35 protein-coding genes (2 of these 35 only partly in view) are annotated in these 57671 nt (G+C 35.7%); 16 read left to right on the forward strand and 19 right to left on the reverse strand.

What is annotated here, in order from left to right; all coding sequences use genetic code 11:
* Together ASF10_RS22840 and ASF10_RS22845 are read right to left on the reverse strand one after the other, a co-directional pair.
* A protein-coding gene (locus tag ASF10_RS22840; protein WP_056254754.1) for a FecR family protein crosses the window boundary here: on the reverse strand, positions 1–68 show its 5' portion. It extends 856 nt beyond the left edge of the window; only the first 68 of its 924 coding nucleotides appear in the window; the start codon lies at positions 66–68; its stop codon lies beyond the left edge, outside the window.
* Positions 69–151: 83 nt separating this feature from the next.
* Entirely contained in the window at positions 152–676 is a 525-nt protein-coding gene (locus ASF10_RS22845; protein ID WP_056254756.1) for an RNA polymerase sigma-70 factor, read from the reverse strand.
* A gap of 267 nt (positions 677–943) precedes the next feature.
* Between ASF10_RS22845 and ASF10_RS22850 the strand changes: the two genes are divergently transcribed.
* Entirely contained in the window at positions 944–2005 is a 1062-nt protein-coding gene (locus ASF10_RS22850) for a phosphatidylinositol-specific phospholipase C1-like protein (protein ID WP_056254876.1), read from the forward strand.
* Positions 2006–2377: 372 nt separating this feature from the next.
* Here the strand turns inward: ASF10_RS22850 and ASF10_RS22855 are convergent, their stop codons facing one another.
* From ASF10_RS22855 to ASF10_RS22890, 8 genes are all read right to left on the reverse strand, one after another.
* Positions 2378–4324 carry a metallophosphoesterase family protein gene (locus tag ASF10_RS22855; RefSeq protein WP_056254759.1) on the reverse strand — a complete coding sequence of 649 codons (1947 nt, stop codon included), beginning with the start codon at positions 4322–4324 and terminating at the stop codon, positions 2378–2380.
* 360 nt (positions 4325–4684) lie between these two features.
* Positions 4685–7564 (reverse strand): RICIN domain-containing protein, encoded by a 2880-nt coding sequence (locus ASF10_RS24400; RefSeq protein WP_241775004.1) that lies wholly within the window; start codon positions 7562–7564, stop codon positions 4685–4687.
* Between the two features lie 210 nt (positions 7565–7774).
* The gene (locus ASF10_RS22865) at positions 7775–9400 is read right to left on the reverse strand and encodes a glycosyl hydrolase family 18 protein (protein ID WP_056254760.1); all 1626 of its coding nucleotides are present in this window, start codon (positions 9398–9400) and stop codon (positions 7775–7777) included.
* 141 nt (positions 9401–9541) lie between these two features.
* On the reverse strand, positions 9542–12217 hold the full coding sequence (locus ASF10_RS22870; RefSeq protein ID WP_056254763.1) for a beta-1,3-glucanase family protein: 2676 nt from the start codon (positions 12215–12217) through the stop codon (positions 9542–9544).
* Between the two features lie 175 nt (positions 12218–12392).
* A complete protein-coding gene (locus ASF10_RS22875) occupies positions 12393–16355 on the reverse strand; it encodes a family 16 glycosylhydrolase (RefSeq protein WP_056254765.1) in 3963 nt (1320 codons plus the stop codon).
* 526 nt (positions 16356–16881) lie between these two features.
* A complete protein-coding gene (locus tag ASF10_RS22880) occupies positions 16882–19812 on the reverse strand; it encodes a triple tyrosine motif-containing protein (RefSeq protein WP_056254767.1) in 2931 nt (976 codons plus the stop codon).
* An 882-nt stretch (positions 19813–20694) separates the two neighbouring features.
* Complete coding sequence (locus ASF10_RS22885) at positions 20695–21327, reverse strand: HAD family hydrolase (protein WP_056254769.1); 633 nt, start codon at positions 21325–21327, stop codon at positions 20695–20697.
* A gap of 79 nt (positions 21328–21406) precedes the next feature.
* Entirely contained in the window at positions 21407–21871 is a 465-nt protein-coding gene (locus tag ASF10_RS22890) for an NUDIX domain-containing protein (RefSeq protein WP_056254772.1), read from the reverse strand.
* Positions 21872–22044: 173 nt separating this feature from the next.
* Between ASF10_RS22890 and ASF10_RS22895 the strand changes: the two genes are divergently transcribed.
* Positions 22045–23214, forward strand: a complete 1170-nt coding sequence (locus ASF10_RS22895) for a DUF4861 family protein (RefSeq protein ID WP_056254774.1) — start codon at positions 22045–22047, stop codon at positions 23212–23214.
* A 334-nt stretch (positions 23215–23548) separates the two neighbouring features.
* Here ASF10_RS22895 and ASF10_RS22900 read toward each other — a convergent pair whose 3' ends face one another.
* Positions 23549–24643 carry a LacI family DNA-binding transcriptional regulator gene (locus ASF10_RS22900; RefSeq protein ID WP_317039062.1) on the reverse strand — a complete coding sequence of 365 codons (1095 nt, stop codon included), beginning with the start codon at positions 24641–24643 and terminating at the stop codon, positions 23549–23551.
* Positions 24644–24921: 278 nt separating this feature from the next.
* On the opposite strand from ASF10_RS22900, the gene ASF10_RS22905 reads away from it, so the two are divergent.
* The 13 genes from ASF10_RS22905 to ASF10_RS22965 all read left to right on the forward strand — a co-directional run bounded on the left by ASF10_RS22905 (position 24922) and on the right by ASF10_RS22965 (position 47714).
* On the forward strand, positions 24922–25371 hold the full coding sequence (locus ASF10_RS22905) for a YhcH/YjgK/YiaL family protein (RefSeq protein WP_056254780.1): 450 nt from the start codon (positions 24922–24924) through the stop codon (positions 25369–25371).
* A gap of 12 nt (positions 25372–25383) precedes the next feature.
* A complete protein-coding gene (locus ASF10_RS22910) occupies positions 25384–26049 on the forward strand; it encodes a bifunctional 4-hydroxy-2-oxoglutarate aldolase/2-dehydro-3-deoxy-phosphogluconate aldolase (protein WP_056254781.1) in 666 nt (221 codons plus the stop codon).
* Between the two features lie 107 nt (positions 26050–26156).
* The gene (locus tag ASF10_RS22915; protein ID WP_056254784.1) at positions 26157–26969 is read left to right on the forward strand and encodes an SDR family oxidoreductase; all 813 of its coding nucleotides are present in this window, start codon (positions 26157–26159) and stop codon (positions 26967–26969) included.
* A 308-nt stretch (positions 26970–27277) separates the two neighbouring features.
* On the forward strand, positions 27278–28462 hold the full coding sequence (uxuA, locus tag ASF10_RS22920) for a mannonate dehydratase (protein ID WP_056254787.1): 1185 nt from the start codon (positions 27278–27280) through the stop codon (positions 28460–28462).
* A 330-nt stretch (positions 28463–28792) separates the two neighbouring features.
* The gene (locus tag ASF10_RS22925) at positions 28793–30427 is read left to right on the forward strand and encodes a DUF4955 domain-containing protein (RefSeq protein WP_056254791.1); all 1635 of its coding nucleotides are present in this window, start codon (positions 28793–28795) and stop codon (positions 30425–30427) included.
* 344 nt (positions 30428–30771) lie between these two features.
* Complete coding sequence (locus tag ASF10_RS22930) at positions 30772–34863, forward strand: two-component regulator propeller domain-containing protein (protein WP_056254795.1); 4092 nt, start codon at positions 30772–30774, stop codon at positions 34861–34863.
* 214 nt (positions 34864–35077) lie between these two features.
* A complete protein-coding gene (locus ASF10_RS22935) occupies positions 35078–38080 on the forward strand; it encodes a SusC/RagA family TonB-linked outer membrane protein (protein ID WP_056254799.1) in 3003 nt (1000 codons plus the stop codon).
* A 17-nt stretch (positions 38081–38097) separates the two neighbouring features.
* Complete coding sequence (locus ASF10_RS22940; protein WP_056254802.1) at positions 38098–39615, forward strand: RagB/SusD family nutrient uptake outer membrane protein; 1518 nt, start codon at positions 38098–38100, stop codon at positions 39613–39615.
* A gap of 318 nt (positions 39616–39933) precedes the next feature.
* On the forward strand, positions 39934–41112 hold the full coding sequence (locus ASF10_RS22945; protein ID WP_056254805.1) for a glycoside hydrolase family 88 protein: 1179 nt from the start codon (positions 39934–39936) through the stop codon (positions 41110–41112).
* 81 nt (positions 41113–41193) lie between these two features.
* Positions 41194–43611: a glycoside hydrolase family 2 protein gene (locus ASF10_RS22950; RefSeq protein WP_056254807.1), complete on the forward strand. Its 2418-nt coding sequence runs from the start codon at positions 41194–41196 to the stop codon at positions 43609–43611.
* Between the two features lie 482 nt (positions 43612–44093).
* Complete coding sequence (locus ASF10_RS22955) at positions 44094–45224, forward strand: T9SS type A sorting domain-containing protein (protein ID WP_056254810.1); 1131 nt, start codon at positions 44094–44096, stop codon at positions 45222–45224.
* Between the two features lie 9 nt (positions 45225–45233).
* A complete protein-coding gene (locus tag ASF10_RS22960; RefSeq protein ID WP_056254811.1) occupies positions 45234–47045 on the forward strand; it encodes a glycoside hydrolase family 2 protein in 1812 nt (603 codons plus the stop codon).
* Between the two features lie 105 nt (positions 47046–47150).
* Positions 47151–47714, forward strand: coding sequence for a DUF2911 domain-containing protein (locus ASF10_RS22965; RefSeq protein ID WP_056254814.1), 564 nt, complete (start codon positions 47151–47153; stop codon positions 47712–47714).
* Positions 47715–48336: 622 nt separating this feature from the next.
* On the opposite strand, the gene ASF10_RS22970 is transcribed toward ASF10_RS22965, so the two are convergent.
* From ASF10_RS22970 to ASF10_RS22980, 3 genes are read right to left on the reverse strand one after another with little or no spacing between them, the layout of a single operon-like run.
* Positions 48337–50535 carry a xanthine dehydrogenase family protein molybdopterin-binding subunit gene (locus ASF10_RS22970; protein WP_056254817.1) on the reverse strand — a complete coding sequence of 733 codons (2199 nt, stop codon included), beginning with the start codon at positions 50533–50535 and terminating at the stop codon, positions 48337–48339.
* A gap of 8 nt (positions 50536–50543) precedes the next feature.
* Positions 50544–51524 (reverse strand): FAD binding domain-containing protein, encoded by a 981-nt coding sequence (locus ASF10_RS22975; protein ID WP_056254820.1) that lies wholly within the window; start codon positions 51522–51524, stop codon positions 50544–50546.
* Complete coding sequence (locus ASF10_RS22980; RefSeq protein ID WP_056254823.1) at positions 51521–52159, reverse strand: 2Fe-2S iron-sulfur cluster-binding protein; 639 nt, start codon at positions 52157–52159, stop codon at positions 51521–51523. Before ASF10_RS22980 ends, ASF10_RS22975 begins: the two co-directional genes overlap by 4 nt.
* A 177-nt stretch (positions 52160–52336) precedes the next feature.
* Between ASF10_RS22980 and ASF10_RS22985 the strand changes: the two genes are divergently transcribed.
* A complete protein-coding gene (locus ASF10_RS22985; protein ID WP_056254826.1) occupies positions 52337–53473 on the forward strand; it encodes a cysteine desulfurase family protein in 1137 nt (378 codons plus the stop codon).
* A 102-nt stretch (positions 53474–53575) separates the two neighbouring features.
* Here ASF10_RS22985 and ASF10_RS22990 read toward each other — a convergent pair whose 3' ends face one another.
* The 5 genes from ASF10_RS22990 to ASF10_RS23010 form a co-directional block, all read right to left on the reverse strand.
* Positions 53576–54166, reverse strand: a complete 591-nt coding sequence (locus ASF10_RS22990; protein ID WP_056254829.1) for an NTP transferase domain-containing protein — start codon at positions 54164–54166, stop codon at positions 53576–53578.
* A 3-nt stretch (positions 54167–54169) separates the two neighbouring features.
* Entirely contained in the window at positions 54170–55300 is a 1131-nt protein-coding gene (locus tag ASF10_RS22995; RefSeq protein ID WP_056254830.1) for an XdhC family protein, read from the reverse strand.
* Between the two features lie 307 nt (positions 55301–55607).
* The gene (locus tag ASF10_RS23000) at positions 55608–55799 is read right to left on the reverse strand and encodes a hypothetical protein (protein ID WP_056254833.1); all 192 of its coding nucleotides are present in this window, start codon (positions 55797–55799) and stop codon (positions 55608–55610) included.
* Between the two features lie 11 nt (positions 55800–55810).
* Positions 55811–57463 (reverse strand): sodium:solute symporter family protein, encoded by a 1653-nt coding sequence (locus ASF10_RS23005; RefSeq protein ID WP_056254836.1) that lies wholly within the window; start codon positions 57461–57463, stop codon positions 55811–55813.
* Positions 57464–57498: 35 nt separating this feature from the next.
* A protein-coding gene (locus ASF10_RS23010) for an SMP-30/gluconolactonase/LRE family protein (RefSeq protein ID WP_056254839.1) crosses the window boundary here: on the reverse strand, positions 57499–57671 show its end. Its footprint extends 718 nt past the window's final position; the window shows 173 of its 891 coding nt (coding positions 719–891); its start codon lies beyond the right edge, outside the window — the gene reads right to left on this strand; the stop codon is at positions 57499–57501.

Genomic DNA, 57671 nt, shown 5'->3' on the forward strand with positions numbered 1-57671 from the left:
TGAGATGTTTTATTTCGGGAACTTTTATCTATTAAATGTTCTAAGCTATGCTTGATTCTTCTTATCATAATACTTGTTATTACCAATAAGTACCAGAAATGCAAAATCGTACTATCGAGAAATATTATGAAACCATTAACAGAAAGTTATCTTAAAACTTTTGGTTCAAAATAATAAACGGAGCAAGCCAGGCAAGGTCTTTCAAGCCTTCGCGCAATTGTTTTAAAGCAGACGAAATTTGATTTTTGACGGTTTGTTTAGAGATTCCAAGTTCATCAGCAATCTGGTCAATTGACATATCCTGAAATTTGTACATCAATAAAACCTCTTTTCTTTTCTCCGGAAGCTGCTCTAATAAAGAATAGAGTACATCCATAATTTCCGGATCTATCGACGTAAAATTATCGATAATGTAATCTTCAAATTTATCCTCCAGAATCGTCTTATCAAACCTGTTATTTTGATAATGTTTGAAAACCTGGTTTTTTACCGCACGAAATAAATAAGGTTCGATTGCATTTATATTCAAATCGTCTTTTCGCTCCCATAAATCAATAAAAACATCCTGAACAATGTTCTGTGCCAAGTCTTTATCCTGAGTCATCGTATACGAAAAAGCATTTAGCTTTTTCCAGTAATCAGTATACGTTTTTTCAAATATTTCAGGGTTCTTCATAACAAAATTGGGGACTGTTTCGTGATGTAAAATAATAAAATGTAATACCATTGTTTTTTTCCTGAAGGTTATCTTTAAATTAAGGAATCAATTCGTTTGTTTTATTAATACTACTTTTTTGGATTAAAAATGACACTTAGTTTGCGATTTCTTTTTTTTTAACTAACACAAAAATCAGATCTTGATTCTACTTTAGTATTCTCAAAAAGGCAAACTTCTCATTTGCCAAATCCCACTTCTATTTCAGTAATTCCTATTCAAACAATTATGAAACAAACTCTGTTTACAGTACTAATTGCCGGTGCAGCAATTTGTAATTCTTATGCGCAAAGCGACAATTTAAAGATTAATCAAATCCAGGTAATTGGTTCACACAATAGTTACCGCCAGAATATTGAACCGGATTTATACAATCTCATTCAGGCAAAAGATACTTCGCGTTCCCTAAAAGGCTTGCAATACACACATATTTCGATTACAGACCAATTAAATAAAGGTTTACGAAATTTGGAAATCGATGTTCAGGGTGATCCCAAAGGCGGAAAATATGCACACCCAAAAGGTTTGGACATTGCAAAATCTGAAAAAGCTTATGATCCCAATGGAGAAATGAAAAAGCCGGGGTTCAAAGTTTTTCATATGATTGATATTGATTTCAGAACATCCTGCTACACGCTTCAAAATTGCCTTGCAGAATTAAAAAAATGGTCTGATGCCAATCCGGATCACGTTCCGGTTTTTATTACTTTGGAACCAAAAGATGACGATAGCTTCTTAGGTACAAAAGCGGAGAAATTCACGCCGGAATTGTTTGATGCCTTAGATGCAGAACTTCGCAAAGGTTTAGGGAATAAATTGATTACACCGGATATGGTTCGAGGAAAATACAAAACGCTCGAAGAAGCTGTTCTGAATAACAATTGGCCAACTTTGAAAAAAGCAAAAGGCAAGTTTTTATTCATTTTGGATAATAATGGAACCAAAAGAGATTTGTACGCGCTAAATCATCCATCCTTAAAAGGACGCGCCGTTTTCATCAACGCCGAACCCGGAAAACCAGAAGCCGCAACTTTATTCCGCAACAACTCTGAAGATCCTGAAATCACAAGTTTGGTAAAAAAAGGATATATCATAAGAACCCGCGCCGACTCTGATACTAAAGAAGCCAGAGCAAATGATTACACTCATTTTGAAGCAGCCAAGAAATCCGGTGCTCAGGTTATCACTACAGATTATTATTTGCCAAGTACTCTTTTTAGTTCTCCTTATCAGATAAAATATGATGATGGAACTTATGTGAGGGTGAATCCTGTAAATGGCGTTGAGTAGTTTTTAGTCTCAGTTTTCAGTATCAGTTTTTCCGGTGCTAAACCTGACAGGTTTTAAAAACCTGTCAGGTTTATTATTTTGTTTCAAGTTTTGTTGGAATGTAAAACTTGGAACTTTTTTATTGCATATTTTAAGCACGCAGATGACACGGATTTGAATGGATTGTCACGGATTTTTTTTGTTTTTGTACGCACCTATTGTCATTGCGAGGAGCGAAGCAACCTCACTAATAATCCGCAAATTTTGATCTGGTAAATGTGGTTGCTTCGCTCCTCGCAATGACAAAAAATGAGAATAAAAAAAATCCGTGATAATCCGTGTTCTCGCGATAGCGAATCCGTGTCATCCGTGTGCCATTACTTTGCGGTAAAATCACTTTACAAGATTAGTAATCGTTCCCGTTTTCAAATCAACAATAAAATGATCTGCCGGAACTTCGTGCATGAATTTATTGAAGATGCTTAAAAACAATCTCGTTTGGTTTTGCAGCAATTTTTCTTTAGATATATCTTCTTTATGGTTTTCGAAAAACAACTGAGATAATACTTTATATTGTTTTGCTCTTGTGGTTCCAACATCCACTAAAGCCAATTCATCAGCGCTTCTAAAACGGTAGAAATCGACCAGAAGATCATAACCTGTCCAGTTGAAATCCTGCTTTTTTAGCTTGTTTTCAGATAAAAGTTTCTCTAATTTATTTTCCGCTTCTGTCCATTCTTTTTTGAAGTTTTCTTTGTTTTTCAGGATCACATCAAAATCCTTATCAGATTGAATCGCTGCCAGAACCAATAAATCTTCTCCGGAAACATTCAGGATAAAATTCTTAAAAGCAGCAGGCCAATCATCTGCCAGAAATCGCAATCGAACCAATTCCTTTAGATGAAAATCGGTAAAATCATGGTAGCTTTTCGTTTTGAGGATATCGATATTCCAAATGTCTTTTGTGTTTTGACTTTCGAGGAATTTATATTCCATTTTATACAAATCAAAAAGTTCATCGTATCCCGGAACCTCATCGATTGTAATAGTTTGAATGTCGACCAGATTGTCTTTTTTGATTGTCAATAATTTATAAGCCGGAATATAAGCTGCCAAAGATGGCGTCTGAATATTTACTAATGTATTTCCTTTTGCGGTAGTTCTGGTTCCGGTATCGTTAATATGCATATGTCCGCCAAAGTGAATTTTTAATCCCGCATCTGCAAAAACCTGCGCAACTTCTTCGACCGGAACGCGGTTCAATTGCCATTTATTTGGTCCTAATAATTCTTTTATTTCCGCAGAAGCGTCATCATTAAAATCAATCATAGGGAAATGACTGAAGGCGATCAACATTTTGCCTTGTTGTTTGGCTTGCGCCGAAATGTCTTCGACCCATTTTATAAGGTGTTTTTTATTCGAAAGTACATTGTTATAACCCGTACTGGCTTCAGAATAACTTTTTGAATCTTTGGGATCGCCATCATTTTTCTTCGGGATATAAACATTTCCGTCGATTGCCATTAACCAAAGTCCGTCAATAGGTTCTACAACATAACTCACATCCGGAACTTCAAATCCGGGTGCAACATTATAAACCCGATTGGATAATAAAGCTGCCTGAGAGGCTTTCTCGAAACTATAATTTTGATTGGTATACGATGAAAACGGAGTTGCCCAGAATTTGTATTTTTTATTGGGATAAAATCCAAAGTCTTTCAGATTATCTGTGATTCCTAAATAACCCATTTTAGCAATATCGGCGGTAATAACTACAGGCTGTTCGATTGTTAAGTTTGGCTTATACAGGCCTTCATTGCTAAAAATGGGTTGACTTTTTCCTTCTTTTCCTAAAAAATCTTCTTTACCGGACTCTTGTGCAAAAGGTCCAACGGGATCGTGATTTCCTGTGGTGATGAAAAATTCTATATGGTATTTTTTGCTGTATTTTTCTAAAATTTTCTCTAATCCTTTTACGTGAATCGGCTGACCATCATCTGTGTAATCTCCCGGAAGTGCAACATATTTTATCTTTCTTTTTGCGATATCTTCTAAAGCTGCAATAAAAGCAAAATAGTTCTCATTGAAAATTCTGGTCGAATGTAACTGAGATGCCATTGTTCTCATTAACGTATATTTTCCGGTTTTCGTATTCAAAATACCTTTATAATCACTATCAGAAAATGTTCCGAATAAATCCTGCAGATGAACATCAGATAAAAAAGCAACCTGAACGCCTTCAGGATTCTTTTGTTTTTGTGCCAAAACAGCAACGTTAAATAGTATGAAAAACAGAAAAGTAAAACAATATTTATAAGGAAAATTAATTTTAGAAATCATAGGTTAAGCTTTTGCAAATGGGATTATGAAACGTTTTAAAACGATTTGCAATTTTATACATTAAAACCTGAAATAGCTTTATCGTATTGTTACGGAATGATAATTTTTGTTGCTAACTGAGCGCTGAATTTTTTAGTTTCGAAAAGTCGCGAAGACGCAAAGTTTTTTTTTGCAATTGAATTAACCTAAATATAATGGCACACAAAGAATGATTGTGCAAGGTTAATAATTTTATTAGGGGAAAAATTAAAACGGAAACCTGTATAAAAAAAACAATCTTGCCATTGCTGACAAGATTGTGTTAACCTTTGTCAAATCTACAAGTTTGACAAAGGTTGAAATAAAAATAACTAACAACTATTATTTTTTAATAAAACGCCTAACAGTTTGTTTACCGTCTTTATCAAAAACAATTACATAAACGCCTCTGTTTAAACTGGAAACATTTATATTATTATCTCTAATTTCCAGGCTTTTAACTAAACTTCCGGTTTGTGAATCGATAATTTGTACCGTTGCTCCTGCTACATCTTTTGTAAAGAAAAGCACATCTGAAACCGGATTTGGATATACATTGAAAGCCACATCCTGAATTTGTTCTTCGGCAATAATTGCAGACGATTCAGGAACAATTGCTGCATTTCCAATTTTTGTAATTCTGATCCAGTTAATGTTCATTCCCGTATTCTGAATATAGATTCCAAAATTGTACGTTCCTGCATTTACATTTACGGTTTGCGTTACCGTTTGCCAGTTTTGCCATCCTCCTGTATTTGGGATATCGACATTACCCAGAATAATCGTTCCTCCGTTTAAATCAGAAGACAATTTACCTCCGGCTACGCCACTTGCTACTCTATATTCTATTAAATATGAACCGTTTGTTGGAAAATTAATATTGTTATATGCTAACCAATCGCCAGTTTCTGTATAACCAACATTCGAACCTCCTCCGGTATCTGTTGTAGCTTCTACCTGAATACCGCTCATGGCTGAATAATCTTCGGCCTGAATTAAAGTCGATGTTTGAGAAGTAGCTGTTGCAATTAATTTCCATTGTCCGCAAGTCTGTCCATTATCCTGCCATTGCTGCACATTGGCACCATTTGCAGTACTTGCTCCGGCAACCTCAACAATTTTACCACTGTGTCTGGCAACAATTTTATAAAATCCGTCGCCTGTAGCAACCAGAATAAATTGCTGATTCGTTGTAGCGTTATACGGATATTGCTCTACATTGGCGCCATTGTCTTTATTAAAATTATTTACATCAAGAGATTGTCCGCTATGATTTGCTATGATTTTATACAAACCATCGCCTAAATGCGTAAACGTATATTTTTGATTGTTTCCAGTATTTACAGTTTCTTGCGCAATATTGGCTCCGTTAGATAAACTGGCATTCCATACATCCATATTAAGTCCGCTGTTTCTGTTTTGCAAAAAGAAAGTTTGATTTCCTAAAGTAGTAACTCCGTTTGCAATTACTCTGATTGAACTTACTTTATCATTCCAGGTAGTATTTAAACAGCTATTATCTGAATTAATGACTGTTGAAGCTCCTGTAAAATTATCATCCTGATATAAAATTGCCTGAAAACCTGACGTGATTTTAAGCGAAGAAATATCATCGTTTAAAATACCTAAAGCATTCAATCGTGCCAGATTATAATCCCCAATAGTTAAACCTCCTGAAAATCCGGTATAATTACAATCTTTATAAGCCGTAATTACATCTGTAGAAGGAGCAATATTTCCTCCTGGCGGAATCGTTCCTGTAACGGAATAACTTCCTATAGAACCGTAAGCGGAATATCCTCCGTAACCTGCGCTTCCTGCTCCGGTACCATCAACACCAATAAAATATTTACCGGCTGGCAAATTCACATTCATAGAAGCATTTAAGGCAAAAGGATCAGAGTTCCAATACGTTCCCATTTCGGCTCCTGCAGCATTATACAAGCGAATTAAAAGGTGCAGGTTTCCATCTCTTCCAACGGTATTGGCATTGATCGAAACATTTCCTCCGCCAGTTGTAAACGCAAAAAAATCATAATCTGCTTCGCTTGAAATTATTCCGTTTCTCTGACTAATAGCGCCGCTGGCATTATAATCTAAAGTGGTTGCAGAAGCTGTATTATTTCCATAATCATCACCTCTGTATCCTACGCCAAATTTAGTACCGGCAATAGTAGCGACATCATCTTGTTTATTATTGGCATAATCATATTCTCCTTTACTCCATTGTACGACAGGTCTGTAATATCCTGCTCCCATAATTGGCGCCCATGAAGTATTGTTTATCCCAACAAAATAATCTTCTGCCGGATTGGTTCTTCCGTCATGACCCAGATCAAAAGTATGACCTACTTCATGCGCAGAGGCGTCTCCACCAGATTTACCCGAAGTAATAAATACCCAGCAAGGTACATCATTGTCCCAATTGAAGGAACCAATATATGCAACGCCTCCCGCCCCCGGGGCTGCAGTATTGGTTGGAGTCACCACCACACGCATTCTTCTGTTTCTTGGGTACGAATTAAAAACGGCTTCACTGGTTGTAACATTCAGATTAAAAGGGCGATAATCTTCTGAGACTACTTCCCAATGTTGCTGTACATCGGCATCGCTCATTCCTGAAGGTGCAGCATTTATGGCGTTACCATTGTTCCAGAGATTTCCTGCCGGCATATTATAACCGTCAAAATCCAATAAAACACAACCTGCACCACCTGGTAAACTTTGCAGGTTTAATAAAGCCGGAGCAATTGCTGCAGCCGCTGCTTTACTGGTTGTTTTATTTGTGCTTTCCGGAACATTTTTATAATCGATACAAACCAAAGTATTGATATCAACTTTAGAAACAAAAGCATTTCCTTGTGCGTCTGAATAATATTTGTACGCTTCTCTTGTTTTCTTGAAAATAATATGTCCTTCAAGCGATTTATCCATCACTTTGATGTAAAAAGAAGATTCTGCGACATTTTTGATTTCTCCAATCAAAAATTCACTTGACGAATTTGATTCTTTATAATTTATTTTTCCGTTAAAGTTTTTCGAATTATCGACCTGAAGCAAGACTGTTTTTTCTGCATTCTTTGATGTTGCAGAAGCCACCAATTCTTTCTTTAAATTATTCATAAATGTTTTACTCGAGCCTAAAGAAGTCTGTGCAATTGCAAAGCTGCTAAAAGCTAAAAAGACAAGTAAAGCGAACTGAAACTTGTAATTGTTTTTCATATAAAATTTGGGGTTAAAAGGGTTGCATTGATGTTTGCTGAAAAAATTAACCGCAAAGCGCGCTAAGATTTTTATCCTGGATTGCATTTAGCAATCGCAAAGACCGCAAAGCTTTATCAACACAAAGCTTTGCGGTCTTTGCGTTTATATAAAACCTTACGCATAAAAAATCTTTGCGAACTTTGCGGTTAAATATTTACGGTTAAAAACTTATTTTTTAATAAAACGTCTTACTGTTTTGATTCCGTCTTTTTCTACTAAAATCAAGTAGATTCCGGATTTCAAACTTGCAACATCGATCGTGTTATTACTTACTTTTTGTGTAGAAATTGTCGCGCCTCCTTCAGAATTAATAATGCTTACGTTTGCTCCTGAAACTTCAGTAGTAAATGAAATTGTATCTTCTGTTGGATTTGGATAAATAGTCAAACCTTCAATTCCGGATTGAGAAGCTGTTTTTGCTGCTAATGCTGCTCCGGATTTTGTAATGCGAAACCAGTTTAAGTTCACACCCGTATTTTGAATATAAATACCAAAATTATAGGTTCCGGCATTTACGTTTACAGTTTGCGTTATCGTTTGCCAGTTTTGCCATCCTCCGGTATTTGGTACATTTACATTTCCTAACTGGATTGTTCCTGCATTTAGATCAGATGATATTTTGGCTCCGGTTACGGCACTTGCTACTCTATATTCGATTACATAGGATCCTGAAGTTGGGAAATTGATGTTTGAATATGCCATCCAATCGCCTGTATCTGCGTATCCTACATTAAGACCTCCTCCGGTATCTGTTGTAGCTTCGGTCTGAACGCCGCTCATTGACGAATAGCTTTCTGCCTGAATCAAAGTTCCTGTACCTGTAGGTGGCTGGCTTCCTGTAATAACCTGATTAACGGCTGTTAATAGTGACTTAGCACCAACAGCATCTTGAGATAATTCCCAAATCATAACCCCTCCAGCATTTTGAATCGCGAAAGTTGTTTTTGCTTTGATGGTTGGAATTCCGTTATAATAAATTGTGTTTCCTACCTGATCCTGATTTTCTGCTCCCGGATATTGTGCTACAATATTAGCATAAGAAATTCCCTGATTGGCCGAAGCTCCAAAACCATATCCGTAAAACGGAAGTCCGATGATTGCTTTACTTGCCGGTAATCCTCTGCCTGTCCAGTAATTAAACTGATTTACAGCCATACTGTACGGAGAATGTTGTCCCGGAGTTCCCGGAGCCCAAGGTCCAGTTGCATCATACGCCATGATATTGATCCAGTCATAAGCTGCAAAAGTAGACACAGGTACATTTGCACCGCCATATCCTTCAGAAAGTGCTGCTGTAATTTGTTTACCATTAGCATGTAATTTTGCTGCAAGGGCAATTACGAATCCGCCGTAATCACCATTGATTGCAGGACCTTCAAGATCCACATCTACTCCGTCAAAATTATGTGCTACAACATAATCGTAAATTTTCTGGATAAACGCAGTTCTGTTTCCTGATGTAATCAGATTAAAATAATTGTCGCGAATTGCCCCGCCTTCAGAAATTGCTCCTCCGCCAAGGGAAACAAAAACTTTTACGTTTTGATTGTGGGCAGCGTTGATAAGAGTTGTGTTTCCTGAGTTATAAGAAAGATATCCGTTTGCATCAGGATTTTCGAACGCAATATTTATGTGCGTTAGTTTACTGTACTGAATTGTACTCGAAAATGAATTCAGATCGACCCAGTTGGGTACATAAGCGATTACTTTTTTCTGGGCAATTGATAAATTAAAAACTCCCAATACTAAAATGATTGTCCATTTTAGTGGCATTCCTTTGTAATTGTTTTTCATAATAATTATTTAATAGGTTAATAAAAATTTGTAAAAATGGGGGGCGAAATTTTAAATTTAATGTTTTAGATTTTAGAGTTAAGAGTCAGGATTTAGTGAATAATCCTGACTCTAATACCCTTTAAAATTTATATTGCTTAATTATTTTTTTATAAAACGCTTGATTGTTTGTTTACCTTCTTTTTCAAAAACTAATAGATAAACACCTCTTCGTAATTGCGAAACATCGATACTGCTATTATTTATTTTTTGAGAAGAAACTGTTGAACCGGTTTGAGAATCAACAATTTTTACATTTTCTCCAGAAACTTCTGTAGTAACGAATAAAGTATTTTCTACCGGATTTGGATAAATGTTCAATGCTGTTTCAACTGGAGCTTCTTCTTCAATAGCTAAAGCCGAAGTTGTTTTAGCCGCTAAACCAGCGCCAACTTTTGTAATTTTTATCCAGTTAATGTTCATTCCCGTATTCTGAATATAGATTCCAAAATTGTACGTTCCTGCATTCACGTTTACGGTTTGAGATACGGTTTGCCAGTTTTGCCAACCTCCTGTATTTGGAATATCAACATTGCCCAGAACAATTGTTCCTCCGTTTAAGTCTGATGATAATTTACCGCCTGTTACACCACTTGCAACTCTGTATTCGATTAAGTAAGAACCAGTAGTTGGAAAATTAATGCTGTTATAAGCCAACCAATCGCCAGTTTCTGTGTAACCCACATTAGAACCTCCTCCGGTATCTGTAGTTGCTTCAACCTGAATACCGCTCATGGCTGAATAATCTTCGGCCTGAATTAAAGTCGATGTTTGCGAAGATGTTGCAGCAACCAGTTTCCATTGTCCGCACGTTTGATTGTTGTTATCCCATTGTTGCACAATAGCTCCAGATGCTGTACTTGCTCCTGCAACCTCAACAATTCTACCGCTGTGTCTGGCAACAATTTTATAAAATCCGTCACCTGTAGAAACCAATACAAACTGTTGATTCGTTGTTGCATTGTATGGATATTGCTCTATGCGTGCACCATTTGCTTTATTAAAATTATTTACATCTAAAGACTGACCGCTGTGGTTGGCAATAATTTTATACAATCCGTCGCCTAAATGCGTTAATGTAAATTTTTGATTACTTCCTGAATTAAGCGCACCTTGGTTAATTCCTGCGCCATTTGCAACACTTGAATTCCAGACATCCATGTACAGATTACTGTTTCTGTTTTGCAGGTAAAAAGTTTGATTTCCTAAAGTCGTAGTTCCGTTAGCCAGAATTCTGATCGAAGTTACTTTGTCATTCCAAGTTGTATTCAAACAAGCATTATCAGAATTAATTACGGTAGAAGCTCCTGTAAAATTATCATCCTGATATAAAATCGCCTGAAAACCCTGTGTTACTTTAAGCGAAGAAATATCATCGTTCAAAATACCTAAAGTATTCAAACGTGCAAGATTATAATCTCCAATAGTTAATCCGCCAGAAAATCCGGTATAATTACAATCTTTATAAACCGTAATTACATCTGTAGTTGCAGGAACTGAAGGTACTGATCCTGAATATCCTCCAAAAGAAGCAATTACTTTTGTAGGCTGTGGCGAATGAAGCGATGGCGATTGATCAGCCACATCATCATAAGCAAAACCATATGCCAGATTATCGACACTTATTCCTGGTAAATGCCAGAATTTAGAATAATGATTTGTTGGGTTTACCTGATAAAATTTCGATGCATCATACCAGTTTTGTTGTCCCGGATTTGGGGTTGTTGTGTTTACAACATGTCTGTTAATCGCTGCTGTTAATTGAGCCTGAATTACAAGGTCCAAATCTCCGTCAACAAGTCTTCTGTCCAGAACACCTTTGCCTTCAAGTGCTTCCTGCGTCGATGGTCGGTTTTGAACCCTTCCTGTACGACCCACAAAACCACCAGATTGTCCAACCATTTCCAGTTGTTCACCAATAACTCTTCCTTTAAAAACTCCGGCATCTCCGGCATAAAATATCAAATCTTCATTTTTATATTTATTCCAGATAGCATCAATATAAGATTTTAAATAATTGGCCTGAGCTCCTACAGAAGTTCCTCCGGTTCCGTCTGCAAAAGCAGGAGTTTTTGATGGAGCAGTAATTTCGCCTGTTGCATCATTTACACAACCCTGAAATTCTGATGGCACATTTGCTTTGAAAGCCGCCACGATATCTGCGTGTTTTTTTAATTCTCCTACTCTTTTTTGGTATCCGTTGGCTCCAAATAATTCTAATCCCATTGGGTATTTATAAGAATCAACTCTGGATGGATTTCCAAAAAAGCCATATTGGTTATTGGTTAATTCTATTATTTCGTATAAAATTCCCTGATTTGGATCTGTTGCATTCAACGGGTTTGGAGATGTATATCCTGATGGCGCGCCACTTGCTCCAAAAAAGTAAAAATACAATTGTTGTCCTTTAGCAATAAAAACCCTGCAGCCTGCAATTTGAGGCAGCGTAAAAGTCTTGTTAGGTATTTCGCTTAATTTGGTAAAACAATTGGCATATTTTGAGTTTTGTCCCGGTCCGGTATTTCCGCCAATTGTAGGTCCGGTAACCGTATTATAAGACGAATTCATTGGCAATACCTGACTCGTTTTGGCATTTACCCAAACGTGGTTTCCAGTGTTATAATCAATACCCACAATGGCAACATATAATTCATTGTCATTAAATGTCGAGGTATTACTTATGGTAAAAGGAATAGGTCCCTGACCGTACATTAAATTGGAAAACACCAGAAAAAGTGTTGCCAAAAACGCAATTCTTTTAAGTTTAATTCTATTCATATCTAAATTATTTTGGGGTTACGTAAATAGATTTTAAATCAAGCCATTTTTAAGTAATGACTATATTGATCCGCCAGGTGCAATTACTGGTGCTATCCTTTTTTTAAATTTAAATTCAAGATTATCGAAACCGAGAACATTACTTTAAAACAAATTACACCCAACGGATTTTTATTTATTGCTTGATCAATTTTTTAGACCAGCTTTTTTGATCTGATTTAAAATTAAGAATATAGATTCCTCTTCTAAGTCTGCTAATATCTATTAGATCTTCTCTCACATCAGAATCTATTTTTTTCTCTACCAGCAATGTTCCTGATTCATCATAAATGGTTACCGTTTTATGATCTAATTTTTCCGGTATCGCTATTTGAATATAAGTACTCGCAGGATTAGGATAAACCGCAAATGCAGTAGTTTCAACTTCTGATTCTTCGCTAACAACAGCAGCTTTCTTAGCTGTCGAAGCAGATCCGTAAGCTTCTATTTCGAATAATGAATATCCGTATGGAGCCAAAGCTTTTGTGGTACATAAAATTCTAATATATCTACCAGTTCCGCTTACCGTTAAATCATCAGTTCCGCCGTCGCTTGCTGTTTGAGTGTTTACCGTTTCATTCTCGGTGAAAACATTATCTGTCGAAATTTGTACTTTATACTGAGTTGCAAAAGCTGCTTCCCATTTTAATACTACACGATTAATGTTGTAATTACTTCCTAAATCAACATAAATCCATTCGCTTGCATTAGCAAAACTACTTGCCCAACGAGTTCCCGCATCCCCATCTGTGGCTTTTGCCGATGAATAAGTAGCGTTTTCTTCTGTAGAAGCTGTAGCTGTTTTGGCTAAAGCCAAATTGGTATTATTAACTGGAGGCGTAATATTTCGAACAATAACATCGCTGAAAACTCCCGTTGCCAAAGTTCCGTTTGCATGAGAAGTTACCGCCAATCCCACATAAATGGTGTTTGCCATTGCAATGGTTTTCGGAGTTCCAATTTGTGTCCATGTCGATCCGTTATCAGATGAATAAGACGTAAATACATTTCCTGATCTCGTTATACGAAGCCATTTAGGCGTTGTTCCAGCAGCCGCCTGAGCAGTTGTAATAGCTGAAACTGCCTCTCTCGTTAAAAATTCTACTCCCGCTGCAGCTGTAATATCAGTCATCGCATGTTTAGAAGTTGGCGTAAGCGTTTCGCGAAACATTACACCCGCTTTTGCATATGTATTGGTATTTGTTAATGAATTTACTTTGGCAATAATTTCAGCATCACCGGTAATAGACTGGTTTACAAATTGAAATTGATCGCTTGATTCCCAAATATCAGTTCCGGATCCTTTTATTGTAAAAGTTCCATTGGCATGAGTAGCTTCTCCAGCCGGAGTTACAGCACCTAAATCTGTGCTTATCCATGGCGCTGGTAAAGTTGCCGGAGGATTTTCTGTTCCAACTAAATTTACCGCTCTGATATTATCAAAATAATAGGTATTTCCTGAGTTCGTTCCCGGTTCAAACAAGAACACAAAACGATTTACTTCGCTGTCTAATGTCGATGCATCCGGAGCGCTTGCATAAGTAAACGTAACAGTATGCCAGGCATTCGATTGTTTTACAACTCCTTGATAAATACTATGTCTTCCTGCAGGATAATTCGACGGAATTGATGCGCTGCTTTCTGCCTGCCATGAAATCACAGATCCAACAGCCGCAGATGTATACACATCCATCGTAAACTTTTTAGTTCCTGCTTTGAAATCTCCAATATTGGTTAAAGTCGTATTGAAAGAAAAGTTATCATACAGTTCCGTTGATTTTCTAACATATTTTCCAACGTTTGATGATGTATTAATTCCGCTTGCATTTGGGTTTGCCGTGTTTGGCGTATACGTTCCAATTGCATCTCTAAACGTAATATTGTGAACCGTTTGGTAATCTTCGTACACAACTCCCGGCGTAAAAGTATCCGGCAGTTTGGTAGTACCAATTCTAATATTATCAAAATAATACGTATCGCTGGTATAAGAACCTGAATTCGCCAATATCACCATTTGGTTTATTGCCAAATTTGATGTTCCTGCATCCGGACTTGAATTGTAATAGAAAGTCAGGGTTTCCCATTGATTTTGTTTTGTCGTTATCGCTACATAATTACTGTTTCTTCCTGTGGGGAAATTAGCCGGAAGCGATGTCGCACTATTCTCTAAATTTAAACTTACAACTGTACCAATTGGTGCCGACGTATACACATCGATCATGATTTTATTGGTTTGATTTTTTAATAAACCAGCATCTTCAATTGTGCTTGGTGTATTAAAGAAAAGTACGTCGTATTGTTCCGTAACATTTCGAACATACTTTGCCACATTTGCAGATGAGTTTACAGAATTTGCTCCCGGATTTGCTACAACAGAATATACTCCGGTTGTTGTTCCTTTGATGATTTTATTGATTCCATCATAATTTTGAAGAACATCAGTCGCAATAATTGGTTTTTCAGGAGCGGCTTTTGTGAGTAGATTATCAAAATAATAAGTCGTTCCTGTATTTGAATTGGATTCAAAAAGAAATACAACATTATTAATCGTTAAAGCACTTGTATTAGGATCGATTACTTTTTCGAATTCAAATTCAATGGTTTCCCATTTGTTCTGAACTGTAGTTGTGGCTTTGTAACCGCTGTGTCTTCCGGAAGGAAAATTAGTTGCTGTGGTTACTAAACTATTTTCGAGTTGCATCGATATTTTTGTACCAACAGGCGCCGAAGTATAGATATCAAAAGAAATCTTTTTTCTGCCATATACATAATCGTTTGCATTGCTGATTGTTAGATTTTTGATATTCATAACATCATACAATTCAGATGCGTTACGAACATATTTCCCCACTAAAGCAGATGTATTGATTCCCGTAGACGAAGGATTTGCAACAGCTTCTGTCAAAACTCCCGTTTTAAGCCCGTAAACGATATTTCTATTCGATTGAAAATCTTCATGGATTTTTTCTACCGGTAAAGGCACCTCTGTAGTTACGGCTAATTTATACGTATTACCTGTACAACCAGAAACTGTCGTCGTTACAGCGACATCTCCGCCAGTAGTTCCCCAATTTACAGTAATTGTATTTGTACCTTGTCCTGAAGTAATTGTTGCGCCTGCAGGAACTGTCCAGTTATAAGTTGCACCAGCAATAGCATTTATAGAATATGTTTTACCGGTTTCGTTATGATACACTTTTGCATCGCCCAACACACCATAAGTAAAACTGCCGCTGTAAACACGAACATAATCTACTTGCAATTTTGCCGGAAAATCAGCCGGAATTGGCTCAACTCCTGCTCCGTTTACACTTGTATAAGGCGTTCCTAAACTACCAACAGCCAGATTAAGAATAATATAAAACTGCTGATCGTTAAAAGGCCATCCGCCATTTACAGTTGTTTGTGGTGTAGCAGTATGAAATAAATTGCCATCAATGAACCATTTTATAATATTTGGTCCCCATTCTACCGCATAAACGTGAAATTCTGTAGACAAATCAGTTGGCGAAGAATAGCTTCTTCCGGTATAATGATACCCGCCGCCGTCATAATGAATTGTTCCGTCTATCGATTTTGGATTTCTGTGTTTGGCTTCCATAATATCAATTTCACCCGTAAAAGGCCAATTTGAAGTTCCTGCCGGTAACATCCAGAATGCAGGCCATGCGCCCATTCCGTTCGATAATTTCATACGGGCTTCTACCCTTCCGTATTTTATGGCATATTTACCTTCTGTAGTTAGTTTTGCCGATGAATAAGGCTGTTGCGGAAACGAGGCATTTGGTTCATATTTTGCCTGAATATTCAAATAACTGTTCGTTCCTTCCTTGACAATTGTTGCCTGATTGGGATCGTAACGTTGTGCTTCTGCATTTCCGAATCCGCAGAGCGATGGACACCCGTTTCCGGAAATACTTTGCCATTTGGTCGCGTCCACGGTTGTACCGTTAAACTCATCTGACCAAATTAAAGTGTTACATTGTGAGTGAAGTTTTAAAAAAGGCGACAATACTATAATTGCCAGCAGCATACACCTTTTTACTAAATTGTAATTGCTTCTCGGTGGTCGGCCGAAAAAAGAGTCTTTTTGATTCATTTTTTAGTTTTTTTGTTAGTAAAGATTATTAGCGCAATAAAAACCTGCTTTGTAAAAATTAGATTATTATTTTGATAATAATGGGACAATATTAACAAATAAATGAGGTAAGACTTACATTTTTGAATACGGTTTGACTACGGTGTTTGTAAAAAAATGTAATACTTAGCCCGCAAAATGCGTAAAACTACCTGAGATTTTACTTAATAATAAAAAGACTGATTTTTGTGTGTGTTTTGGAGATGGGAATTTTTGTTTCACGCAGATTTTAAAAAGATTTATGCAGATATGGGCAGATGTTTTTTTTTATTTTACAATGGATTTATCATTTTTTGCAATTATAGCCACAATTTTGTCATTTCGAAGAATGAGAAATCTTAGCAAGTAGCTCTACAAAGATTGACAATTTTGATTGCGGAGTTTCTGACGAGGATTTCTCATTCTTCGAAATGACAAACTAAATGAAACTAAAGCATGAGAATAAAAAAAAATTGCCTAAATCTTTTAAAATCTGCGTAAAAAAAAATCAAAAATTCAGAATATATTCTGTAATATTAGCTTCAGAAGAAAGCTGTAATTTTTTACGAATGCGATATCGGGTATCTTCCACACCGCGGACAGAAATCCCCAAAAGCGGAGCAATTTCTTTAGTATTAAAATTCATTCGCAAATAAGCACACAATCGCATATCACGCGGAGTCAGTTCCGGAAAGCTGATTTTTAATCTTTGCATAAAATTATCATGAAGCTGATTAAAGATTTCTTCAAACTCGTTCCAGTGCTGATCTCCCTGCAATTCATGATCAATAATGCGGTTAATTTTAGTCAGTAAACCATAATTGGTATTAAAGTCATTCTTTTTATCAATCTGTCCAATAAGATCTTTTATCGAAAGTAAAATTTCATTTAAATGAATAAGATTCACAGTATTCGAAGCAACTTTGGCATTTTTGAGATTAATCGTTGCTTCCAGATTTTCTCTCATAATCGTCATATTCTCTTTTTCTAACGCCAGTTTTTGCTCGTTTAATTCAGCCCGATTGCGCAATAATTCTTTTTCCTGATTCAGAATTAATTGTTCCCGTTCCTGTTCTGCAAGATTTTTTTGGTATTTGATAATCGTATAGATCAAAATCCCAAAAAGAATTAAATACAAAATATAAGCCCATGTTGTTCTGTACCAAGGCGGTAAAATCTCAAACTTAAAAACAGCTTCTTCACTGACTACATCATAAATATTTTTTGCCCTTACATGAAAAATATATTCGTTTTCAGGCAAATTGGTATATTCTTTTTCAGTCTGAAGATTCCAGTCCGACCATTTGGGCTCAAAACCTTCCAGCCAGTATTCGTATTTTGTAGCATCGGCCTCATCATAACAAAGTGAAGCAAACGAAAAATGCAACGCGTTATTAGAATGCGATAAAACAGATGAAAGTTTATTTTTTGATGATTCCGTATCCGTAGAAAGTACATCATATCTGCTCGAAAACAACAAACTATCTTTAGGAAAAATAGATTTAACCTCAGAAATAACCGCTTTATACTTTGCCTGATATTTTTTGCTTTTGGTAGTATTGTAATGAATCAAACCGTCTTGCGTGCCAAAAAATACATCTCCGTTAGCTGTTGTCTGAATGTTTTCGAAACCCGGAATATACAGATACCTCAGTTTTCTAAAAGGCAATTCTTCTACAGTAAAATTACCTCCCGATTTCTGACTCATTTTTCCGGTATTCTCTCCTGAAATGTACCAGATATTATTTTGATGATCTTCTTTTAGTAAACGAATATGATTTTGTATGCCAAGAGGTTTCGTAAAAGTAACATCCGGAATCATCTTGTTCGAATGCGCTTTTTGTTTGTAAACGCCTTTTGTAGTTCCAAAAAGTATTTGATTATTAATCATAAAAGTATTTAAAAACAAACTCGACGGAAAACCATTTTTATCATTATAAAACTGAAGGTCTGAAACGCTGTCAAATGTTTTATTAAACCTTATTTTAAAAATTCCTTTATATCCATGCGCAATCCAGATATTTTCAGCAGCATCTGTAACCATTACCCGGCTGCTTTCTTCAAAACCTTTTATTTTGTGCTGATAAACCCAGGAATTATTTATTTTCTTTAATAAATAGAGCCCATTATATCCGCCTACAAGCAATAAATCAGGATGATTAGGGATTAAAACTCCTTGCCACGCGCCATCTGTTTTTGCTAATAATTGTGCCGAATTGCCATTTATCTCAAAGATTCCGTTTTTTTCAAAAGCTAAAAGCGAATTTCCAAAAACACCAATGTTCCAAACGTTTTCAGACATTCCGGCAATATGCTGAAAATGCAGATTTTCATGCTGACCATTTTTATAACGTTCCCAATCTAACCAGAAAACACCGTTATCTGTGGCAATATAAAGTTTGTTTTGATAAATCTGACTGCAATATATTTTAGTTTCGGAATTAGATGCATCAAGTATTTTTGATAAAGGGGACGAAATCTGGATAAGCGAAATACCTTCTTTTAAAGTCACCCATAAATTACCTTCAGTATCAATTTTAAGATTCGTAACATATTCGTTCTGTAAACCTGTTTGCTTATTAATATGCTGAATCAAATTCCCTTCACTATCAATAACTATCAGCCCGGTTTGACGCGTTCCTATTGCAAAATAACCATCAGAAAGAAGAAGTCCGGTTGAAATCTGATTTTGCTTTAGCAAATGATCTACTTTCGTCACAAAAGGTTTTAATTGATTATTCTGATAACTAAAAAGTCCGTTTTTCTGTGTCAGAAGAATTAATCCATCTTTCGTCTCAAAGATTTTCCTGATCTTCAATCCAATAAACTGTTTGCTATTCGGAATTTCAACTAATGCATCGTTTTCCAACTTCAGCAGTCCCTTTACATTATCTGAAACATAGATTTCTGTATTGACTTCAAAAAAATCATCGAACTTGTTCTGAGGTCTTATCGTTTTGATTTTGTTGTTCTTGTAGATAAATATCTCTTCATTAGAGAAAAAAACAACTTCATTCTTGCGAACAACTGTATGCAAAACATCGCCAAAATTTCGCGCAGAATGTTCAATTAATTTTACCAGAGAAGTATATTTATATTGTCCGTTGGGCAACTGCACGGTATAACCAAATTCGCCCTGAGCCCCGACATACATTTTATCGTTTTTAGCAATCGCCAGAGAACGAACCATACTTTTGTTTTCCGGCTGCGTTACAATACTCCATCTTACACCATCGAATTGCATGATTCCAAAATGATTTGCAAAAAACATCATGCCTTTAGAATCCTGTAAAACATCCCAATTTTCTGAAGCCGCTTTATAGGTTTTAGGGCTGTAATTTGTAATAAACGGAACTCCAATTTTTTTAATTTGCGCATTAGCAATTGGATGTAAAAGAGATAGCGATAGAACTAAAATTCTAATTATAAATTTTGTCATTTTGTTTCTGTCTGTAGGTTAGTTCGTAGTTTTTGAGAACTACAGTCTTAAAAATATCCCTTTGGGAAAAGATGTTTTTAAGCCAAAAGAAACTGTTTATTCATTGCTTTCGAAATAACAATTTGATAATCTTAAGCATCAAAAAAAACGAATCTCTGAAACCAAATATATAAAAATTTATTTTAATGTAACAAATTACAATTAATTTAAAGGATTTGATAATGGAAAAATTAGAGGATATTCTAATTAGAAAATGAGATAATGTGGGAATTAGATAATGTGAGAATTAGATAATTTAAAGGCATTACGTTTAATCTTGTAATTCGATCGAAGGAAGAAATCACACTCGAAACTCCGCAAAGTAAATCTAATCTTTGTCGAATTACTAGTGCGATTTCTCCCTTCGCTCGAAATGACACAAACTGGCGCAAACCTGAAACCTCAAACCTCAAACCTCAAACCTGAAAATTGAAAATTGAAACCTAATATGAGAATTAGATGACTTAGAGGCATTATGTTTCATCTTGTCATTTCGAGCGAAGAGAGAAATCATACTCGAAACTCCGCAAAGTACCTAATCTTTGTCGAATTACTAGTGCGATTTCTCCCTTCGCTCGAAATGACACAAACTGGCGCAAACCTGAAACCTGAAACTTGAAACTTGAAACTTGAAACCTGATATGAGAATTAGATAATTTAAAGGCATTATGTTTCATCTTGTCATTTCGAGCGAAGGGAGAAATCACACTCGAAACTCCGCAAAGTAAACCTAATCTTTGTCGAATTACTAGTGCGATTTCTCCCTTCGATCGAAATGACACAAATTGGCGCAAACCTGAAACCTGAAACCTGAAACTTAAAACCTGAAACTTTTTAAAATCTTTAAACCAAAAAACTCAACTCTTCATAAGAATCAAAAAGCGCTGCACCTTCATTCTCTAAATCTTGATTGTTATAACCGTTGGCAAAACCATAGACTTTAAATCCGCCTTGGATTCCTGCGATAACTCCTGCTTTGCTGTCTTCGATTACGATACAGTCTTTTACATCAAAACCCATTTCTTTTGCGGCATGCAGAAAAATTCCCGGCTCTGGTTTCCAGCTATTAATTTCGTACGAACTAAATATTTTATTTTCGAATTTATGCAGTAAACCTGCGACTTCAAGATTAAGTCTGATTTTATCTACGGGACCACTGGAAGCCACACAATAAGGGATTTTTAGTTTTTCGATAAAAGATAGTACACCTTTCATTGGTTTAACTTGTATTTTGAAAGCTTCAAAACTTTTCTGGCGATAATCTGCTTCAAAAGTATCGGGAAGTTTTTTTCCAATCGCATTTTCTATATACAGAAAACATTCTTTTAATTTACGACCGTTAAAATCGCGATACGCATCTTCCAGTTTCATTTTAAAACCATATTCGGCAGCCATTTCAAGCATGATTCCGTTACCAATTTTTTCTGTATCTACAAGAACTCCATCACAATCGAAAATAATACACTTAACTTCCATAATCTTTATTTACATTTTTAATTATTCGGCTTGACCGAAAATGTAAATTACAAAATTATTCCCGAAAGCAAGGTAAATTTTAGAGCGAAGAAGAAATTTTCGAGATTATCTGAATAATAAAATCAGCCTGTGCGTGATTTATTTTTTTTAAAGCGTGTTCAGTTTGAAACCATTCGGCTCTGTCAACTTCAGGAAACGATTGTAGTTTTCCGGATTTCGGCGGCCATTCCATTTCGAAATCGTTACTTTTTACGAGCGATGCATCAATATCAAATTCCAAAGCCCAGGCAAAAATGGTTTTTCCTGATTTGAGTTTTACCGATTCCAGTTCAATAAAATCACCTTCTAATTCAAAACCTGTTTCTTCCTGAAATTCGCGTTTTGCAGCATCAAGCGCATCTTCTTCATTTGTAAATTCTCCTTTTGGAATCGACCAGCTTTCTAAATCTTTATTCTTCCAGAATGGGCCACCGGGATGAACCAATAAAAAGAAAATTGTTTTATCGACGAATTTGTAGAGTAATATGCCGGCGCTTTGTTTCATGGGATTTAATTTATAACCTAAAGATAGTGTTTAATTAGTTTATGTATTTTACATTAATCCCATAATCCGTATTCTGTACATTTTTACCCCAATTCTGTATTTTTAATCAATGATCTATTCCTAAATTTATATTTCGTTACACGTCACTTTACAAATATTAAAAAATAACCACTTTGAAAAAGCCTCTTTTATTTCTCGCGATTCTGGCAAGTAGTTTTACCATTCATGCTCAAAACAAAATTATTACGGTTACTAATTCCCTTTCTGTCGATCGGGAATATGAAACGGTTGAACTTACTAAAAAATCACTCCAATTACCATCATCAGCTAAACTCGAAGATTATACGGTAAAAGATATAAGTTCTAATTCGTATTTAGAAACGCAAGCAGTAGACAATGATGGCGATGGTGTTATGGATCTCTTATTATTTCAGCCGAAAATAAGCGCTTCCTCTACAAAAGAGTTTGAAGTTATACCATCAGACAATCCATCAGGAACAAAAAATATCAATTGCTATTCGAGATTTGTTCCGGAACGAACGGATGATTATGCTTGGGAAAACAACAAAGTTGCCTTTAGAACCTATGGTCCTGTGGCACAAAAAATGGTCGAAGATAAAATTGCAGGGGGAACTTTAACAAGCGGAATTGATGCCTGGCTAAAAAGAGTCGATTACCCAATAATCAATAAATGGTACGAAAAAGCCACTAACGGAACCGGAACATATCATAAAGATACTGGCGAAGGCTTGGATAATTTTCATGTGGGAGATAGTCGCGGTGTTGGCGGAATTGCCGTTAAAGTCGATGATAAATATTATTTTTCTAAGAATTTCACCTCCTGGAAAACCATTACAACCGGACCTATCAGAACGAGTTTTATCCTAACTTATGCCGATTGGGATGCAAAAGGCAATAAAATAACGGAGTCTAAATTGATAAGTCTTGATTACGGAAGTTACCTTTCTCGTTTTGAGATCCATATTACGGGAACAAAAGCTATTGCAGCCGGATTAACACTTCATGACAAAAAAGGAACAATTGGAACCAATATAAAAGAAGGCTGGTTAAGCCATTGGGAACCAATAGACGATTCTGAAATTGGAACCGGAATTGTGGCTCCAAAAAATACTTTAACGAGCTTTGACAATCATATTACGGAAGATAAAGACTTAAGTAATCTTTACGGAAACATCGAAGTAAAAAACAATAAAGCCATTTATTATGTTGGTTTTGGATGGAAAAAAGGAAGTCCGTTTCAAACCAAACAAGATTGGGAAACATATTTAAGTTTGTTTGCTAAAAAGATTAATAATCCTTTGGTTGTGAAGGTTAAGAAATAGTGTTTTTTTTTTGCCCACGGATTTGACGGGTTTGAACGGATTGACGCGGATTTTTATTTTTGTTTACCGCAATCTTTGTTATCCTGACAAACTTTTCGCTAAAAAACAAACCCGACAGGTTTTTAAAACCTGTCGGGTTTATTCGTTTAGATTTGCACCCAATCTTGTCATCCTGACGGAGGAAGGATCACACTAGTAATTCGACAAAGATTGGCGACTAACTTTGCGGAGTTTCGCGTGTGATCCTTCCTCCGTCAGGATGACAAAGATTGTAAACAAAAATAAAAAATCCGCGAAAACCAGTTTAAACCCGCCAAACCCGTGGGCCAAACTTCTACTCTTTCTTCACAGGAAAATAATTCTCTTTTAAAATAATTTCTAGCGGTATATAATGTGTATTAACTACGGTTTCCTGCAATACCAGCTTTTTATACAAATGATTTATTCCCATATATCCTTGCTCTTCGGGTCTTTGGTTGATTAGAAAATCGATTACGCCTTTGTTTAAGTATTCTATATTTTCTTTTAGTAAATCGTAACCAATAATCCTTACGCCTTTTATATTGTTTTGTTCTAAAAATCTGGCAACAATATAAGCTCTTGAATTAGGTACAAAAACGCTGTTGATTCCGGAGAACATTTCTAAATTTAGTTGATCAATTCCCGAATCTTTTATCGTGACTTCAGAAAATTTGAAGTTTTTTAGTTCTTCATGATCTTTAAAAAAAGAATAAAAGCCATCGATACGTTGTAAATAAACAGAGGTGCTTTCGATCTCTCTGGTGATTTTAAAAATCAGGATCTGTCTTTCATTCTTAACGGCAAAACTGATTAATCTTCCGGCAAGATATCCGCTCTGAAAAGCGTCTTGTCCCACATAAGCGTGTTCATCATTATTTGAAATATTCGAATCGATCATAACAACCGGAATATTTTTCTTTTCATATTCTGCTAAAAAGCGAATGGATTCCTGATAAAAAATAGGCGCAAACAATAGTCCGTTGCAATCAAATTCTAAGACTTTTTTTACAGCTTCTTTAAACGAAACCACATTAAAATCATAAAAGAAATAGTCCAGAACAATTCCGAATTTACTAAATTCTACAGCCGCTTTTTCGATTCCGGTAATTTGGCTTTTCCAGTACTCGAGATTTTCATATTGAGGTAAAAATACTGCAAAATGGAACTTTTTATTCAACGCCAGATTACTCGCCAGAATGTTTCGTTTGTAGCCATATTGTTCAATAATAGCATTTACTTTATCTACATTTTCCTGAGCAACCTGCCCACGATTATGGATAATTCTATCAACAGTTCCAGGGGAAACATTGGCTAATTCGGCAATTTTTTTTATCGTTATGATATTGATAAGTTTTAAGTTAAATGACGCTTTACATCGCTCTAAATTATTATTATTTTTATTAAATATAAGTTGTTTTACTTAACTTTTTATATACATTTGTAAAAGCCCGTGTGCGTACACGCAAATATACACATGTGTTTGAAAAAACATAACATTAAATCAAAATATTTACAACGATTTAAGTTATTACAAGATTTAAAGGAATCTTAGAATACAAAAACTGACATAAAAATAAATACTGACATATATAATATTAATTACTAAAAACCAGTAAGATACAATAAATCATATAAGTTAAAACTTTAGATATAAAATCAAATTAGAAAATATAAAAACCAAATAAAATGATTGTAGATTCATTACAAAACGCTGCAAAATATTTCAGCCTTCATCCTAAATTCAAAGAAGCTTTTGAATATGTAAATCAAAACGATATCAGCCAACTTGAAGAAGGTGCTTTTGAAATTGCCGACGGATTAAAAGTAATTGTAATTGTTGGTGAAGGTGCCACAAAAGAAGAAAGTATAAAAGGTTTTGAATGTCACGATCAAAACATCGATATTCAGATTTCGATAAAAGGTCCGGAAACTTTTGCCTGGAAACCAAGAGAAAAATGTGTGAGTCCAAATGGGGATTATAGCGACGAAAGAGATGTTCGCTTTTTTCACGATAAACCGGATATGTTTTTTGAATTGCAGGAAAAACAATTTGCGATTCTATTCCCCACAGATGTTCACGCTGCAATGATTGGCGAAGGAACGCTTAAAAAAATCGTTATTAAAGTTAGAGTTTAAATTTAAAAACTGATGAGCACAATTCAAAATACCATAAATGTTATTGCCGAGCAAGGTATTCTTCCGCTGTATTTTATTACTGACGAAACTATTAGCGTTGAGATTTTAAGAACACTTTACAAGGCTGGAATCAGAGCAGTTGAATATACGAACAGAGGTCCTGAAGCATTATCGAACTTCAAAAAAATGGTGGCTGTTCGAAATGCCGAATTACCTGAAATGTTATTGGGTATCGGAACGATTAAAAATCTGGAACACGCCAAAGCATTTAACGACGCCCAAGCCGATTTTTTTATTAGTCCGGGGTTTGTTCCTGAAGTGGCTGATTTCTTGAAAGACAAAGGAGTTTTGTACGCTCCGGGTTGTATGACACCAACAGAAATTATAGCGGCCGAAAATGCAGGAATAAAACTCGTGAAATTGTTTCCGGGAAATATATTGGGTACAGAATTTTTAAGCAGTATAAAAGATGTTTTCCCATCGTTGGTTTTCATGACCACAGGCGGAGTCGAAACTACACATGCCAGTATTGAGAGTTGGTTTTCTGCCGGCGCTTCTGCGGTTGGATTAGGAAGCAAACTCATCAGTAAAAAGCGTATGGAAGAACAAGATTATCCTGTGATTGAAAGTGAAACGAGAAAAGCGCTGGAGATCATTCAGACGATACGAAAACAATAAATTATTCTTGCCACAGATTAAAAAGATTAACACAGATTATTTTAAAAAATCTTTTCTAATCTTTTTTAAACTATAGCAAAAACACACAACAAATTATAAAACATAAAATGGATTCAATATTTAACCTAAAAGGAAAAATTGCATTAATAACGGGTGGCGCCGGTGTATTGGGAAGCAACTTTGCAAACGTTCTTGCCAAACAAGGCGTTATTGTGGGAATCGTTTCTCAATCGATTGAAAAAGCCAATAAAACAGTTGAAACTATCGAAAGCAATGGCGGAAAAGCTTTTGCGGTTCAGGCGAATGTTTTAAATAAAGAAGAACTGGAAAAAGCCAGAGATTTTATCGTAGAAAAATATGGTCGTCTGGATATTTTGATCAATGCTGCGGGTGGCAATATGCCCGGTGCAACTATTCAGCCAGATCAGGCGATTTATGATATGAAAGTAGATGACTTGCAAAAAGTAGTCGATCTTAATATTATTGGTACCATGTTGCCAACTCAGGTGTTTTCGGAACTTTTTGCGAAACAAAAACAAGGAAACATCATTAATATCTCGTCGGCATCAGCGCAAAGGCCTTTAACGAGAGTTGTGGGGTATTCAGCTTCAAAAGCGGCAATTGATAATTTCACGCAATGGATGTCGGTTGAACTGGCTTCAAAATACGGAGAAGGAATTCGTGTAAATGCAATTTCACCGGGATTTTTTATTGGCGAACAAAACCGCGCTTTATTATTGACTCCGGAAGGAAAACTGACTCCAAGAGGCGAAAAAATTATCGAACATACGCCAATGGGAAGATTTGGAACTCCGGGAGATATTGATGGTGCGCTTTTATTTTTATGCAGTGATATGTCAAAATTTGTAACGGGAACGATCTTAAAAGTCGATGGGGGATTTGCGGCTACAAGTATTTAAAATTTTTATTTTACGATTACATCTCTATTGTCAGGCTGAGCGTAGTCGAAGCCTAAGTTCCAATTGGAGCGCCCTTCGACTCCGCTCAGGGTGACATACGATAATGAAAATTAGATCTCAGTATGATATAAAAATGCAAAATGCTTCTCATGAAAATAAGTGTCCTAGCCCCGATAGAAGTGGAAATCCTTTTATTTTTTTTCTTTAAAAAAATAAAAGATTGAAACGTATAGCGGGATTAGCTCCTGAAAATTATAAAAATAATACTCTCAAAGTTTAAGGCTTTGGAGGCAAAAAACAAATTGAAAATGGAACAAACGTTAAGATGGTTCGGGCCAAACGATCCCGTTTCTCTGCAAGATATTAAACAAACCGGAGCTACCGGAATTGTAACGGCATTACACCATATCCCGAATGGACAAGTTTGGGATATTGAAGAAATTATTAAACGAAAAGTCGAAATTGAACATGAAAACGGAGATCCTAAAAAAGGAGCTTCGGGATTGACATGGTCGGTTGTAGAGAGTATTCCGGTTCATGAAGACATTAAGAAGCAAACCGGAAATTATCTTCAGTACATTGAAAATTATAAGGAAAGTATTCGAAATCTGGCATTATGCGGGATCAAATGTATTTGCTATAATTTCATGCCGGTTTTAGATTGGTCGAGAACGGATCTGGCGTATGAAACTGCTGACGGATCGAAAGCTTTACGTTTTGATATTAATGCTTTTGCTGCTTTTGAATTGTATATTTTGAAAAGACCGGGAGCAGAAAATGAATATTCGGCAGCACAAATCGGGAAGGCAAAAAGCTATTTTGAAGCTATGACGGATGCTGATAAAGTAAAATTACAGCAAAATATTTTGGCGGGACTTCCGGGTGCTGAAGAAGCGTATTCTGTAGAGGATTTCCTGATTACTTTAAGCGGTTACAACCATATTGACAGAGCGGCTTTGAAGAAAAATTTATTCTTCTTTTTACAGGAAATTATTCCGGTTGCCGAAAGTAAAGGTGTTTTGATGGCGATTCATCCTGACGATCCGCCCTACCCGATTCTAGGATTGCCAAGAGTAGTAAGTACCGAAGAGGATTTGGTTGAATTGATGGCTTGCGCCGAATCAAAATCGAACGGGTTTACAATGTGTACGGGTTCTTATGGCGTGCGCGCTGATAATGATTTACCTGGAATCGTAAGACGCCACGGCGATAAAATGAATTTTATTCACTTAAGAAGCACGGAAAGAGATGCTGAAGGAAGCTTTTATGAAGCGAATCATCTTGAAGGCGATGTAGATATGTACGAAGTGGTAAAAGCGATTATCGAAGTAGAAAAAAGAAATAACAGTCAATTGCCAATGCGTCCGGATCACGGGCATCAAATGCTGGACGATTTAAATAAAAAGACCAATCCGGGATATTCTGCGATTGGGCGTTTGAGAGGATTGGCGGAGTTGAGAGGACTTGAAATGGGGATTAAGAAGTCGCTATAATATAATCGCGCAAAGTCGCAGAGGCGCGAAGATTTTTTGCCACGAATTCACGAATGATTGCGCATAATTAATTAGAAAAATTCGTGAATTCGTGGCTGTTTAATGAAGATCATCTTTGTCAAAGATTTATCTAATTTAATAAGAATAATAAATAATATAAAGTCTAGTTTGTCATTTCGACGAAGGAGAAATCTCCGCAATGTATTTCCATTCTCTGCGGAGTTTCTTGTGAAGATTTCTCCTTCGTCGAAATGACAAGATTGCGATTAAAACTTTGCGCCTTAGTGCCTTTGTGGCATAAAAAAACTAACTAACCAAATAACCACAACCATGAATACCCAAACCCTCCTTATCTACTGCAGTGTTTTTGTCAATAGTATTGTTATGGCGCAGCAAACGCCTAAAATACTGAGTGATTCAAAAGCCAATTATCTGCCTGATTTTAGTTATGCTGGTTATCATTTTGGAGAAAAAAAACTGCCGGAAACTCAGGGAACGATCATCAATGCGACTGATTATGGCGTAAAAGCAAATGATGGTCTTGATGATTCGAAAGCTTTACTAAAAGCGGTAAAAGCTGCCAATGCGGTTGAAGGAAATGTGATTTTGCAATTGCCAGCGGGACGCATTATCCTGAGCGAAATTGTCTATATCGAAAGGAGTAATTTCGTTCTTCGAGGTGCGGGTTCTGGTGATAACGGAACCGAAATTTATTGCCCAAGACCAATGATGTATCTTAAGGATTCTGAGTCTTTGGCCGAACTTCGAGAATATCTGACTACACTCGATAAAAGACAACGCGAACCAGAAAACAATGTCGATTTGCCTTTCTCGCAATATGCCTGGTCGGGCGGATTTATCTGGACGCAAGTTCCGGGTGAACGTGTAAAATCGTATCTGGATAAATATGAGCCTACGCCAAATCCGTTAGCGAAAGTGAGTTCTGGAAATATGGGTGAACATACCATTTCGGTTTCGGAAATAAAAGGATTGAAAGTTGGCGATATTGTCGAATTGCAATTATTTAATAAGGATGGCGAAAACGGCGAAATCATAAAAGATTTGTACAAAGGCGCGAATGTAAAACCGGGTTCTCATCACTGGAAATTTCCTAAACTTCCAATCGTAAGACAACAGGTAGAAATTACTAAAATTTCGGGTTCAAAAATCACGATTAAAACGCCTTTGACGATTGCTATAAAACCAAGTTATCAGGCACAATTGGTAGAATGGAAACATCTTGAAGAAGTAGGAATCGAACATTTGCGTTTTACTTTTCCTGATATTCCAAGAGTTGCTCATCACGTAGAACCTGGAAATAACGGAATTTTTCTAACCAGACTTTTTAATAGTTGGGTAAAAGACATTAAAATCACCAATGCCGATAGCGGAATTTTAGGCGAAGAAATTGCGAATGTTACCGTTCAGGATATTGTGACCGATGGTGCTCATTTGTCGCATTATACGGTGACTTTGGGCGGTGTGCACAATGTTCTGGTTAAGAATCTAAAAATCTATAATAAGGCGGTACATCCTTTAAGTTTTAATACTTTTTCGACTAAAAACGTGTATCAGGATTGTGAGATTTTTGCCGATGCTCTTTTAGATCAGCATTCGGGGGCGAATCATCAAAACTTATTTGATAATATTACGGTACATATTACGGCGGACAAAAATAATAGTTATCTGTTATTTGGGGGTGGCGGTGCTGATTACTGGAAACCTTCTCACGGACCTTTTAGTACTTTTTGGAATCTGAATGTTCAGGTTTCAAACCCAAATGATAAACCGGCTTTATTATACGGCATGAAAGATGGTCCTTTTGCAAGAATTATTGGCGTGAACGGAAACACCAAATTCGAAGTAAAATATGAACCTGATGCTTATATTGAGTTCTTAAATACAGCAATGGATAAAGTTCCTTCGTTGTATGATTATCAATTGCAGAAACGATTAAAAAATTAATTTAAACACATAGAAACATAGTTTTTTGGAGTGTAAAAAAGCGTTTCACTTGCATTAACAATCATAGTATTACGTATAGCTATGTGTGAAAACTAGTTTTTTTGATTGACTCTTTTCAGTAAAGAAAAATCTATGTTTCTATGTGTTAATATTTTAGCCACTCCCGATAGTTATTGGGATTTACAGATTAAAAAGATTTTTTTACCACGAATTCACGAATTTTTTTTATTAATTAACCGAAATCATTCGTGAATTCGTGGCTATTTTTTTAAAATTATTTCGTTAATCTTTCTAATCATTTTAATCTGTGGCAAAACAGAATTCTTTACTAAAATTTCAATGCCATGAAATACAAAATAGCTTTTCTAATAATCGTATCTGTTTTTGGAAATATGTTTTCCCAAAATAAATACCGCCTTAAGAATATCTCGACTACTGACGGGCTTTCACAGAGTTCTGTCATTGCTATTCATCAGGATAAATTTGGACAAATGTGGTTTGGTACGCGCGATGGTCTTAACAAATACGACGGAAGCAAATTCACGATTTTTAGAAATGATGTCACGAACAAAAATTCGATCAGCAACAATGATATTTTATCTATTGAGGAAGATAATAAAGGAAAAATATGGGTTGGAACTTATAATGGTCTTAATTGCTATAATCCTGTAAAAAATACTTTTAAACGTTATTTACATACAAAAACCAATCATACAATAAGCAGCAATGCTATCTGGTCGATTAAGGAAATTGGCGACGAAATGTGGTTTGGAACTTCGAAAGGATTAACAATTTATAATAAAAAATCAAAACAGTTTATCTCTGTTTTTCATTCAGATACTGATGCTTCTACTCTGCCGAGCAACAATATTTTAAGCATTTTAAAAACTAAAAAAGGAGAAATCTGGATTGGTACTACAAAAGGTTTATGCCAGCTTACGGGCAGAAAAAATGGAAAGTTATTCTTTAAAAACTATCCTTTAAATAGTATTGACCAGTTAAATGTTCAGGCAATTACTGAAGATGATTCAGGAAATTTATGGATTGGTACAAAAAACAAAGGACTTTTAAAATTCGACAAAATTTCTAATGCATTCGTATCTTTTTTATCACCGGATCAATACCGCGAGATCAATACTGATATTCGTTCTCTTTCTATCGACAATCAGGGTTCATTATGGATTGGAGCGTATGACGGAATCTACATTTTAGGCAAAGATAAAAGCATCCAGAAAATAAATAACAGCAATAACAGCAACGGAATCGATAAGGTAAAATCAGTTTATATGGATCGAAAAGGTTCTGTATGGATTGGCTGTTATTATAAAGGTGTTAATCTTTGGGATATTTCGAATGTGAATTTCTCTAATTACAATCAGAATTCGAAAAAGATTCCGATGAGTTTTGATGTTGTGAGTTCTATTATTTCAGATAAAAATGACAATATTTATTTTGGAACTGAAGGTGGCGGTATTACGATTTACAATAAAAATACCGAAGCTGTAAGTTATATCAACAGTAAAAGCGGGCAAACGGTCAAAAACGATATTAAATCGATGTGCCTTTCCGGTACTATTTTATGGATTGGGACTTTTTCTAAAGGATTATCTGCTTATAATGTTGTTTCGAAAAGAATTGAAGATAACAGGATTGCTGCTGATTTGAATGTTTTATTAAAAGAATCCGGTGTTTATTCGATCAAAGCCGAAGGAAATGACATTATCTGGATTGGTACTTTTGGCAAAGGTTTGATTCGGTACAATACTATTTCCAAAACTTTTGAAACTATTGGAAACGACAATACAAAACCCAATTATCTGACCAATAATATTGTAAGAACAATTTTAGTCGATCAAAAAAAAGGCATTTGGATTGGTACTCAAAACGGACTGAATTATATCCCGCTAAACAATTTTGCTCCCAATAAATATTCTATCAAGCACTACTTTTTTGATTCGGCTTCTGCTTCTGGCGATGATATTCTGACTTTGTTTCAGGACAGTCAAAATAAAATCTGGGTAGGAACAAAAGCAAAAGGTCTGCATTATTTTGATGGAAAAAAATTCAATAAGATCAATTTAAGAGTTGGTAATACGGTGATTACTTCGATACATTCGATATTAGAAGATGATGATAAAAATTTATGGATAAGTACTAATCAAGGCATTATAAAATACAGTACCACACTCAAAAATGTTGTTATTTATGACCAAAAAGATGGTTTGGCGAGTAATGAATTCAATGATAATGCAGCATTAAAACTGGACTCGAATAAGTTTTATTTTGGAAGTCCGTCCGGAGCAACCTATTTTGATGCCAAGAAAATCTCTTTAAACACATATGCTCCAAAAGTGTTAATTACAAACCTGAAAATCAAAAACCAAACGATTCACGCCAATGATTCTTTGGGTATTTTAGAAAAAAACATTGGTTATACCAAAACCATTACACTTGATTATGACAAGGCAAATTTCTCTATCGATTTTGCGATTCCTAATTATATTCGATCAAAAAACAATCAGTATAGTTACCGAATGGTTGGATTGGAAAATAACTGGACAGTAACCAAAAGTACCGAAGCTATTTTTGCTATTCAGAATCCCGGAACTTATACATTTGAGGTCAAAGGCGCAAACAATGACGGTGTCTGGAACAAAAAAGCAACTACTCTGACTGTTATCGTAAAACCTGCTCCGTGGCGCAGTATCTGGGCATTTTTATTCTATGCAATCGTAATTGGTCTGGGATTATACGGTTTAATCTGGATCATGAAATCGAAAGCGAGATTAAAACAAAAACTGGAATTAGAATATCTGGAAACCAAGCGAATTGAAGAAAATAATCTGGCTAAACTGGATTTCTTTACTAATATCTCGCATGAATTCAGAACGCCTTTGACATTGATTTTAGGACCGTTACAACAAATTCTTGCGAATTATAACGGTACGAACGAAATGTATAAAAAGTTATTGGTTATTGAAGGAAGTGCCAATCACCTTTTGAGTTTAATAAATCGTTTAATGGATTTTAGAAAACTCGAAAATCATCAGGTTACACTGGAATCTGCTGAGGGAAATATTGTAAAATTTACCAAAGAAATCTTTTTGTCTTTTATCGAATATGCCAAAGATGGCGGTTATACCTATACTTTTGAATCATCTCAGGAAGAAATTCCCGTATATTTTGATCGCTATAAACTGGAGCGCGTTTTCTATAATTTAATTTCAAACGCTTTTAGATATACTCCAAAAGGGGGAAACATTCATCTTAAAATCTCACACGATAACGAGAATCTTTTTATAGCTGTTGAAGATTCAGGTGTTGGAATTGCTGAGGAACATATCGATAAAATTTTTGATTTGTTTTTTGAAGCTCCAATTCCTAAAAGTGTTCAGAAAAATTATAATAAAGGCACTGGAATTGGGCTTTCAATAGTAAAAAATATCGTGAAACTCCATAAAGGAAACATTGACGTAACCAATAAAAATACCGAAGGAGTAGTTTTTACAGTTACGCTTCCGTTGGGCAGAACGCATCTTTTGGACAGTGAAATTATTACCGATTTTAAAATTAGTGACGACATCGATCAATATACCGCACAATTAGAAACCGTAGAAATAACTGAACCGGATGATATTGATGATTTTGTGGTAAATGACGAAAAACAAACGATCCTGATTGTCGAAGATCATAAAGTGCTGCGGTCATTCATGAAAAACCTGCTTAAGGAAGATTACAATATTATTGAAGCCGAAAACGGAAAAGTGGCGCTTGAAAAAGCACTTCAGCATGTTCCTAATTTAATAATAAGCGACGTAATTATGCCGGAAATGGTAGGAACTGAGCTTTGTTCGAGAATCAAGGAAAATTTAAAAACAAGTCATATTCCGGTTATTCTCCTGACTTCGAGAACTTCATTAGTTTATAAATTCGAAGGTTTAGAAAGTGGCGCTGACGATTATATCAGTAAACCTTTTAATTTAATTGAGTTTAAACTTCGGGTTAAAAACCTGTTGAATTCGACGGAACGTTTAAAACTTAAATTCTCAAGCGAAGACAATTTCATTCCGTCAGAGATTACCGTTTCTTCATTAGACGAAGAATTACTAAAAAAAGCATTCAAAATTGTAGAAGAAAACATTTCAAACGAACAATTCGATATTCCGTTTTTCTGTACAGAATTGGGCGTAAGCAGAACGATGTTATTTCTTAAAATAAAAGCGTGGACGAATTACACGCCAAACGAATTTATTCATGAAATAAGATTAAAACGTGCTGCTCAATTATTAGAACAAAACAAATTAAATGTTTCTGAAATCAGTTATAAAGTAGGTTTCAATAATCCGAAATACTTTAGTAAATGCTTCCAGAAAAAATACGGAGAAACACCAACTCAGTTTGCTGACAAATTTTTCAAGTCTTCCGTCAAAATTTAGGGAATTCGTTATTTTAAAGGGTTAAAAAAAGGGTATCTGTATTTTTAGATACCCTTTTTTGTATTTCTATATCCTTCACCACTGTTACATTTGCCCTTATGAAGATCACAAAAACAAAATTCATATTGCTGCAAGTTCTATTTGTACTGCTCATAATAGGAATGAGTTTATTGCTCTTTTATTTTATCTAACATTAACCTAAAAACCAAAATGAATGTTTACAAACCAAAATTTCAAATCGCTTAAATGGTATTTGTCAGTAGCTTTTTTACTGGTAAATATTGTTATGAATGCACAGGAAAAAAAAGTCACCGGAAAAGTAACTTCGAGCGAAGATTTACTGGGACTTCCTGGTGCTAATGTTTATATCAAAGGTTCTTCTGTAGGAGGATCTGCAGATATGGATGGAAACTATAGCGTAATCGTTTCTGATAAAAACGCTGTCTTAGTCTTCAATTATGTGGGATATCAGACTGTCGAAATTCCGTTAGGCAATAAAACAGTAGTCAATGTGAGTCTAAAACCGGATACTAAAAATCTGGACGAGGTAATTGTTGTAGGTTACGGTACTCGTAAAAAAAGTGACATTACAGGTTCTGTATCTTCTGTTACGGCAAAAGAACTTACGGCTTACCCAACATTAAACGCAGAACAGGCTTTACAAGGTCGCGCTGCGGGGGTTTCGGTACAATCTAATAATGGTGGAGAACCTGGAGCACCTGTAAAAATCAGGGTTCGTGGCGGAACTTCTATCAATGCCAGCGGAGATGCGCTTATCGTGGTCGATGGTTTTGCAGGAGTTGCCATGCCGGCGCCTAGTGATATCGCTTCTATTGAGGTTCTAAAAGATGCATCGGCTACAGCCATTTACGGATCAAGAGGTTCAAACGGGGTTATTATGGTTACAACCAAAAAGGGAAAACCGGGAAAACCAGTTATCGAATTCAGTAATTCAACATCGGTACAATCTGTAAACAACAAATTGCATTTATTAAATGCAGATCAGTTTGTGGCATATCGCAAAAGTTTTACAACACATACTGCTGCAGGTTCTGACACAGACTGGCAAGACGTAATTTATCGTGAAGGAATGATTTCGAATACACAATTGTCATTTTCAGGAGGTTCTGACAAAGTGAGGTATTATGTTTCAGGAAATTACTTTAATCAAAACGGAGTTGTAATCAATTCAGGAATCGATAAATACACGATTGTAAGTAATCTTGAAGCTGATTTATCAGATAAGTTTAAAGTGGGTTTAAATTTATTTCAAAGCAAGCAAAACAAAGAAGGAATTATCAGCCAGACTGGTGCCGGAGGAACGGGTGCTGCGGGTGTAATCGCCGCTGCATATAGATTTATGCCGGACAAAGGCATTTATAATGCCGACGGATCTTATACAACAACGGCGCCAATTGGGGACGATATTGATAACCCGTACGCAACGGCAATGGAGAATATTCTTGAAACGGTTTCTATCGTAAACAGAAGTAACTTTTTTGCATCTTATCAAATTACTAAAGATTTAAATTTTAAAACAACTTTAGGATTAACGGATAATAATTCGCAAACCGGACGTTATATTCCGTCAACTTTAATTGCAGGAAAAAATATTAAAGGTGAAGCTTCTGTAAACAATACCAGATTTTCTTCTTTCCTGACTGAAAATTATCTGACATTCAAACGTGAAATTATCGACAGAGGAATCTTAACGGTTCTTGGAGGATATTCGTATCAAAAAAACAAAAACGAAAATTCTTATGCTGCGTCAAGAGGATTTTTGACCAACACCAATTCCTATCATAATTTAGGGGCAGGAACTGTATTTTTAAAACCGGATTCCGGATTATCAGAAACTGAATTGATCTCGGCTTTCGGAAGGTTGAATTTTGATTATGACGACAAATATTTATTTACGTTTACAGCGCGTCGCGACGGTTCTTCGAGCTTTAGTGAAAACTATAAATACGGAACATTTCCTTCTGGAGCTATTGGATGGAATATTAGCAAGGAAAATTTCTTAAAAGACAATAAAACGGTTTCGAATCTAAAATTAAGAGCAAGTTATGGTGCAACCGGAAATCCATCGATTGGCGCCTACTCTACTTTATCAAGATTCTCAGAAATTTATGATGTAAGTGGTGACGTAATTGTAAACGCGGTTCAGTTGACTTCATTAAACAACCCGAATCTAAAATGGGAAACCTCATACCAACAGGATTACGGTATTGATTTAGGTTTATTTGATAACAGAATCAGCATTACAGCAGATTATTATAAAACAATTACCAAAGATTTATTGTTTAACAGACCATTGCCGGGAGTTTCAGGAATTGCTTCTCAGCTTCAAAATGTGGGAGAATTAGAAAACAAAGGTTGGGAATTGGGTATTAATACCAAAAACTTTATTGGTGCAGACTTTACGTGGTCAACAAGTTTTAATATTTCTTCGAACAAGAACAAAGTCTTAAAATTAGCCGATAATAAAGATCTTTTAATCAACTCTACGCCTGGACATTTCCTTGCTACAGATTCTCAGATTTTAAGAGTTGGACAGCCTGTGGGTTCGTTCTTCGGGTTTATTTATGATGGCGTAATCCAACAAGGTGAAATTGTTCTTCCCGGGAATTTTGAAACTGCTGCGGGTGGAGAAAAATTCAGAGATGTAAATGGTGACGGAAAATTAGATTCAAACGATAAAACAATTATCGGGAATCCAAATCCTGATTTCATCTTTGGTTTCAATAATGATTTCACCTATAAAAATATTGACTTAAATATCTTTTTTCAGGGTTCAGAAGGAAATCAGATCTTAAATTATACTTTGATGGAACTGGCTTCAGGAAATAACAATGCTACAACAGAAGTTTTAGATGCCTGGACGCCAACCAATACAGACACAAATGTTCCTGCAAATGCTGCAAGAACAAAAAGAATTACGTCGAGATTTGTGTATGATGCAAGTTACATTCGTTTAAAAAACATCTCAATTGGATATAGTTTAGATGAAAAAGTAGTTTCGAAAATAGGATTGAACAAAGTTCGTTTTTACATCAGTGCGCAAAATTTATGGACCATTACAGATTATCCGGGATCAGATCCTGAGGTAAATTACCTGAATGATACCAATGCAAGAAGTAATACCAATTTAGGTTTGGATTACGGAAGTTATCCAAATGTAAAAACCTTCACTTTTGGTTTCAATATAAAATTCTAGTCTAAAAAAATAATATTATGAAAAAATATATAGCTTTTCTTTTCTTGGGAATATTCGCTTTTGGATGTTCTGATTTAGAAGAACATCCGGTAGGAATTATTCGTCCTGACAACTTCTTTAATAACACAGATGACTTGCAAGCTGCCGTAAATGGAGCGTTTGCAAACATTGCCCACAATAATTATTGGGGACGAGAATTTACAATTGCGCTTATGCTGCGTGATGATATGGCAGATATTGGCGACAGAACTACTCAGGCGGCACGTATCGATGTTAATGATATGAATATGAATGATACAAATGCACTTGTGGCAAACTTCTGGCCACAATCGTACATCATTATTACAGCCGCAAATCAGGCAATTGAAGGGGCTAAAAAAACACCCGGAGATCCTGCAAAAGTAAATGCAATTGTGGCTCAGGCTTATTTTGCAAGAGCATTTGCTTACTATCATCTGGTTCGGATTTTTGGAGATATTCCGTATATTGATTTTGTTGTAAACGATGTTGCACAGGTGAATTCTTTAAGCAGAACAAAAGAAGCTGATGTGTACGCAAAAATCATTTCTGATTTAGAATTTGCAAAACAATGGCTGGATGACAAACCAAAAGTAAAAGCTGTTCCCGGAAAAGGTACCGCTGCAGGTTATTTGGCATCTGTTTATCTGACATTGGGAAATTATCAAAAAGCATACGATGAATCTAAATATGTTATTACAAACGAAGCCAAATTTGGTTTAGGTTTAGATGCAAATTTTCAGGATTTGTTTAATGCTACCAAAGCAGCTGAACTTAAGGAGCCTTTGTTTACAATTGATTTTAACAATTTAGTTTCCGGAAATTACGGTCAGGATTACACGGCATTTTTTACAGGTTCCCTAAAAGATGACAGTTACAGTTACGGTCAGGGATTTTCTGTTGCTGTACCTTCTTTAAAAGTTTTTAACGACTGGGATAAAAGAGATTACAGAAGAGCGGTAAGTTTTGATACAATCATTAGAAAGAAAACCGGTCCGGGCGGATCTCTACAGATTTTTCCGTCCAGCGATAACGAAAAAGCGCCACGTCCGCATATTGCTAAATATTACCGTTTTCCGGGGAAAGCCGGTGCAAACGGAAGAACTTCGCAACACAATTACATCACCATGCGTTTTGCCGAAGTCTTGCTAACAGCTGCTGAAGCACTTAACGAAATTTCTCCGGGAACTGCAGAAGCTGACGGTTATGTAAACCGAGTACGTGCCAGAGCCCGAAATAAAAACGGAAAACTGGTTTCATTTCCTGCAAATGTAACACCAGGATTATCTCAGACTGATTTTAGAAAAATGGTTATCAACGAAAGAAGATTAGAACTGGCCTTTGAGTATGTAAGATGGTATGATATAAAAAGACTTAAAAACGGTCCTGAAGTTTTTGGTCCAAACGGATTTGAGCCACATCCTAATTTTAATCCAAATAAAGATTATTTATTTCCATTACCGGGAACTGAGTTAGCGATTAATCCTAATTTAAAACCGAATAATCCGGGTTATTAAGATTTAACCTCATTTTTGTCATCCTGACGGAGGAAGGATTACACTAGAAATTCCCTATACAAAATCGTCAATGATTGTCGAGTTTCGAGTGTGATTTGTCCTTCGTCGAAATGATAAAACAATCGTAGGTATTTGAAATATTTTAATCTTTAAATGAATAGCGTCCAGCTTTAGCTGGATGCAAATATTAAGTAGTATTTAGAGGCTTTAGCCAAAGGTGTTTGGCTAAAGCCCTAATCAAAATGCAACTCTATTCCTCCAGCTAAAGCCGAAGGCAATTCAAGAGTATGCATTCCTTAAAAAAACAATTAAGTAAGTATGAATAAAGTTAGTTTTTTTGTTTTAATTCTGGGGTTTGCATTGCTCGCAACAGCGTGCAAATCCGGGATTAATTCCCCAACAAAAGTCAGCTCTGCAAATGCAAAGACTCTTCTGGAAACGCGATACAAAATGTTACTCGATTATCCGGTTGATTCTATGTCTATGCCACGAAGTATGACGATCAAAACCAATGATATTAAAAAAGTTCCGTCACGAGACTGGACAAGCGGATTTTTTGCCGGAAATCTTTGGCAATTGTACCGATTAACAGGAAATGATGCTTATAAAAAACAAGCCGAAAAATGGACGCCTTTCAGTAAAAAAGAAAGCGTAAACAGAAACTCTCACGATGTAGGTTTTAAAGTTTATTGCAGTTATGGCGAAGCGCTGAAAGTCGAAAACAAGCAAGAATACAAAGACGTTATCATTAAAGGTGCTGAAACTTTATGTACTCGTTTTGATGCAAAAGTGGGCGCAATCCGTTCTTGGAATTTCAATAAGGAAATTTGGGATTATCCTGTAATCATCGATAACATGATGAATCTCGAATTGCTTTTTGAAGCCACAAAACTATCCGGTAATAAAAAATATCAGGATATTGCGATTCAACACGCCAATACAACGCTCAAAAACCAGTTTAGACCAGACAATAGCTGTTATCACGTTATCGATTATAATCCTGCAACTGGAGCTGTTAGAAAAAAAACGACACTTCAGGGATATAATGATGATTCGGTTTGGGCACGCGGTCAAGGCTGGGCGGTCTACGGATTTACGATGTCCTATCGCTATACCAAAGATCCTGCTTACCTAAAGCAAGCCGAAGCAACAGCGCATTTTTTTATGACAGATAAAAACCTGCCCGAAGACGGGATTCCGTATTGGGACTTTAGAGATCCTGCGATTCCAAATTCGGCACGTGATGTTTCTGCTGCAACCGTTATGGCTTCTGCTTTATATGAGCTTTACGGTTATACTAAAAACAAAAGTTATTTGGCTTTCGCCGATAAAATAATCACCACGTTAGAATCTGATAAATATATTTTAAATCCAAAAATAAATGCGCCTTTTATATTTGATCACAGCACCGGAAACTGGCCAAAACACGACGAAATCGACGAACCTATAATCTATGCCGACTATTATTTTCTGGAAGCATTACTAAGAAAGAAGTAACTAAGGGACTAAGGTTCTGAGGGACTAAGGTTTTTAGCCTCAGCAACTCAGTACCTTAGAACCTCAGAACCTAAAAAACCTATGAAGAACTCATTATATCAAAATAATACATTTTCTATTATTGCGCTTTTTGTTTTTTTTCAAATTTGTCTGGGCAGTTTTGCTCAGACAAAGATGAATATCAATGAAAACTGGCTGTATCTTGAAAATCATACTTCAAATATTAACGAAGCACAAAAAGCGACAAATTGGACTTCCTTAAATTTACCTCACACCTGGAACGCCGAAGATGCAACAGATCTTAATCCGGGTTACAGACGCGATGCAAGCTGGTATCAAAAAAAGCTAAACATCACGCAAATAGACCCAAACAAACGTTACTATTTGTATTTTGAAGGATCGAATGTAACCACAAAAGTATATGTAAACGGTAAAGAAGCCGGAGGACATATTGGCGGATATATTGGTTTTACTATTGATATTACGAATTTTATCAAAGAAGGAAACAACGAAATTTTTGTTCGGGTTGATAATAGTTATGATATCGAAGTCATTCCGTCTCAAAAAAGTGATTTCTTTATTTATGGCGGAATAACCCGCGATGTCTGGTTATTGTCTAAATACAAAAATCATATCGAGAATTTAAAAATTACAACACCGGAAGTTTCGGCTAAAAAAGCTTCTTTGAATATTGTGGCTTCAACCGTAAATCCGGATAATGCCAAAGATTTATCGTTAACTGTAGTTCTTAAAAATCCGAAAGGAAAAAAAGTTGCCAGTAAAACGATTCCGGTTTTGGATAAAACAACCATTATTAGATTTGAAAACCTGAAAAATCCTGAATTGTGGGATACTCAAAAACCAAATTTATATAAAGTAACTGCTTTTTTATCGGAAAAAAATCAAATAAGAGACAGCTTAAATGAGAAAGTAGGTTTTAGATGGTTTGAATTTAAAGATCACGGTCCGTTTTATCTTAACGGAAAACGTTTATTGATTCGCGGTACACATCGTCATGAAGAACAAGCCGGAGTTGGCGCAGCCATGAGCAACGAACAACATCGCGCTGATATGGAATCTATCAAAAAAATGGGCGCTAATTTTGTTCGTCTGGCGCATTATCCGCAAGATCCTGAAATTTACAAAGCCTGTGATGAATTGGGTTTATTGGTTTGGGATGAATTGCCTTGGTGTCGTGGCGGAATTGGCGGTGAACTTTGGCAAACGAATACTAAAAATATGCTTGCCGAAATCATTAATCAGAATTACAATCATCCAAGTATCATTATTTGGTCGCTTGGAAATGAAATGAATTGGCTTCCTGATTTTCCTGACGGAGATAACACCGAAAAAACGAATGTATTCCTGACGGAACTCAACGACATTGCGCACAAAATGGATCCGACAAGAAAAACGGCGATTAGAAAGTATTACGAAGGTTCACAAATTGTAGATGTCTTCTCCCCTTCTATCTGGTCGGGCTGGTATTCCGGAAGTTATAAAAACTACCAAAAAGCAATTGACGTTTATAAAAAAGAATACAAACATTTTATTCATGCAGAATATGGCGGAGACAGTCACGTAGGTCGTCATAGCGAAAACCCGATTACAGGCGAAAATATTATAAAATCTGAAGGTTGGGAAGAAGCTATCGTGCAAACCAAAGTAGCAAATATTGCACAAATTGGCGATTGGAGCGAAAATTATATCGTTGATTTATTTGACTGGCATTTGCATATTTCCGAGAATGATCCAACGTTTGTGGGTAATGTTCAATGGGCATTTAAGGATTTTGCAACGCCGTTACGTCCGGAAGATGATATTCCGTACATGAATCAAAAAGGATTGGTAGATCGTAACGGAAATCCGAAAGATGCGTATTACGTTTTTAAAAGTTACTGGAGCGAGGAACCTTTTACCTACATCGAATCGCATACCTGGACAGAACGCCAGGGTCCTGAAAATATGCCGAGAACTTTGAGTGTTTTTAGCAATTGCGAGAAAGTTACTTTATTTCATCAGGGAAAATCATTGGGACAAAAGCAAAGAAATCTTTCAGTTTATCCTGCAAATGGCTTAACTTGGGATGTGAATTTCCAGAAAGGCGAAAATATTCTGATTGCTGTTGGAGAAACAAAAGACGGGAAAAAAGTTTCGGATACTATAAAAGTAAATTATCGTTTTAATAAAAATGATACGGCAACTTCTTTACAATTATCTTCTCAAAAATTAAAAAATGGCAATTATTTAGTAACTGCAATTGCAATTGATAATAATAATTTGCGTTGTTTAGATTATGAAGAAAGTGTTTATTTTCAATGTTTGAAAGGCGGAAAAACCATGAAAAGTCAAGGAACTCCAACGGGAAGTGAATCGATAAAAATGGCAAACGGAAAAGCATCTATCGAAGTTGTTCCTGACAGATCAGGCGCTCCAATAGAAATGACGGCTTTGAATCAGAGTTTTAAAGGAGAATATTTGAAGATTTTAGTTAATTAGGTTTAACCGCTTAACCGCAAAGTTAGCAATCCCGATAGCTATCGGGATACGCAAGGAACGCGAAGTTTTTTGTTTCTCGCTGATTTTACAGATTAAGCAGATTTTTGTCATCCTGAGAAACAAAGGATCACACTCGTAACTCTACAAAGAGTATTGACATTGTTTGCGGAATTTTTAGTGTGATTTCTCCTTTCGTCGAAATGACAAAAAATGAGAATAAAGCTGCAGAGTTTATGTAAAATTGCGATAGTTTGTCATTTCGACAGAGGAGAAATCTTCGTAAGTAACTCCATAATAAGGAGCTAATCTTTGTAGAGTTTCTCGTGAAGATTTCTCGTTCCTCGAAATGACAAACTAGACTTAAGTATGATTAATAAAAAATTTGTTTAATCTGCAAAATCTGTGTAAAACAAAATCCTTTTTATCCTAATAATCTGTGGCAAAAAAACTTTTCGGGATTACTATAATAAAGATCAACCACTATGAAAAATACAATCTTTTACGGAATTGCTTTACTACTCACAAGCTTCACAACTAGCGCACAAGTAATCCTAAATGCCGATGGTCCGGGCGGAGTTGGAACTTATGAATTAATTACAAATGCATTGGCACCCGGAACGGCAAACGGAGCGATTGAAGCTCCAGATGCGATTCATCCTGGTTTTGGACGTCATATTGCTGAAGTTTTTGATACGGAACTCAATAAAAATGTTTTTGAGTTTTATTCGCATGTGAGTAATACGCCTCCGGATAATGAACCTGTTGCAGGAAAAACGGACAGACAACGTGTCGAAATAAAATCTTATGCGCCTTCTCCGGATAATTTAAAGGGAATTATTGGCGAAACCGTACAATATAAATGGCGTTTTAAAGTGCCGGCAGGATTTAAACCTACGACGAGCTTTACACATATTCATCAGGTTAAAGCTGTTGATGGCGACGATGATGATCCTTTGTTTACTTTGACTTTAAGAAAATTATCTAACGGAACAACTAAATTAGAATTGATTTATGACAAAGATGCAGCTGCTGCAACTATAAAATATCAAAACCTAAATATGTCTTTGTTTGAAGGAATTTGGGTCGAAGCTACAGAAACCATAAAAGTAGGTTTGCAGGGAACTTATGCGATAACAATCAAAAAAGTAAGCGACGGAACTGTTTTGATGGATTATAGTAATACCAATATTCAAACGATTCGTCCGGCCTATACTTCGACAACGGGAGTTGTTTATGCTGCAAATTCTTTCATCAGACCGAAATGGGGAATCTATCGCAGTTTGAGTGATATTGCGAATATGAGAGATGAAGCGATGCGTTTTTCGGATTTTAGTATTGAGGAATTGACTGCTTTATCTACAAAAGAGCATTCGAAAGAAAATACAGATATTATTCAATTTCCGAATCCTGTTGCTGACAAACTTCAACTATCAGAAACGATATTAAACCAGTATGACGGTATTAGAATCTATGATAATAGTGGAAAAAAAGTACTTGACAATGATACTATTTCTGAAAATATTAATGTGTCGTCTTTAAAATCGGGACTTTATATTGTAAAATTCAAAAAAGGAAACAATCTTTCCAAAGGCATAAAAATGATTAAAAAATAAATTTTACCCATGAAAAAACTCATAACCTTATTACTGTTAACTGCTGTCTTTATTGGGCAGGCACAAAACCTGATTTCAAATATTCCTAATCGAAATACAACTTCTTTAAACGGGGTTTGGAATTATATTGTTGATCCGTATCAAACAGGATTTTACAGTTTTCATCTTGATCAGTATGACAAACAGGAAAAGCCATCAAATGGTGCATTTTTCAACAATTATCATGCTGTGAATAAACAGGAATTAGTAGAATATGATTTTGATAAATCTCCAACAATTACTATTCCTGGAGATTGGAATTCGCAGATTCCGGAGCTTAAATATTACGAAGGAAATGTGTGGTTCAAAAAATCATTTGATTATAATCTAAAAGAAAAAAAACGTCTTTTTGTTTATTTGGGAGCGATAAATTATAAAGCAGATGTTTATTTGAACGGAAAAAAACTTGGAACTCATGAAGGCGGTTTTACGCCTTTTAATTATGAGATTACTTCGATTGTAAAACCAAAAGACAATTATCTGGTTGTAAAAGTAGATAATACAAGGCATAAAGAAGATGTTCCTACTATTAATACGGACTGGTGGAATTATGGCGGAATCACGCGCGATGTTACTCTTATTGAAGAAAATGAGTCTTTTGTTGAAGATTACAACATTCAGCTTAAAAAGAATAATAAGGATTTGATTGCTGGTTTTATTAAAATCAATAATTATAATTCGGCACAAAATGATGTGACGATTTCGATTCCGGAACTTAAAATTAATTATAAAGGAAAAATTGGTAGTGACGGAATTTTAAATTTTGAAATTCCGACGAAAAAAATCTCGTACTGGTCTCCTGAAAACCCAAAATTATACGAAGTAATAATTAATTTTAATGGACAAAAACTAAAAGATACTATTGGTTTTAGAACAATTGAAACGCAGGAAGACAAAATTATTTTGAATGGGAAACAAATCTTCTTACGCGGAATTTCTATGCATGAAGAAAATGCAAAAGGCGGACGTGCCAATTCTGAAGAAGATGCTTTGCGATTGCTAAACTGGGCAAAAGAATTGGGGTGCAATTATGTTCGTCTGGCACATTATCCGCATAATGAGAATATTATAAGAACGGCTGATAAAATGGGTTTGATGGTTTGGGAAGAAATTCCGGTATACTGGACAGTTGAATTTACCAATCAAAACACGTATAAGAATGCCGAAGACCAATTGACAGCAGCAATTACAAGAGATAAAAACAGGGCGTGTATTGTTATCTGGTCAATGGCAAATGAAACACCAATATCTGACGCCAGAAATGTTTTTATAAAAAATCTGGTAGATCACACCAAATCTTTAGACAATACCAGATTAATCAGTGCGGCTTTATTAACGCAAAGCGGAAATGGTTTTGGAACTATTAATGATGAAATTGGTCAATATCTGGATATAATTTCATTCAATCAATATTTAGGCTGGTACGGCGGAAAACTGGAAGATGCCGAGAAAATTTTATGGAAAACCAAATACAACAAACCTGTCATCGTTTCTGAATTTGGCGGAGATGCAAAACAAGGATTCCACGGAGAAAAAAATGAGCGCTGGACAGAAGAATATCAGGAATATTTATACATCCAGAATTTGAAGATGATTGAAAAAATACCTCATCTTAGTGGTTTAAGCCCGTGGATTCTGGTGGATTTTAGATCACCAAAAAGACTATTGCCGGGAATTCAGGACGGTTATAACCGAAAAGGACTGATCTCAAACGATGGCAATAAAAAGAAAGCTTTTTATATCATGCAGGATTGGTACGCAAAAAAGAAAAAAGAACAATAAAATTTTAAGAACCGTTATCAATTCATTAACAAAAAACAGGCTGTAATTATATGATTTTTCTTCATTATTAACTTACTTTGTAGTTATTCTAAAAATTGTAATCCTATGAAAAAATTAAGTTTACTGGTAGTTACTTTATTTGCTGCCTTTACAGTTCAAGCACAAGATGTAGTAAAATTTGCTCCGCTTGATGCAAGTCCGGTTGATATTTCTTATTTCCCAAACAAAGCAGTTAAATTCAAAAAAACTGATAATCCAAATCCTGTTGTAAAAGTTATTTACGCAAGACCTTCTGTAAAAGGACGTACAATTTTTGGTGATATTGTAAAGTTTGGAGAAGTTTGGAGAGTTGGTGCTAATGAAAATACAGAAATTAAATTTTACAAACCAGTAACAATTGGTGGTAAAAAAATTGCTGCTGGTACTTATAGCCTTTTTGCTATTCCTGAAAAAGACAAATGGACAATTATCATTAACAAAGAACTTGATTTATGGGGAGGTTATGCATATGATGAAAGTAAAGATGTCGTAAGGGTTTCTGTTCCTGTAAAACCAGTATCTGAAGTAATTGAAGCTTTATCTATTGCTTTTACAAGTAAAGATGCTGTTGCTAATTTGGTTATTGGATGGGACAAAACAACTGTTGAATTGCCTATTACGGTTAAATAATTAATCATTTTTTGATATCAAAAAGGAGACATTTAATGTCTCCTTTTTTTGTTTAAAATTGAATGTAAAAATCAATTAAAGTTCCAATAGACTAAAAATTCAGCTCACAAGATAAGCTCCATAGGAGCGATATATTTATAGAAAATTAGTTAGGAAAGTAAGCTCCAGCGGAGCGATATATCTATAGCCAAAAATTTAGTTAGCAAAATAAGCTCCAGCGGAGCGATATATTTATAGCCAAAAATTTAATTAGCGAAATAAGCTCCAGCGGAGCGATATATTTATAGCCAAAAATTTAATTAGCGAAATAAGCTCCAGCGGAGCGATATATTTATAACCAAAAAATTTAATTAGCGAAATAAGCTCCAGCGGAGCGATATATTTATAACCAATATAAATTCACCATCCAAAGCTCCAGCGGAGCGATATATTTATAACAAACGTGACGATATAAATATTTCACCCCTACGGGGCTCTTTGATTAATTACAAATACATTTCTATAAATATTTCACCCCTACGGGGCTCTTTAATTAATTACAAATACATTCTATAAATATTGCATCCCTCAGGGACTTTGATGAATAACAAAAAAGAGATATTTTTCAATATCTCTTTTTATATTAAACCTTAGCGGTTTCTAATATTTTATCTAACGTAATTGGTAAATCCCTTACCCGTTTTCCTGTTGCATTAAAAACTGCATTTGCAATTGCCGGCGCCATTCCTACCAAAGCTGTTTCACCAAGTCCTTTTGTTCCCATTGGGTTACTGACTGGGTCTTTTTTATTGACGAAGAATACTTCTTGTTTTTCAATATCGGCATTTACGGGAACATGATAATCGGCAAAATTATTGTTGATTGCCCTGCCAAAACGATGATCGATTTCCAAGGATTCCATTAATCCCATTCCGATTCCGCCCACAGCTCCTCCATACATTTGTCCTGCTGATGTTTTCTGATTGATTACTGTTCCAATATCAGCACAGGAAACCACGTGCGCAATTCTGATTTTTCCTAAATTAGGATTCACCAATACTTTTACAAAATGTACTGAAAACGAATAAATAGAATATTTCTTAGCATCTTCTGATCCTTTAGATTCATTTTCTACTGATAGTTCTTCGAGTTTATTTGCGCCAAGTAGTGAAACTAAACTAAGCGTTTTTTTACTGTCTTTTTTAGACGATACTGATCCATTTGCAAAACTTAGATCACTTATAGGGATATTTTTAAAAGTTTCATTTTCTGTCGCAAGACCCAACGTTTTGCTTACTAACAAATTACAGGCATCATGAACGGCAGAACCTACAGATGAAGTCGTTGCAGAACCTCCTTGGGTTGGACCTTTTGGCAGTCCGCTTTTTCCCATTTCGATAATTACATTTTCAGTTGGTATTCCTGTAATTTCGGCTCCAATTGCGGTCATCATAGTTGCTGTTCCGGGTCCCATATCGTTTACACTGCATTGCAGAAGTAAACTTCCATCTGCTAAAAATTTTGCTTTTACAGTGGTTGGATTTCTGTACGAACCAAAAGTTCCTGTTCCCATTCCGTAGCCCACAAGCCATTCGCCTTCACGAACAGATCCGGGTTCGTTTTTTCTGTTTTTCCAGCCAATTCGTTCGATTCCTGCATCATAACATTCTAAAAGATATTTACTGCTCCAGGGTTTGTTTTGTTCCAGGTCTTTTTCGGCGTGATTGCGCTTACGAAACTCAATAGGATCCATGTTTAATTTATGTGCGAGTTCATCTATAGCACTTTCTAATGCAAACGAACCGGTTGCTTCACCCGGACCACGCATCCAGATTGGCGTACAAGTATCCATTTCTACAATTTTATATTTGGTAGAAACGTTGGCACAATCATACATAAATCTTGACATGTTTACGGTTGCTTCTGTAAAGTCTTCATAACTTGAAGTCTGCGCGATTGCTTCATGCGTTAATCCGGTAAGTTTACCATCTTTGGTTGCTCCTAATCCCATTTTTTGAATGGTATACGGACGAAAACCAACATTGGTAAACATTTGCTCGCGGTGCAAAACTAATTTAACCGGACGGGCAATTTTTTTTGATGCTATAAGCGCTGCAATTTCGTATGGCCAGGTATGCAATCCCATTCCAAAAGCACCTCCAAGATATTCTGAATGTACCTCAACATCTTCTGGAAGAATTCCAAAAACATTTGCAACACTTTTTCTCGTGCCTTCAACGCCTTGGCTTTTAGTATATAAAATAGGTTTATTACCATTCCATTTTGCGATAATATTCGCTAATTCCATCGGATTATGAACTTCTGTAGGGATTGTATATTGTTCTTCTACAACTACTTCTGCATTTTTATATCCATCTTCAATTCCGCGGTTATAATCTTTTGCACGCTCTGGTGTTTTACCATTATTTTTAACTTTTTCAAGTTCTGTTGAGTGCTCTTCTTTTAAATATTCTGCTTTGATCAGACTGGCTGCATATTGCATACGTTCAAAAGTATCCGCCACTATCAAAGCAATTGGCTGATCGTAATAACGTACAGTATCATCTTTGAATATTTGCAGGGGCTGTCCTAAATTATCACGCTTTTTGGGTTGTTCGTATCCGGCTGGTTTATCTACATTCAAGTGTGTGATTACTGCCAGAACTCCCGGCGCCCATTCTGCTTTTTTAGTCTCAATTGATTTAATTCTGCCTTTAGCAATCGTACTTCCTACCAAACAGGCATACGCCACGCCCGGAGTTTTATATTCTGCTGAATAAGTTGCTGAACCCGTTACTTTAGCAAATCCGTCAACTCTGTTTATATTACTTGTCTTGCTCATAATTGGAATTATTTAGATGCTGCTATAGTTAATGCTTCGGTGATTGCATTGGGTCCAAGAGTCAGTTTAAAATCATTATCGCCATAACTTCTGGCGCCTTTCATTGCGAGGTCTGCAGCTTGTCTGAATGTTTTTTCAGAAACTGTTTTTCCTTTCAAAAATTCTTCAGCTTCCGTAAGTCTCCACGGTTTATGTGCCACACCGCCCATAGCAAGTCTGGCATCATTGATTGTATTGTTTTTTATATCTAATCCCACAGCTACAGATATTAGTGCAAAAGCATAACTGCTGCGGTCACGGACTTTTAGATAATGTACATTTTTAGTAAAATTATTGTTGGGAATTTCAATTGAGGTAATTATTTCCTTGTCCAGAAGTGTATTGTCTTTTTCAGGAGTATTTCCCGGAAGACGATGAAAATCTGTAAAATTGATTTCTCTTTTCCCTTTTGGTCCTTCTACAAAAACAGTTGCGTCTAATGCTGCGAGTGCCACACACATATCACTTGGATGTACGGCGATACAACTATCCGAAGCACCAAAAATAGCGTGCATTCTATTTGCTCCGCCAATTGCTCCGCAGCCACTTTTAGGGACACGTTTGTTGCAGGGCATATCTGTATTATAAAAATAAGAACAGCGTGTGCGTTGCAGCATATTTCCTCCTACGCTTGCCATATGCCTGATTTGTTGCGATGCTCCGGCAGCGAGTGCTAGTGCAAGTAAAGGATAACTTTCTTTTATCAACTGATCTTCTGCAACCTGACTATTTTTAGCCAATGCACCAATGGAAACTTTTCCGGTGAGGAATTCTATTTTTTTAAGATCTACTCCATTTATATCAATAAGTTTATCGGGAGCGACAACATTCTTTTTCATCAGATCGACCAGATTGGTTCCGCCTGCAATAAACATAGCCGAATTTTCTTTGGCAATACTTGATACCGCAGATTTTGATGACAATGCTCTTATTATTTGAAAGTTTTTCATAGTGTCATCCCTCCTTCCTTCACTTCTGTAATTGCGTCTACAATATTATGATAAGCGCCACATCTACAGATATTTCCGCTCATATATTCTCTAATTTCATCTCGGCTGTTGGCATGACCTTCTTTGATACAGGCAATTCCTGACATGATTTGTCCGGGCGTACAATACCCACACTGAAAACCATCATTTTTTATGAAAGCTTCCTGCATTGGGTGTAGTTTTTTACCTTTCGAAAGTCCTTCAATTGTGGTTACCTGTGCATTTTGCTGCATGGATGCCAATGACAGGCAGGATAATATTCTGGTGCCGTTTACATGAACTGTACACGCACCACATTGTCCGTGGTCACAGCCTTTTTTAGTTCCTGTAAGTAGTAATTGTTCTCTTAATAAATCAAGTAAAGTAGTTCTTGGCTCAATATTAAGATTGTGTATTTTGCCATTTACTTCGATAGAAAGTGGAACTGTTTCTAAATATTCAGCTATTTTTTCATCCCATTTATTCTCGGATGCCATCACCAATGAAGGCGGTGTCAGTGCGAGAGCGGTAAAAAGTCCAGATTTTTTTATAAAGTCACGACGAGAATTTGCATCTGTCTCGGTTTCTTTATTCGGATTTATTTTTTTAGCAGCCATTCAATCTATTTTTAAATTAGCAAAATCACTTAAGGTATTCTAACAAATTTAACGATCTTAAAGAACAAAAAGTTACAAAATTCAAACCAATCCTTTATTTAGAATAAATTTCAATTGCGAGAAAATCCTGTTACTTTAAAATTCTAAATTGTATTTTTACAAGAACAAGTACCAATTATGTCTCAACAGCACTTTATATATCTGGATAACAACGCTACAACTCGTCTTGATCAACGTGTGCTTGATTTTATGCTTCCGTATTTTATAGAATCATATGCAAATGCGAGCAGTAATCATCTTGCGGGATTGACGATTCAGGAAGCTGTTGAAAATGCAAAATGGCAAACAGCAAATCTGATTGGTGCAAACGAAGAGGAAATTATATTTACTTCCGGCGCCACAGAATCTATCAATTTGGCGATTAAAGGTCTGGCAAATTCAGCTAAAAAACATATCGTAACTGTTGCAACAGAACATAAAGCGGTTTTAGAAACCTGTCAGTTTATGGAAACTATTGGTTTTGATGTTACCTATTTGCCTGTTCTGACCGATGGACTTTTAGATCTGACTCTTTTAACTGACGCTATTACTGATAAAACACTACTGGTAATTATCATGATTGCTAATAACGAAACGGGTGTTTTTCAGGATATTGAAGCAATATCTAAAATTGTTCATACCAAAAATGCTTTGTTTATGTGTGATGCAACTCAGGCTGTGGGAAAGATTTCTGTTGATGTAAAAAAACTGAGCATTGATCTTATGCCACTTTCTGCTCATAAATTTTATGGGCCAAAGGGTATTGGTGCTTTATATATTTCTGCTAAAGCGAAATTAAAACTGATCCCGCAATTGCATGGCGGAGGACAACAACAAAAATTACGCAGCGGAACGCTAAATGTGCCTGCCATTATTGGACTGGGAAAAGCCTGCGAAATTGCGGAAGCTGAAATGAAAACAGATCAAACAAGAATCACAAAACTTCGAGACGAGCTGGAAGAAGGTTTATTACAAATCGAAGGATCTTTTATCAACGGTGATAAAGACCACCGAATGTACAATACTTCGAACATTTGTTTTCCGGGTGTAAATTCTGAAAGGCTTATTCTTGCTTTACAAAATATTTCAGTATCTAACGGGGCTTCGTGTTCAGCAGTTACTTCAGAACCTTCGCATGTACTAAAAGCTTTGGGATTATCTGATGAAAATGCATTGAGTTCAATACGTTTTAGCTTAGGTAAATTCACCACTTCAGCCGAAATTAAAGAAGCTGTTGAAAGGGTTAAGATTTTGGTTCAACAATTAAATTCCTAGTTTTTGCGGTGTAGTTTTTCTTGCAATTGCAAGGTTTTTTACCACTGATTAAAAGGATTAGAAAGATTAAAGACTCTAAAGCTTTGCTTCTCTGAAACTTTCTTAAAAAATGAGGTCTGAATAATCTTCTGGCGTATCAATATCTATATTGCCTTTTTCAAACGGAATTGAAACTGCATCATCTAAAAATCTATTGATTATTTTTTTCGCTCCTTCCTGCCCTTCTAATTTTAATAAATTGCTAAAATATTTTTTATCAAAAAGAACAGGCGTTCCTAATGTTTCCGCATAAGATGAGGCTATAATTCCTTTGTTTGTTTTTTGATATTCGGCAATTAAATCCTCAAAAATTTTAGAAATAACATAAGGCTGATCGCAAACGGCAAAAATGCAGCTTTCACAATCCGGATAAAGCAATAATAATTCACTAAGTCCTTTATTTATTGAGGACGACATTCCGGACTCCCAATTTGAGTTGTATGTTACTTTTATTTTAGAAGAATCTAAGTCGGTTTTTATGAGATCATGATTTGATCCTGTTACCACAATCACAAAAGTATTCTCTACTGACGAGGCTTCTTTTATAGTGTTTTGTAAAAGTGTGGTATTTTTATAGGCAAGCAATTGTTTTGGACGTCCTAATCTCGAAGAACTTCCGGCGGCCAATATAATAATTGCTATTTTACTTGCCATATTTTATTTTTTAAGAGATGCTAATTCAAGCGTATTATGAATTTTTCCTTCTTTATATTTTAATGAAGTTCCATTTTTACGGCTTATAACAGCTTTAATTTCTGCAATCACAGACAAAGCAATTTCTTCAGATGTTTCTGCACCAATATCTAATCCTATGGGACCGTAAATTCTTTGTAATTGTTCTTCTGTTACTTTTATTCCTTCGATCAGCAAATCATCGAGCATTCTGTTTAGCTTCGTTTTTGGTCCCAAAATACCAATGTAAGGACAATTGGTTTTGAGAAGCAACTTTAGCATTGCCAAATCATATTTGTAATTATGTGTCATAAGAAGCACATAAGTCTGATCGTCGATGTTTATATTTTCTAAAAATTGATCCGGATTTACTACCATAACTTGTTTTGATTCCGGAAATCTCGCTGTTACTGCGTGTGTTGCACGGCCTTCGCCAATGGTGACTTCCCAACCTAATAGAGAAACCATTTTTACAAGTGGCTGCACATCGTTTCCTGCTCCGGCAATTATAAGCGAAATGGGCGGGCTTATATATTCTATAAGTGCTTCGTTATGATTATCATCTTGTAATTCTTTTACAACTGTGGTTTTACTTTCTAAAGCTTGGTTTGTGTCAGGCAGAATTTCTAATGCCAGATCATTACTATAAATTGTTTTTGATTTGTTATAAAATAGTATTGTACCGTATTGTAAAGCTTGTCTTTTTAAAGAAAAAAAAGTTACCACTACAGCACTTTCACGTTCTGCTTGTAATTGTTGTAAAAGCATAATTGGGTTGTTTGCTTTTTCATCGTTAATATATTCAAAAAGAATATGTACAATCCCGTTACATCCCAATTGCAGACCTACTTCGCTGTCATTCTCATTACTTGTATTATAGGTTATCAGTTTATTTTGCTGTTGATTTATAGAAAGAAGCGCTTTTCGTAATGCATCACCTTCGAGACAACCGCCACTTATGGCTCCGGTTAACAAACCATCTTCGGTAACAAGCATGCGAGCTCCGGGCTGACGGTATGATGAACCTTCAACTTTGACTACTGTAGCAAGTGCTGCCTTTTTTCCTGCTGCTTTTGCTGCTGAATATGCTTTTAGAATTTCGCTTATTTCCTTCATACTAATAAATCCATCTGAACAAAAATAGAGAATTATTTTTTTTGCCTGTGATCTAAAAGTACTAAAGTATTAACTCTAAAAAAAAATCTAATAACAAAATTAAAAGAGATTCTCCTATTATCATCGCCTGTTTTCTATATATGCAAAATGTTTAAGTAAATATAATTGACAACTGCTGCAACAAAAAAGCACTGTCTTATATATTATAAGGCAGTGCTTTAAAAAAAACTAACTAAATCTTTTTTTTAAGATATTATTTAAAAATTATGTCTTCTATATTTAATGAATTATAATCGCTGAATTGAGATTATAATTTCTTGTTTTTCTTTAAAAGAAGCATTAATAATCCAAAAGATGAAAATAATAATCCGCAATAAAGATTAATTTTCATTTTATACTCAGAAAAGCTTTCTGATACAAAGGCATAACCAATTAGGAGAACACCAATAATTAGAAAGAAAACTCCAATTACAAAACGTAAATCATATAATTTATTCATAGTGTCTGTTATTAAAAGAATATAATATTAAATAAAATCGTAATCACTAAAACAGCAACTCCCATCCACATTGGATTTTTATACCATACTTTGTTTTTATCAATTTGTTTTGGGGTAAGACTATAAACTAATCCTACGAGTTCTTCTTCGGGCTTTGGTTTGGTAACCAAACTCACTAAAATCGTCACGGTAACACACATCAAAAATGCAATCCACGCAATGTTAAAAGCCTGACTTGTTCCTGAAAAATACTCATGTGTATTGGCGATCCATCCTCCTTTTCCTTCTGCAACGGTAAGACCATGCGTTATTGTAGCAGTCATTGTGCCTGCAACTAATCCCCAGAACGCTCCGTGTCCTGTTGTTTTTTTCCAAAACATGCCTAAAAAAAATGTAGCAAACAGTGGTGCATTTACAAAGCTAAATACCAGTTGCAGCAAGTCCATTATATTATTAAAGCCACGGGCCACATAAGCGGTAATAATTGAAATTAATATTCCTGCTACTGTTGCAATTTTACCAACATAATAATAATGTTTTTCAGAGGCATTTTTCTTAATATGAGATTGATAAATATCAAATGTAAATACGGTATTAAATGCGGTTACATTTCCTGCCATACCACTCATAAATGAAGCAATTAAAGCTGTAATACCAATTCCTAAAATACCGTTTGGATATAACTTTTGCAATAAAACAGGCAATACCATATTATAATTTGTATCTCCGTTTGCATTTATTGGGAGTTCATAGCCGGTAAATTTACTTTGTAAAGCAAGAATTATTATACCTGGCAAAATGACGATTGCGGGCATTAATATTTTAGGTATGGCGGCTATAATAGGAGTTCTTTGTGCATCTGTCAGGTTCTTACTTATCATTGCTCTTTGTACGACCAGAAAATCTGTACACCAATATCCGAAAGCCAAAACAAAACCTAGTCCAAAAACCATACTGAAGGCATCAACACCCATTGGATTATGCGAAGGATCATCTAATCCTTTCCACATGTGGAGTTTATAATCTGCGACATTTGCAACAATTCCTTCCCATCCTCCTACTTTATATAAACCAATAAAAACCAATGGTGCTATTCCTAAAACAATAAGAAAAAATTGCAGGACTTCATTATAAACGGCACTTGTTAAACCGCCCATAAAAATATAAACAAATACAACTGCTGCCGCTACCCAAATCGAAAGATCAAAATTCCAGCCTAGAATTACATCCATCAACATGGCTAAGGCATATAATGAAACTCCGGATGAAAAGACTGTCATTGCTGCAAAACTAAAGGCATTGAACGTTCTTGTTTTTTCATCGAACCGCAGTTTGAGGTATTCGGGTACACTTCTGGCTTTGCTGCCATAATAAAACGGCATCATAAATACACCCAGGAAAATCATGGCTAAAGCTGCTCCAAGCCAATAATAGTGTGCGGTATACAGTCCGTATTTAGCTCCATTTGCCGCCATTCCCAATACTTCCTGTGCGCCTAAATTAGCAGAAATAAAAGCAAGGCTTGTTATCCATAACGGAATACTGCGATTACTCATCAAAAAATCATTCGCTGATTTAACTTGCCTTTTCAGCAAAAAACCTATCCCGATTACAAAGAAAAAATAAATAGCAATAATGAGGTAATCAATTAATTCTAATCTCATATATAGTAGTTTAAATGAAAAAATACAGCAACCTTTTATATTTTATTGTGGATTTTAAATGAGTTCATTTCTGTTCCTTTAATTGCAACATCAACTAAAAATAATGTCCCGCTTTCAGGAAACTCTTTTAATTGTTTCTCACTTAATCCCATGCTTGAAGTCGTAATTAGTAATACTGTCATATCAGTTCCTCCAAATGCGCATGAGC

It is taken from the genome of Flavobacterium sp. Leaf82 (genome assembly GCF_001422725.1).
Classification (GTDB): Bacteria; Bacteroidota; Bacteroidia; order Flavobacteriales; family Flavobacteriaceae; genus Flavobacterium.

What these genes read in the sequence shown, in the direction of transcription:
- ASF10_RS22915 (WP_056254784.1), top strand. Translation starts at nt 26,157, where the DNA reads ATGGATTCAATATTTAACCTAAAAGGAAAAATTGCATTAATAACGGGT.
- ASF10_RS22845 (WP_056254756.1), bottom strand. Translation starts at nt 676, where the DNA reads ATGAAGAACCCTGAAATATTTGAAAAAACGTATACTGATTACTGGAAA.
- ASF10_RS22890 (WP_056254772.1), bottom strand. Translation starts at nt 21,871, where the DNA reads ATGAAACAAAGCGCCGGCATATTACTCTACAAATTCGTCGATAAAACA.
- ASF10_RS22945 (WP_056254805.1), top strand. Translation starts at nt 39,934, where the DNA reads ATGAATAAAGTTAGTTTTTTTGTTTTAATTCTGGGGTTTGCATTGCTC.
- ASF10_RS22975 (WP_056254820.1), bottom strand. Translation starts at nt 51,524, where the DNA reads ATGAAAAACTTTCAAATAATAAGAGCATTGTCATCAAAATCTGCGGTA.
- ASF10_RS22880 (WP_056254767.1), bottom strand. Translation starts at nt 19,812, where the DNA reads ATGACAAAATTTATAATTAGAATTTTAGTTCTATCGCTATCTCTTTTA.
- ASF10_RS23000 (WP_056254833.1), bottom strand. Translation starts at nt 55,799, where the DNA reads ATGAATAAATTATATGATTTACGTTTTGTAATTGGAGTTTTCTTTCTA.
- ASF10_RS22950 (WP_056254807.1), top strand. Translation starts at nt 41,194, where the DNA reads ATGAAGAACTCATTATATCAAAATAATACATTTTCTATTATTGCGCTT.
- ASF10_RS22905 (WP_056254780.1), top strand. Translation starts at nt 24,922, where the DNA reads ATGATTGTAGATTCATTACAAAACGCTGCAAAATATTTCAGCCTTCAT.
- ASF10_RS22850 (WP_056254876.1), top strand. Translation starts at nt 944, where the DNA reads ATGAAACAAACTCTGTTTACAGTACTAATTGCCGGTGCAGCAATTTGT.
- ASF10_RS23005 (WP_056254836.1), bottom strand. Translation starts at nt 57,463, where the DNA reads ATGAGATTAGAATTAATTGATTACCTCATTATTGCTATTTATTTTTTC.
- ASF10_RS22965 (WP_056254814.1), top strand. Translation starts at nt 47,151, where the DNA reads ATGAAAAAATTAAGTTTACTGGTAGTTACTTTATTTGCTGCCTTTACA.
- ASF10_RS22990 (WP_056254829.1), bottom strand. Translation starts at nt 54,166, where the DNA reads ATGGCAAGTAAAATAGCAATTATTATATTGGCCGCCGGAAGTTCTTCG.
- ASF10_RS22960 (WP_056254811.1), top strand. Translation starts at nt 45,234, where the DNA reads ATGAAAAAACTCATAACCTTATTACTGTTAACTGCTGTCTTTATTGGG.
- ASF10_RS22995 (WP_056254830.1), bottom strand. Translation starts at nt 55,300, where the DNA reads ATGAAGGAAATAAGCGAAATTCTAAAAGCATATTCAGCAGCAAAAGCA.
- ASF10_RS22870 (WP_056254763.1), bottom strand. Translation starts at nt 12,217, where the DNA reads ATGAATAGAATTAAACTTAAAAGAATTGCGTTTTTGGCAACACTTTTT.
- ASF10_RS22935 (WP_056254799.1), top strand. Translation starts at nt 35,078, where the DNA reads ATGTTTACAAACCAAAATTTCAAATCGCTTAAATGGTATTTGTCAGTA.
- ASF10_RS22855 (WP_056254759.1), bottom strand. Translation starts at nt 4,324, where the DNA reads ATGATTTCTAAAATTAATTTTCCTTATAAATATTGTTTTACTTTTCTG.
- ASF10_RS22875 (WP_056254765.1), bottom strand. Translation starts at nt 16,355, where the DNA reads ATGAATCAAAAAGACTCTTTTTTCGGCCGACCACCGAGAAGCAATTAC.
- ASF10_RS22955 (WP_056254810.1), top strand. Translation starts at nt 44,094, where the DNA reads ATGAAAAATACAATCTTTTACGGAATTGCTTTACTACTCACAAGCTTC.
- ASF10_RS22925 (WP_056254791.1), top strand. Translation starts at nt 28,793, where the DNA reads ATGAATACCCAAACCCTCCTTATCTACTGCAGTGTTTTTGTCAATAGT.
- ASF10_RS22940 (WP_056254802.1), top strand. Translation starts at nt 38,098, where the DNA reads ATGAAAAAATATATAGCTTTTCTTTTCTTGGGAATATTCGCTTTTGGA.
- ASF10_RS24400 (WP_241775004.1), bottom strand. Translation starts at nt 7,564, where the DNA reads ATGAAAAACAATTACAAGTTTCAGTTCGCTTTACTTGTCTTTTTAGCT.
- uxuA (WP_056254787.1), top strand. Translation starts at nt 27,278, where the DNA reads ATGGAACAAACGTTAAGATGGTTCGGGCCAAACGATCCCGTTTCTCTG.
- ASF10_RS22930 (WP_056254795.1), top strand. Translation starts at nt 30,772, where the DNA reads ATGAAATACAAAATAGCTTTTCTAATAATCGTATCTGTTTTTGGAAAT.
- ASF10_RS22865 (WP_056254760.1), bottom strand. Translation starts at nt 9,400, where the DNA reads ATGAAAAACAATTACAAAGGAATGCCACTAAAATGGACAATCATTTTA.
- ASF10_RS22980 (WP_056254823.1), bottom strand. Translation starts at nt 52,159, where the DNA reads ATGGCTGCTAAAAAAATAAATCCGAATAAAGAAACCGAGACAGATGCA.
- ASF10_RS22885 (WP_056254769.1), bottom strand. Translation starts at nt 21,327, where the DNA reads ATGGAAGTTAAGTGTATTATTTTCGATTGTGATGGAGTTCTTGTAGAT.
- ASF10_RS22970 (WP_056254817.1), bottom strand. Translation starts at nt 50,535, where the DNA reads ATGAGCAAGACAAGTAATATAAACAGAGTTGACGGATTTGCTAAAGTA.
- ASF10_RS22910 (WP_056254781.1), top strand. Translation starts at nt 25,384, where the DNA reads ATGAGCACAATTCAAAATACCATAAATGTTATTGCCGAGCAAGGTATT.
- ASF10_RS22985 (WP_056254826.1), top strand. Translation starts at nt 52,337, where the DNA reads ATGTCTCAACAGCACTTTATATATCTGGATAACAACGCTACAACTCGT.